50 protein-coding genes and 1 tRNA gene (2 of these 51 running past the window's edge) are annotated in these 56,915 nt (G+C 72.4%); 22 read left to right on the top strand and 29 right to left on the bottom strand.

Translation table 11 applies throughout. The features are described from left to right. Positions 1-325 carry the final stretch of a M6 family metalloprotease domain-containing protein gene (locus AMK29_RS27815; RefSeq protein WP_073818214.1) on the top strand. 947 nt of this gene lie to the left of the window's left edge, so 325 of the gene's 1,272 nt are visible here — the last part of the coding sequence; its start codon lies beyond the left edge, outside the window; its stop codon occupies positions 323-325. Positions 326-365: 40 nt separating this feature from the next. Here the strand turns inward: AMK29_RS27815 and AMK29_RS27820 are convergent, their stop codons facing one another. Next, positions 366-2,024 carry a class I adenylate-forming enzyme family protein gene (locus AMK29_RS27820; protein ID WP_443334081.1) on the bottom strand — a complete coding sequence of 553 codons (1,659 nt, stop codon included), beginning with the start codon at positions 2,022-2,024 and terminating at the stop codon, positions 366-368. 347 nt (positions 2,025-2,371) lie between these two features. Between AMK29_RS27820 and AMK29_RS27825 the strand changes: the two genes are divergently transcribed. From AMK29_RS27825 to AMK29_RS27835, 3 genes are all read left to right on the top strand, one after another. Then, positions 2,372-2,447 (top strand) — tRNA-Arg (locus AMK29_RS27825). A gap of 324 nt (positions 2,448-2,771) precedes the next feature. Then, positions 2,772-3,059, top strand: a complete 288-nt coding sequence (locus tag AMK29_RS27830) for an Imm32 family immunity protein (RefSeq protein ID WP_198942350.1) — start codon at positions 2,772-2,774, stop codon at positions 3,057-3,059. Positions 3,060-3,150: 91 nt separating this feature from the next. Continuing rightward, the gene (locus AMK29_RS27835) at positions 3,151-3,399 is read left to right on the top strand and encodes a DUF7660 family protein (protein ID WP_073818216.1); all 249 of its coding nucleotides are present in this window, start codon (positions 3,151-3,153) and stop codon (positions 3,397-3,399) included. A gap of 83 nt (positions 3,400-3,482) precedes the next feature. On the opposite strand, the gene AMK29_RS27840 is transcribed toward AMK29_RS27835, so the two are convergent. From AMK29_RS27840 to AMK29_RS27855, 4 genes are all read right to left on the bottom strand, one after another. Further along, positions 3,483-3,950, bottom strand: a complete 468-nt coding sequence (locus AMK29_RS27840; RefSeq protein WP_073818217.1) for a DUF4240 domain-containing protein — start codon at positions 3,948-3,950, stop codon at positions 3,483-3,485. Positions 3,951-4,198: 248 nt separating this feature from the next. Then, a complete protein-coding gene (locus AMK29_RS27845) occupies positions 4,199-4,942 on the bottom strand; it encodes an ABC transporter ATP-binding protein (RefSeq protein ID WP_073818219.1) in 744 nt (247 codons plus the stop codon). 16 nt (positions 4,943-4,958) lie between these two features. Further along, entirely contained in the window at positions 4,959-5,549 is a 591-nt protein-coding gene (locus AMK29_RS27850; protein ID WP_073818220.1) for a hypothetical protein, read from the bottom strand. Beyond that, positions 5,546-6,970, bottom strand: a complete 1,425-nt coding sequence (locus AMK29_RS27855) for a hypothetical protein (protein WP_073818222.1) — start codon at positions 6,968-6,970, stop codon at positions 5,546-5,548. Before AMK29_RS27855 ends, AMK29_RS27850 begins: the two co-directional genes overlap by 4 nt. A gap of 395 nt (positions 6,971-7,365) precedes the next feature. Between AMK29_RS27855 and AMK29_RS27860 the strand changes: the two genes are divergently transcribed. Further along, positions 7,366-7,803: a DUF2867 domain-containing protein gene (locus AMK29_RS27860; RefSeq protein ID WP_073818224.1), complete on the top strand. Its 438-nt coding sequence runs from the start codon at positions 7,366-7,368 to the stop codon at positions 7,801-7,803. A gap of 102 nt (positions 7,804-7,905) precedes the next feature. On the opposite strand, the gene AMK29_RS27865 is transcribed toward AMK29_RS27860, so the two are convergent. After that, positions 7,906-9,591 carry a hypothetical protein gene (locus AMK29_RS27865; protein ID WP_073818226.1) on the bottom strand — a complete coding sequence of 562 codons (1,686 nt, stop codon included), beginning with the start codon at positions 9,589-9,591 and terminating at the stop codon, positions 7,906-7,908. A 645-nt stretch (positions 9,592-10,236) separates the two neighbouring features. Next, entirely contained in the window at positions 10,237-12,630 is a 2,394-nt protein-coding gene (locus AMK29_RS27870) for a D-alanyl-D-alanine carboxypeptidase (protein WP_073818228.1), read from the bottom strand. Positions 12,631-12,825: 195 nt separating this feature from the next. Here AMK29_RS27870 and AMK29_RS27875 point away from each other — a divergent pair, with 195 nt between their 5' ends. From AMK29_RS27875 to AMK29_RS27885, 3 genes are all read left to right on the top strand, one after another. After that, positions 12,826-13,524 carry a GOLPH3/VPS74 family protein gene (locus AMK29_RS27875; RefSeq protein WP_030212103.1) on the top strand — a complete coding sequence of 233 codons (699 nt, stop codon included), beginning with the start codon at positions 12,826-12,828 and terminating at the stop codon, positions 13,522-13,524. A gap of 334 nt (positions 13,525-13,858) precedes the next feature. After that, positions 13,859-14,719 (top strand): helix-turn-helix domain-containing protein, encoded by an 861-nt coding sequence (locus AMK29_RS27880; RefSeq protein WP_073818229.1) that lies wholly within the window; start codon positions 13,859-13,861, stop codon positions 14,717-14,719. A gap of 191 nt (positions 14,720-14,910) precedes the next feature. After that, complete coding sequence (locus tag AMK29_RS27885) at positions 14,911-15,120, top strand: DUF397 domain-containing protein (protein WP_073818231.1); 210 nt, start codon at positions 14,911-14,913, stop codon at positions 15,118-15,120. A gap of 87 nt (positions 15,121-15,207) precedes the next feature. Here the strand turns inward: AMK29_RS27885 and AMK29_RS27890 are convergent, their stop codons facing one another. From AMK29_RS27890 to AMK29_RS27900, 3 genes are all read right to left on the bottom strand, one after another. After that, a complete protein-coding gene (locus AMK29_RS27890; RefSeq protein WP_241845734.1) occupies positions 15,208-17,337 on the bottom strand; it encodes a tetratricopeptide repeat protein in 2,130 nt (709 codons plus the stop codon). 224 nt (positions 17,338-17,561) lie between these two features. After that, the gene (locus tag AMK29_RS27895; RefSeq protein WP_073818416.1) at positions 17,562-17,978 is read right to left on the bottom strand and encodes a hypothetical protein; all 417 of its coding nucleotides are present in this window, start codon (positions 17,976-17,978) and stop codon (positions 17,562-17,564) included. Between the two features lie 96 nt (positions 17,979-18,074). Then, on the bottom strand, positions 18,075-18,992 hold the full coding sequence (locus tag AMK29_RS27900) for a hypothetical protein (protein WP_073818234.1): 918 nt from the start codon (positions 18,990-18,992) through the stop codon (positions 18,075-18,077). A gap of 81 nt (positions 18,993-19,073) precedes the next feature. Between AMK29_RS27900 and AMK29_RS27905 the strand changes: the two genes are divergently transcribed. Both AMK29_RS27905 and AMK29_RS27910 read left to right on the top strand, forming a co-directional pair. Continuing rightward, the gene (locus tag AMK29_RS27905) at positions 19,074-19,856 is read left to right on the top strand and encodes an SDR family oxidoreductase (RefSeq protein ID WP_073818235.1); all 783 of its coding nucleotides are present in this window, start codon (positions 19,074-19,076) and stop codon (positions 19,854-19,856) included. A 175-nt stretch (positions 19,857-20,031) separates the two neighbouring features. Then, positions 20,032-21,582: a sodium:solute symporter family protein gene (locus tag AMK29_RS27910; RefSeq protein WP_073818237.1), complete on the top strand. Its 1,551-nt coding sequence runs from the start codon at positions 20,032-20,034 to the stop codon at positions 21,580-21,582. Here AMK29_RS27910 and AMK29_RS27915 read toward each other — a convergent pair. The 4 genes from AMK29_RS27915 to AMK29_RS27930 all read right to left on the bottom strand — a co-directional run bounded on the left by AMK29_RS27915 (position 21,567) and on the right by AMK29_RS27930 (position 26,611). Further along, entirely contained in the window at positions 21,567-22,685 is a 1,119-nt protein-coding gene (locus tag AMK29_RS27915; protein ID WP_073818238.1) for an ADP-ribosylglycohydrolase family protein, read from the bottom strand. The two genes, AMK29_RS27910 and AMK29_RS27915, sit on opposite strands and share 16 nt — an antisense overlap. 149 nt (positions 22,686-22,834) lie before the next feature. Continuing rightward, on the bottom strand, positions 22,835-25,417 hold the full coding sequence (locus AMK29_RS27920) for a bifunctional FO biosynthesis protein CofGH (RefSeq protein ID WP_073818240.1): 2,583 nt from the start codon (positions 25,415-25,417) through the stop codon (positions 22,835-22,837). A 58-nt stretch (positions 25,418-25,475) separates the two neighbouring features. Beyond that, entirely contained in the window at positions 25,476-25,784 is a 309-nt protein-coding gene (locus AMK29_RS27925; RefSeq protein ID WP_073818241.1) for a hypothetical protein, read from the bottom strand. Then, on the bottom strand, positions 25,781-26,611 hold the full coding sequence (locus tag AMK29_RS27930) for an LLM class F420-dependent oxidoreductase (protein ID WP_073818243.1): 831 nt from the start codon (positions 26,609-26,611) through the stop codon (positions 25,781-25,783). The genes AMK29_RS27925 and AMK29_RS27930 overlap by 4 nt, the downstream gene beginning before the upstream one ends. A 209-nt stretch (positions 26,612-26,820) precedes the next feature. Here AMK29_RS27930 and AMK29_RS27935 point away from each other — a divergent pair, with 209 nt between their 5' ends. Beyond that, positions 26,821-27,561 (top strand): GNAT family N-acetyltransferase, encoded by a 741-nt coding sequence (locus tag AMK29_RS27935; protein ID WP_073818244.1) that lies wholly within the window; start codon positions 26,821-26,823, stop codon positions 27,559-27,561. Between the two features lie 87 nt (positions 27,562-27,648). Then, complete coding sequence (locus AMK29_RS27940; RefSeq protein ID WP_073818246.1) at positions 27,649-27,861, top strand: hypothetical protein; 213 nt, start codon at positions 27,649-27,651, stop codon at positions 27,859-27,861. Positions 27,862-27,973: 112 nt separating this feature from the next. On the opposite strand, the gene AMK29_RS27945 is transcribed toward AMK29_RS27940, so the two are convergent. The 7 genes from AMK29_RS27945 to AMK29_RS27975 form a co-directional block, all read right to left on the bottom strand. Next, positions 27,974-29,551 (bottom strand): APC family permease, encoded by a 1,578-nt coding sequence (locus tag AMK29_RS27945; RefSeq protein WP_073818247.1) that lies wholly within the window; start codon positions 29,549-29,551, stop codon positions 27,974-27,976. 261 nt (positions 29,552-29,812) lie between these two features. Continuing rightward, positions 29,813-31,246, bottom strand: coding sequence for an aldehyde dehydrogenase family protein (locus tag AMK29_RS27950; protein ID WP_073818417.1), 1,434 nt, complete (start codon positions 31,244-31,246; stop codon positions 29,813-29,815). A gap of 116 nt (positions 31,247-31,362) precedes the next feature. Next, entirely contained in the window at positions 31,363-33,102 is a 1,740-nt protein-coding gene (locus AMK29_RS27955) for an N-acyl-D-amino-acid deacylase family protein (RefSeq protein WP_073818249.1), read from the bottom strand. 411 nt (positions 33,103-33,513) lie between these two features. Next, positions 33,514-34,635 (bottom strand): LLM class flavin-dependent oxidoreductase, encoded by a 1,122-nt coding sequence (locus AMK29_RS27960; RefSeq protein ID WP_073818251.1) that lies wholly within the window; start codon positions 34,633-34,635, stop codon positions 33,514-33,516. 109 nt (positions 34,636-34,744) lie between these two features. After that, positions 34,745-35,506, bottom strand: a complete 762-nt coding sequence (locus AMK29_RS27965; protein ID WP_073818252.1) for an SDR family NAD(P)-dependent oxidoreductase — start codon at positions 35,504-35,506, stop codon at positions 34,745-34,747. 14 nt (positions 35,507-35,520) lie between these two features. Further along, positions 35,521-36,441: an LLM class F420-dependent oxidoreductase gene (locus AMK29_RS27970; RefSeq protein WP_073818254.1), complete on the bottom strand. Its 921-nt coding sequence runs from the start codon at positions 36,439-36,441 to the stop codon at positions 35,521-35,523. Between the two features lie 136 nt (positions 36,442-36,577). After that, entirely contained in the window at positions 36,578-37,795 is a 1,218-nt protein-coding gene (locus AMK29_RS27975; RefSeq protein ID WP_073818256.1) for an amidohydrolase family protein, read from the bottom strand. Between the two features lie 419 nt (positions 37,796-38,214). Here AMK29_RS27975 and AMK29_RS27980 point away from each other — a divergent pair, with 419 nt between their 5' ends. Together AMK29_RS27980 and AMK29_RS27985 are read left to right on the top strand one after the other, a co-directional pair. Beyond that, on the top strand, positions 38,215-41,196 hold the full coding sequence (locus AMK29_RS27980; RefSeq protein ID WP_073818419.1) for an AfsR/SARP family transcriptional regulator: 2,982 nt from the start codon (positions 38,215-38,217) through the stop codon (positions 41,194-41,196). A gap of 215 nt (positions 41,197-41,411) precedes the next feature. Next, a complete protein-coding gene (locus AMK29_RS27985) occupies positions 41,412-41,657 on the top strand; it encodes a hypothetical protein (RefSeq protein WP_073818257.1) in 246 nt (81 codons plus the stop codon). A gap of 210 nt (positions 41,658-41,867) precedes the next feature. Here AMK29_RS27985 and AMK29_RS27990 read toward each other — a convergent pair whose 3' ends face one another. Then, positions 41,868-42,527, bottom strand: a complete 660-nt coding sequence (locus tag AMK29_RS27990) for an LppU/SCO3897 family protein (protein WP_073818259.1) — start codon at positions 42,525-42,527, stop codon at positions 41,868-41,870. Between the two features lie 111 nt (positions 42,528-42,638). Beyond that, positions 42,639-44,189 carry a FadD3 family acyl-CoA ligase gene (locus AMK29_RS27995; RefSeq protein ID WP_073818260.1) on the bottom strand — a complete coding sequence of 517 codons (1,551 nt, stop codon included), beginning with the start codon at positions 44,187-44,189 and terminating at the stop codon, positions 42,639-42,641. Positions 44,190-44,289: 100 nt separating this feature from the next. Here AMK29_RS27995 and AMK29_RS28000 point away from each other — a divergent pair, with 100 nt between their 5' ends. The 3 genes from AMK29_RS28000 to AMK29_RS28010 are packed head-to-tail and all read left to right on the top strand — an operon-like array spanning position 44,290 to position 46,640. Next, positions 44,290-45,432, top strand: coding sequence for a lipid-transfer protein (locus tag AMK29_RS28000; RefSeq protein WP_073818262.1), 1,143 nt, complete (start codon positions 44,290-44,292; stop codon positions 45,430-45,432). A 9-nt stretch (positions 45,433-45,441) separates the two neighbouring features. After that, positions 45,442-45,867 (top strand): Zn-ribbon domain-containing OB-fold protein, encoded by a 426-nt coding sequence (locus tag AMK29_RS28005; protein WP_073818264.1) that lies wholly within the window; start codon positions 45,442-45,444, stop codon positions 45,865-45,867. Then, entirely contained in the window at positions 45,864-46,640 is a 777-nt protein-coding gene (locus AMK29_RS28010) for an enoyl-CoA hydratase/isomerase family protein (protein WP_073818265.1), read from the top strand. Before AMK29_RS28005 ends, AMK29_RS28010 begins: the two co-directional genes overlap by 4 nt. A gap of 45 nt (positions 46,641-46,685) precedes the next feature. Here AMK29_RS28010 and AMK29_RS28015 read toward each other — a convergent pair whose 3' ends face one another. After that, on the bottom strand, positions 46,686-47,321 hold the full coding sequence (locus tag AMK29_RS28015) for a hypothetical protein (RefSeq protein WP_073818267.1): 636 nt from the start codon (positions 47,319-47,321) through the stop codon (positions 46,686-46,688). Between the two features lie 128 nt (positions 47,322-47,449). Here AMK29_RS28015 and AMK29_RS28020 point away from each other — a divergent pair, with 128 nt between their 5' ends. After that, a complete protein-coding gene (locus AMK29_RS28020) occupies positions 47,450-48,049 on the top strand; it encodes a hypothetical protein (protein ID WP_073818269.1) in 600 nt (199 codons plus the stop codon). Here the strand turns inward: AMK29_RS28020 and AMK29_RS28025 are convergent. After that, on the bottom strand, positions 48,046-50,469 hold the full coding sequence (locus AMK29_RS28025) for an outer membrane protein assembly factor BamB family protein (protein WP_073818271.1): 2,424 nt from the start codon (positions 50,467-50,469) through the stop codon (positions 48,046-48,048). The two genes, AMK29_RS28020 and AMK29_RS28025, sit on opposite strands and share 4 nt — an antisense overlap. A gap of 150 nt (positions 50,470-50,619) precedes the next feature. Further along, entirely contained in the window at positions 50,620-51,411 is a 792-nt protein-coding gene (locus AMK29_RS28030) for a VOC family protein (protein ID WP_073818272.1), read from the bottom strand. Between the two features lie 309 nt (positions 51,412-51,720). Here AMK29_RS28030 and AMK29_RS28035 point away from each other — a divergent pair, with 309 nt between their 5' ends. After that, positions 51,721-52,368, top strand: a complete 648-nt coding sequence (locus AMK29_RS28035) for a TetR family transcriptional regulator (RefSeq protein WP_073818274.1) — start codon at positions 51,721-51,723, stop codon at positions 52,366-52,368. Between the two features lie 94 nt (positions 52,369-52,462). On the opposite strand, the gene AMK29_RS28040 is transcribed toward AMK29_RS28035, so the two are convergent. Together AMK29_RS28040 and AMK29_RS28045 are read right to left on the bottom strand one after the other, a co-directional pair. Continuing rightward, positions 52,463-52,933 carry a nitroreductase/quinone reductase family protein gene (locus tag AMK29_RS28040; RefSeq protein WP_073818275.1) on the bottom strand — a complete coding sequence of 157 codons (471 nt, stop codon included), beginning with the start codon at positions 52,931-52,933 and terminating at the stop codon, positions 52,463-52,465. After that, a complete protein-coding gene (locus AMK29_RS28045) occupies positions 52,934-54,307 on the bottom strand; it encodes an acyl-CoA dehydrogenase family protein (protein WP_241845736.1) in 1,374 nt (457 codons plus the stop codon). Positions 54,308-54,413: 106 nt separating this feature from the next. Between AMK29_RS28045 and AMK29_RS28050 the strand changes: the two genes are divergently transcribed. The 3 genes from AMK29_RS28050 (at position 54,414) to AMK29_RS28060 (ending at position 56,595) form a co-directional block, all read left to right on the top strand. After that, complete coding sequence (locus AMK29_RS28050; RefSeq protein ID WP_073818277.1) at positions 54,414-55,589, top strand: thiolase C-terminal domain-containing protein; 1,176 nt, start codon at positions 54,414-54,416, stop codon at positions 55,587-55,589. 62 nt (positions 55,590-55,651) lie between these two features. Further along, positions 55,652-56,314, top strand: a complete 663-nt coding sequence (locus AMK29_RS28055; protein WP_073818278.1) for a pyridoxine/pyridoxamine 5'-phosphate oxidase — start codon at positions 55,652-55,654, stop codon at positions 56,312-56,314. 32 nt (positions 56,315-56,346) lie between these two features. Further along, positions 56,347-56,595, top strand: a complete 249-nt coding sequence (locus tag AMK29_RS28060; RefSeq protein WP_073818280.1) for an SCO4226 family nickel-binding protein — start codon at positions 56,347-56,349, stop codon at positions 56,593-56,595. 115 nt (positions 56,596-56,710) lie between these two features. Here AMK29_RS28060 and AMK29_RS28065 read toward each other — a convergent pair whose 3' ends face one another. Beyond that, a protein-coding gene (locus tag AMK29_RS28065) for an AMP-dependent synthetase/ligase (protein WP_073818282.1) crosses the window boundary here: on the bottom strand, positions 56,711-56,915 show its end. Its footprint extends 1,679 nt past the window's final position; only the last 205 of its 1,884 coding nucleotides appear in the window; its start codon lies beyond the right edge, outside the window; the stop codon is at positions 56,711-56,713.

Consider the following 56,915-nt stretch of genomic DNA (forward strand, 5'->3'; position numbering starts at 1 on the left):
GCTCGTCGTCGTCCCGCTCTCCGACACCTCCGGGTACGCGGTGGAGGTCCGCAGCGAGGACGGCAACGACGAGGTGGTGTGCGAGCCGGGCGTCCTCGTCTACCGGGTCGAGTCCGACGTGGACACCGGCCACGGCCCCGTCACCGTCTCGGACAGCGAACGCGCCAGCGGCGGCTGCACCCGGCGCGCCAACGTCCACGCGGAGCTGTCGGACGCCCCGTACCAGCCCGGCGAGACGTTCACGGACCGCGCCAACGGCATCCGGATCCATGTGCTCGACGAGGACGAGAACGGCACCTACCGGGTCCGCGTCACCCGGAGCTGAACCGCGGCCGGTGTCACCCGGAGCTGTACCGCGGCCGGTGTCACCCGCGATCGAACAGCGCGCCCCGCAGCTCCCGCTTGAGGATCTTCCCCGTCGGGTTCCGGGGCAGTTCCTCCTCCCGTACGACGATCCGGGCGGGCACCTTGAAGGCGGCGAGACGCGCACCCACATGCGCGCGGAGCCGCTCGGCCCCGGCGTCGAGGTCAGGGTCCGCGCCGGGCCGCAGCCGGACGACGGCCACGACCTCCTCCCCCCACAGGGCGTGCGGGACGCCGAGCACGGCGGCGTCGACGACGTCCGGGTGTTCCTGCAGCACGGCCTCGACCTCGACGCAGTACACGTTCTCGCCGCCGCGGATCACCATGTCGGTGAGCCGGTCGACGATGCTGACCCGCCCCTCCCCGTCGATCCGGGCGAGGTCCCCGGTCCTGAACCAGCCGTCGTCGGTGAACGCGGCGCGGGTGGCGGCCTCGTTCCCCCAGTACCCGCGGATCAGCGACTGCCCGCGCAGCCACAGCTCGCCCACACCGTCCGCGTCGGGCCGGTCGATCCGCACCTCCGTGACGGGCGAGGGGCGGCCGACGCTCCCCGGGTGGGCGCGGTACTCGGCCCCGACGTTGGACAGCACCCCGCCGCTGGTCTCCGTGAGCCCGTAGCCGTTGCGGGGCTCGACGCGCTCCCCGTACCCGGCGCTGATCCCGGCGACGATGCCGGGCGGGGCGGCGGCGCCCCCGGTGCTGAGCAGCGTGAGGCTCTCCAGCGGGTCGCCGGTGGAGCGGGCGAGGTCGAGCAGCTGGAGGGCGGTGGTGGGCACGCCCGCGTAGTGGGTGACCCGATGCTCCCGGATCAGTTCGAGAGCCCGGGCCGCGTCCCACTTGCGCATCATCACCAGCGTGCCGCCGGCGGCCATCACGGCGTAGAAGGAGGTGAAGGCGGCGACGTGGAAGAAGGGGAACGTGGTCAGCGAGACCGGCGCGGGCCCGGTCCCCGGCACGTCCCCGCGCGCGAGGGCCGCGGCGGCGGCGAAGTACCGGGGGTTCATGGCGGCACCGGTCTGCGCGAGATGGGTGGCGACGGCGCCCTTGGGGCGGCCGGTGGTGCCGGAGGTGTAGAGGATGGTGGCGTCGTGCTCGGGCAGCACGTCGACGGGCGGGGGCCCGAGGAGCGGATCGTCGTCGGGGACGTACGCGACGAACCCCTCCGGCGGGGGGCCAGCCGCCTCGCCCCGGAAGACGATCCCGGGCACGCGGTGCGCCCGCGCCCAGGCCCGTACCCGTTCGACCCGCTCGCCGTCGACGAGCAGGACGCCCGGCGCGCAGTCGTCGAGGGCGTACGCGCACTCGTCCTCGGTCCACCATGCGTTGAGGGGTACGGCGACGAGGCCGGCGAGCTGCGCGGCCCAGAAGGCGATCTGCCACTCGGGAAGGTTCCGCATGGCGACGACGGCCCGGTCCCCGGGCCGCAGCCCGTACTCCCCGACGAGCCTGCGCGCGAGGCCGCACGCGGCGTCGAAGAACTCCCGGTAGGTCATCCGCCCGGTCTCGGACACGAGGAACACCTGGTCCCCGTAGCCCCAGACCACCTCCACGAACTCCCGCAGCGTGCGGGGCCCGGACGCGTACACCCCACCCTCGACGGCGAAGGGCGCCCCGGGCGCGGTCAGCCGCGCTTCCCCCACCTGCCCACCGGACACCACCACGAGGACCCCCTGAGCGCTTGCTTATCCCAGCCTGGCGACGCTATGCGCCCCGTTCCGCCCGGGTCAACCCCGCCGAAGGGCCCCACGGAGCCCCCCGCCCATGGCGACACATCAGAGAGCCGCCGCACGCCACGAGTTCAGGGACGCCGCGCTCCACTCCCGGCAGACCGTGACGGAGCACACCCCCTCCACAGCGGGAACGACTCGCCCCACCTCACCCGCATCCGGCCGCCGCCGGAAACGCCCACGCGCACGAGAAGGCCCCCGACGCCCACCACCCAACCCCCTCGCCCGCCGACACCCACCCGCTACACTGACGGCGACGCACCAGTCCACTGGCACGTCACGCCTTCGTAGCTCAGGGGATAGAGCACCGCTCTCCTAAAGCGGGTGTCGCAGGTTCGAATCCTGCCGGGGGCACCAGGGAAAAGGGCACCTAGCAACGTTGCTAGGTGCCCTTTGACATCACGGCCTGACATCAGCGGCAGCGGCAAGAGACGACCGCGGCGAGGAAGGCCCCCTCCAGGCCGTTCTGGGCAACCGTGGCGCCAGCGTGCCTCATCGCTGTAGGCATCGTTGCCCCTGCCACACACCGCCGAGGGGATATCCGGGATCGCCGATTGAGTCTCGGCATATTCGTGGACTGGCAGGGCTGCTCAAACGCACTTCGAATCCCCTGACCTGGTGAAACGAGTGGGACGCGCGGGGCCTCCGGAGCCGTGTGCCGTGAGCGGCATCATGGTCTCCATGACTTCCGGACCTGTCCATGGCCCAATCGAGAGCACGCACGTCACGGTGACGGATGGCGCCGCACTCATCTTCACGTGGGACGCGGACTCGCGGATCGAGGTGCGGAACCTTGGGAGCGAGGTTGTCATCGAAGCGAATGCCGCAGGCCTCAGGACGCTGGCTAGGCACCTGCTCGTATTGGCCGGCGACGGCGTCTCCGACGGAGCGCACCTCCACCTCGAAGACAGCAGTGGTCTGGAGGAGGGCTCCGTCGGCTTGGTGCTGGAGCGGAGCGACGAGGAGTAGCGCCTTCAGCGCGTAAGCCTCTCGGCCGGGTAGAGGTGGTCGCCCCACCCGGCGGGATGCAGCATGCCAAGTGCCAAGTAGGGTGCCGCACATGACCACTTCTCCCGATCAAGTCGTCAGCAGAAAGGATCTGGCGTCCTTCGTCCGCTCTCTGCACCGCAGCTATGTCGACGGCGGCGAGTCGTGGGACAACGCGGACCTTGCTGGGTTCCTGGAGGCGTTGGCCGCGTGGGTCGACGACGCGGACGGCTGGTACCGCAACACCGGCCGTGAGTTGCCGACCGATGGTGACTGGCGCTTCTTTGCTCGCGCTCTCCAAGCGGCGACCACGTACGAGTAGTCACGGGTCTCGCGTGGTCAGGACACCAGCCCAGGCAAAGCAGCCCCGCATGGACCCCGGGACTGCTCGGCCGACTGTGCGACTCAGTCCCGCAGGCCTGGCCACCCGTCCCGGTTGGAGTAGCTCTCGAAGCAGTACCGGGTGGAGCGGTCCCACTCCTCACCGGCGGCCAGCTCGTACGCCTCGTCCGGCACGTACAAGAGCCACTCGCCGTCACACTCGCTCGACGTGTACGGCGTGAACTTGTCGGCGTCGAGGAACACGCTCTCCCACGCGGCCTGACCCGCGGCCACCACAGCGCAACGCGCGTACAGGAACACGTCGGACGACTGCCGGAACGGGCTGCCGAACCGGGCCGTCAGGTCGACCACCGGCAGAGTGCCGAACTTCTCCTGATCCAGGCGGTAGAGCGCCTCGGCATGCCGCTCCGCGAAGCCGACGATGTCGGAAACGGAGCGGCGGCTCAGCTCCTGGGCGAGGCGCCGGCAGCTCTCTTCGGTCGCTTCGCCGTTCAGAGTGGCTATCAGTGCCCAGAAGTCGGCCCATGTCATTCTCACGGGCGCAGGATGTCAGGCCCGTCGGACATCCACGGCTGACATCGACGACGGCGAACGGCGGCGGTCGCACCAGACCGACCGCAGCAGCCGTCAGCGACGCACCTCCCCCGCCCAGGACCCCGGTACTCCCCGGAGACCCCGTTCCCGCAGCGCTTCCCTCCGCCTCCAGGCTCAAGGAACGTGCAAACCGATACCAACATAGGGATACCGACCGGGTAAGCCGGTCCCGCGGCGGGGCGGGGCTAGGCAGCAGACAGGTCTCCCGTCAGGGCGGTGTACGCGGCCTCGGCTCGGCGGGCTTCCGGGGCGTGCGCCGGTGCGTGTGCGAGGAAGGCGCCGGTGGAGCCGGAGAAGGTGATCGTGCCACGGGTGAGGGCGGTGACGTGGTCGGCCTCTTCGGCCAGGTCGGCCACGTCGTGCGTCGAGAGGAGGACCCGCACCTCCCGGGTGGCGAGCCCGATGACAAGGTCCCGGAAGATCCGGCGCTGCGTCGGGTCCATACCTGCCGTGGGCTCGTCGAGAAGCAGGATCTCGGCTCCGTGGACGAGGGAGGAGGCGACGCCCACGCGACGGAGCTGCCCACCGGAGAGCCGCTTCGTCTTCACGTCGGCGTGTTCGGTCATCCGGACCTGTTCCAGCGCGCCTGCGGAAGCGTCCCAGGCGTCTCGGCGGCTCATCCCCTTGAGCCAGCCGGTGTAGGCGACCTGTTCACGGGCCGTGAGCCCGGTCATGGCGGTGACGGTCTGCGGCATCCAGGCCACTCTGGTCCGGTACGCCGTCGAGGCGGAGGACAGGCGGCCGAGGCGCACGGAGCCCTGGGTGGGCTGGTTCACTCCGGCGGCCAGCTTCAGAAGCGTCGTCTTTCCGGCACCGTTCGGGCCGAGGAGGATCGTGAACCCGTCGGGAACGGTGTAGCTGAGGCTGGAGAGGATCTGGCGGGAGCGGCGCCCGTACGCGTAGGAGACGGCGTCGAGTTCGATGGACACGAAGTCACAAGGCCTTTCAGGCGGCGGGGCGACGGCGGGTGCGGCGGAGCGCGAACAGGCCGCAGAAGAAGACCGCCAGGCAGAAGAGGAAGGTGGGCGCGTAGCCGGCGGGGTGGAGGGTGACCGCCCAGGGCCAGGGGCGGTGGAAGTCCCGGTAACCGGCGAAGGCGGCGACGAACACCCAGGCGACGGGGGCGACGGTCGCAGCCTGCGGGTGTACGGCGCCGGCGAGCAGCATGAGGCCGGTGAGGAACAGCGTGTTCCGGGCAGCCTCGAACGCCGTGGCGGAGTCCGCGACGGCGCCGACGGCCCCGGCGGCCGACACCGCCACGGCGACCGTGGACAGGGCGAGGGCCACGTCGTACCGCTGGACAGGGCGCACGGGCAGATCCTCGGCCTCAGGCAGCCGCTGGGCGAGGCTGTGCGCGAGGACTCCGGTCACGATCAGAGGCGTGAGGTGCATGAGGAAGAGGAGGTTTCCCCCCGACGTCAGCAGACCGGGCAGCGCCACCGATTCGCCGTGGGCGACGGCGGCGAGCAGCGTGAACGCGAGAAGTCCCGGCAGGACGACCACGGTGAGGCGGCGTCCCTTGCTCCACCAGATCACGAGTCCGCCCCCTGGGAGCCGCTCGCGGCCGGGCCGCTGCCCGCTCGCTTCGGCACGAGTCGGCAGGCCTTCGCCTTCTCCTGCTCGAACCAGGCCGTGCGTTGTGCGGCGGTGGGCAGCGCGAGGCCGTTCGCGGCACGTTCTTGGACCTTCGCCAGGACCTCCGGCCCGTTCGCGATCTGCGCGTACTGGCCGGCACGCCAGCGGAGGTAGGGGTCCTGGGCGTCGACGGCATGCGCAGCCCACAGGACCGCGGCGTCGCGGTTGACGACCCATGCGTTCGAGGTGCCGGGGTCGAACGAGGTGGGAATCGAGCAAGGGAAAGTGACGGAGCTGAGCATGACGGCGTAGCGGACACCCACGATCCCGCTACCGGGCCCGGCCGCCTCCGCCTGGGCGGTCAGCGGCAGCCACCAGGTGGCGGCGGTCGAGCGGGGGCGGGTGCTACCGCGCTCGTACAGCAGGCCGTCGGTGACGGTGGAGGGGACGGTGACGTCGACGCCGACGGCTCGCAGCTTCTCCAGGGAGCCGGTGACCTCGGCCCGTACGTCGTCGAGCCGCTCGACCGCGCCCCCCGCCTCGGCCATGCAGACTCGGGGCGCCGTACCCGCACAGCGCGCGGGGGCGTGACCCGCGGTGACCGGCCCGTCGGCGACGCCCCAGCCGGAGGCCGTCCGCGCGCTCAGGACGAGGGTTGCGAGAGCCGCGGCGGTCGCCAGGAGCCGCAGCGGTACGCGGCGCGGGCCACGACTCCACCAGGCGGCGACGGCGGCGGCCACGGCGGCGGCGACGAGAAGGGGGAGGAGCACGGTCGCGGGCGAGTAGTACTCGCCGAAGGCGACACTCGTGCTGAGCTGCCCCGAGAGGTGCCGCGGCCAGAGGGGGTCGCTGTACGTGGACGACTTGCTGATCACGTAGAACGTGGCGACGGCGCCGACCGGCGCGGCGATCGCGCGCGGGGCGACATGCCCGAGGACGCATCCGACGACGGCGTACGCGCACACGATGCCCATCCCCATGGCCAGGGGGAGCACGGCGGTCGTCGTGGGCAGGAGTCGGGTCTCGATCAGACGCATGGTGACGGGCAGCAGCAGGATCGCCCAGCCTGCCCCGACCGCGGGCGCGAGCGCCTGCCCGACCACACGCCATCGGGCCCTGCTGGGCGCGAGGTCCCAAACCCGGTCCCGCTTCAGCCGCCCGCCCTCCCAGGTCGCGAGACCGAGGGTGATGGCGTACGCGAAGGCGTAGAAGTAGTTCAGGGCGCTGGACACTTGCTCCGCGGCCCACAGCGGACCACCGATCACCTCCTCGTACGGGTCCTCGAAGTGCAGGGCGTAGAAGAAGTAGAAGGCGACGATGCCGCCCCAGACCGGCGCGGTCCAGAGGGCGGAGGAGGAGCGCAGGAGGGCTCGGAACTTCAAGGGGGGCACCGATCTCGCATGGGCGACGGACCGGGGGCGGCACGGCCTCCCGGCCCGCGTGCGCGGTTCAGCCGAAGTGGTCGGTCAGCAGAAGTCGTTCGTCAGTCAGCCGACGTCGTGTCGACATGGACGCCCCCGTGGGGTTGGAGTGTTTGCCAGGGCAATTCGATGTGCCCTCTTGGCAACTGTCTGTGATGGAGGCCACTCCTCCGCCGGAGACGACGGATCATGACCGGAAGGGGCTACCCGATGGCGGGAAGGCGTCTGCCTTTTGACGAGCCGGCAACAAGCGGGGCCCACTTCCCTCACCACGAACGCAGAGATCACGCCACGGATACGCGTCCAGCCGACCCGTTCGGCAGCGCATCGGGATAGGTTCATGAGGTGATCACGTCATGAGGTCGTTGCCGTTCGTCGATGAGCATGCCGTTGTCGTCGGCGTCGGCGCCGAGGAGTTGTGGCCGCGGCTGCTCGTGGGGGTGGAGCGGGCGTTCTCGCGCGAGGGCGGGGCTCGGTACGCCCGGGTCGTGGGGGCCGTACCTCGTCGGGTGAGTGGGCCTCGGCCGGTCTCCGCGGGGTCGGAGTTTCCCGGGTTCCGGGTCGTACGGGTCGTGCCCGGGCAGGAGCTGGCCCTTGAGGGCCGGCATCGCTTCTCCGTCTACCGTCTCGTCCTTCGGATCGACGAGCTTTCCGACGGGCGCTCCCGCTTGCGGGCCGAGACCCTTGCCGCCTTTCCCGGGGCGGCCGGGCGGGTCTATCGGCTTCTCGTCATCAGCAGCGGCGCCCACGCCTTCGGCATGCGGCGGATGCTCGCCGGCTACCAGCGGCCGTAGCCCGTCACCGGCGGCCGTAGTCGGTAGTCCGCTACCCGCCGCCCTAGCCCGCTACCAACCAGCGGCCCTGGTTCGCTACTGGCGTCCGCAGCCGCGACCGTGTCAGCGGAGCTCCTCCGGGCACGCCGTGCCTCGGGAGAGTTTGTACGGGGCCGCCAGGCGGTAGACGCCCGCCTTCGGGGCGAGTAGTTCCGTCCACTCGTCGCCCTCCGTGTCCGCCTCCGCCTTGAACAGGCAGCCCTTCTCGTTGGCGAAGACCTTGGGGATCTCCGTCTCGGACTCCTCGCGCGCCAGCTTCGAGGCCTCCGTCTCCTGCGGCGGTTCGATCTTGCCGCCGTTCTCGTCCACGAGCGCCAGCCACGGCGAGTACGGGACGCGGATGAGGACCCGGCCGGGGCGGTCGACGCTGATCACGACCTCGTTCTCCTCCGCGCTCCGCACCTCCGCCGGCGGGTCCGCGAGCGGGGTCGGGTTCTCGACCTCGTAGAGGCGCCAGTTCTCGTCCGACCAGACCTGCTCCAGGTACGGCAGCCCCTCGGCGACCAGTTCCGCCTCCTGCTCGGCGCCCGAGTCCGGGGCGCCCGTGGGCAGCACTACGTAGTGCACGGCCCAGCGGTCCAGCCAGTCCTGGTAGTTCACGGCGTTCAGCGTGTCGTCGTAGAAGAGCGGGTTGCGCTCCATGTCCGCCTGGCGGTTCCAGCCCCGCGCCAGGTTGATGTACGGGCTCAGCGCCGAGGACTCGCGGTGGCTGGACGCCGGTACGACCTCCACCCGCGCCTTGCCCGCCCCCCGCACCTGGAGCTGGTTGATGAGCGGCGCCAGCTCCCGCGCCCAGGAGGCGTCCGGGGCCGTGCGGATCACGTCGTCGACGCCCTTGAAGCCGATCCAGAAGTTCAGCCCGGCGAACGCGAGCAGCAGCGCGTACCAGCGGCGTGAGCGCGGCGCCGTGTACGGCAGCGCGGCGAGCAGCACGACACCGGCGAAGAGCATCGGCAGACGCGAGATGTTCGAGCCGATCTGCGAGTCCACCAGCCAGGTCAGCAGCGTGCCCAGCGTGTAGACCGCCGCCGCCGTGCGGACCGTCCGCCAGTCCCTCGGCACCAGCAGGAAGACCAGTACCCCGAACGCCAGCGGCAGCGCCGTCGAGCCGAACGCCATCGGCTGCGTACCGGAGAAGGGGAAGAGCCAGGACGAGAGCGCGACCACGGCCACCGGGGCCAGGCCCAGGGCGTACGCGCCGGGGCGCCGTTTGTTGAGGAACAGCGCCGCCGCCCCCACCCCGAGGAACAGCCCCGCGACCGGGCTGCACGCCGTCGCGAGACCGGCGAGCGGGGCGGCCACCGCGGCCTTGGCCCAGCGTTTACGGCGCCAGCGGTGCGGCCAGCAGAACACGGCCGCGACCGCGCCGAGCGCGAACATCATGCCGAGGCCGAAGGTGACCCGCCCCGAAAGCGCGTTGCAGAGGAACGCGAAGACGCCCGCGACCGAGCAGGCCAGCGGATTACGGACCGCCGGCACCCGCACCAGGATCAGCGCGGTCAGCGCGGCGGACAGCGTCCCGGCGACCATCATCGTGCTGCGCACGCCGAGCAGCGACATCAGGTACGGCGACACGACGCTGTACGAGACCGGGTGCATCCCGCCGTACCAGGCCAGGTTGTACGCCGAGTCCGGGTGCCGGCCGACGAACTCCGCCCACGCGTCCTGCGCGGCCAGGTCCCCGCCGCTGTTCGCGAAGAGGAAGAACCAGAGGATGTGGGTGACCGCCGCGAGGCCGGTGGCCGCCATGACCGTGTAACGGCGCTTCCGCCGGGGGGCGGTCGGGGCCGTCGGTTGCGGTGACGGTGATGGTGACGGCGACGGCGACGGCTTTGGGGCCGTGGCCGCGTCCGTCGCCTCGGGGGGCGGAATCTTCCGCTGTGCCGGGAGCACTATTCGCGAGTGAGAAGAAGGGGCCGCGGCTGATCCGGAGGCCGCGTCCGATCCGAGGGCCGAGTCGAAGCCGATGCCGGTGCCGGAGCCGGAGCCGGGGGGCGCGACGGATCCGAGGGCTGTGTCGATGCCGGTGCCGGCGACGAGGGGCGCGACGGATTCGGAGGGTGGGTCGAAGCCGATGCCGGATCCGGAAGCTGCGTCGGAATCATGGGCGGGTCCCGCTTCTGCGCCGTCGGGGTGGGGATCGAGAGGGGAGTCGGAGTCACGGTCGGGTCCTGACTCTGCGCGATCGGCGCGGTCGGCGCGATCGGCGCGTGTCGGCTCGGCGGTGGTCACTGCGGCCCTTTCCCGTGCTGCCCGTCTCACTTCTCGCGTGTGTCACGCGTGCTTCTCGCCCCCCGAAGACGCTAACAGCCGGGCGCCCCGGAGAACCGGGGCGCCCGGCCAAGCGGGTGGCTCCTCGGCCAGGCGAGTGCTCCTCGCCCGGCCGGGTGCCTGTCAGCCCACGCGGGTGAGCTTCTTGTCGAATCCGGGCTCCACGAGGTCCGCCTTCAGGGCGACCGGCGCGCTGACCTTGCCGGCGCCCGTACCGATCGACACCTGACCGACCACGTCACCCGCCTTGCCGGCGTGCGGGAGCGCCTTGCCGCCGTCGGTGAGCTCCAGCTTCACCTTGAGGCCGGGCCAGCCGATCGCCTTGAGCTCCTTCGTCGCCACGACCGGCGTGCGGCCGCCGAGGCCGTCGTCGACGTACCCGAGGACCTGGCCCTTGCGGACCACCGCGGCCGAGGTGACGTCGTCCTGGGCCTTCTTGATGAGCTCGTAGCTGTAGTCGATGGAGAGCTGGAGCTTCTCGCCGAGCTGATCGGCGTTCTTGGCGCCCATCACGATGCCGAGGATGCGCCGGATCTTGCCGTCGACGACGGTGTTGGCCGCCCAGAGCAGGTTGCCGCCGGCCGGGGTGGAGGAGCCGGTCTTGATGCCGCTGACACCCGGCAGGAGCAGGATCTTGTTGTTGTTCTCGATCCGGCCGGGGATGCCGTCGATCGTCACGTTCGGCGTGTTCACGATCTCCCGGAACACGTCGTACTGCATGACCGCCTTCGCCAGCTTCAGCTGGTCCTTCGGGGTCGACACGGTGCTGTCGAGCAGGCCGGACGGGTCGGTGTACGTCGACTGGGTCATGCCCAGGTCCTTCGCGGCGGCGTTCATCTTCTCGACGAACGCGGCCTCCGAACCGGCGTCCCAGCGGGCGAGCAGCCGGGCCACGTTGTTCGCGGAGGGGATCATGAGGAGCTGGAGAAGCTCCTTCTCCGAGTACGTCTGGCCCTCCTGGACCGCCGCCGTCGACTCGTGCTCCGCCTTGCCCTGATCGGCGGCCTTCTTGTCGATCGTGATCTCCGGGCCCTTCTGCGCCCCCTTGATCGGGTGGTCGCGCAGGATCACGTACGCCGTCATCGTCTTCGTGACGCTCGCGATCGGGGCCGGCTTCTGCGCCCCGTACGTGCCCATGGAACCGACGCCCTCGACCTCGACGGCGCCCTGGCCCTCGGTGGGCCACGGCATCTGCAGCCGGCCGCCCTCGAAGGTGAAGGTCGGCGCGGCGGAGAGCGTCAGCGCGGGCGCGGGCAGCGGGCGGACCATCTGCGCGATCGCAAAGACGATCAGGAGAAGAAGGACCAGCGGCGTCCAGATGCGGACCCGGCGGACGGTCGTCCGCAGCGGGGTCGGAGGCGGCGGCGGGGTGTTCGTCAGCTCGGCGAGCAGATCGAGCGGGGGCAGCGGCGGCAACGGCTGCTGCCGCGTCCGCTCCGCCTCCGCGAGAGCGGGGTTGGGCGCGGGCGCGGGCGCCGGTGCGGGCGACGGGGTCCGCGCCGCCGCCGGAGCCGGTACGGGAGCGGCCTTGGGGGCCGCCTTGGCGGCCTTGGCGGCCGCGGGGGCCTCCGGGGCCTCCTGTGCCTTCTGCTCGGCCGGGATGTCGGCACGCAGCGGCACGAAGGTGCTGGAGCGCTCGCTGTCGGAGTCCGCGCCGAAGGAGGGCGGCAGCTTCAGCGCGGTCGTCGGCTGGTCCACCGGGGGCGCCACGGGCGGGCGGACGGCCTTGAACATGGTCGTCGGCTGGTCGACCGGCTCGTGCTCAGGTTCCGAGGCCTCGTCCGCGTCGTCGCCGTCCACGTCCTGGGGGTCGGCAGCGGACGCCGTGGGCTCCGAGGGCTTCTCGTCCGCCGTCGCGTTCCGCGCCGCGAACCAGGACTCGCCGGACGCCTTCGCGTCGGCCGACGCAGAACCGGCCGGCTCGTCGTCCTCGGGCTCGCCGTCGACGGGCTCGTCGTCGTCGATCTCATCGCCCTCGGGGACGTCACCCTCCAGCTCGTCGTCCGCGGGCTCGTCGTCGGCCGAATCGGCCTCGGGGTCGTCCTCGCCGTCGACCGACGCCGCATCGGAGTCCGGGTCCGGGTCCGGGTCCGAGTCAGGGTCAGAATCCGACTCGTCCGCCTCGGAGCCTTCCGGCGCCTTCGGGTCATCCGACTCCGCCGGGTCCTCCGCCGTCGCGACCCAGGCCGCCACAGCCGCCTTCAGGCGCTCGCTCTCCGGCTCCGGCTCGGCCGCCGCCGGTGCGTCGTCCTCCGGGGTCCTCGGCACCAGGTTCTTGAAGACGGCCGTCGGCTGGTCGACCTGAACCGACGAAGCCGAAGACGAAGACGCCGAGGACCCCGAACTCGAAGCCGTGGACGAACTCGACGACGCCGCCGATTCCGCAACCGAAGCCGCCGACGAGGCGTCTGACTCACGGAGCACGGAAAGCCGAGGATCCCGGCCGCCGCCGCCCGAGGCCGTCGTCTCCTGCGACGGCCCCTGCTGCTCCGCCCTGTCGGGGGACTCGCCCGCCACCGTGCCTCCTCCATGCGTCATGCGTACGTACGGACCATGTACCGGTCCGTGTACCAGTGTCCTGTGTGAACCCCTTGGCCCCCGTGCTAGACGAGAACGACATACCTACTGGTTCCCGGATGAACCACCCAGGCACTCTCGACAGATGAATGTGAGAGGGGTCACCCTGTCATTCATCCACGCGGGGAGGCATGGATGGGCAGGAGCCGCAGAACCATTCCGGAAGAGCTTCTGCTGCTCGCTCTGGACCCGACCACGGGTACCACAGCGCAGCCGCAGTCGCTCGACCTCGGCCTGGCCGGCGCACAGCTAGTAGAGCTGGCACTGGCAGGCCGGATAGCCCCAGACGGGGATCGTATCGCCGTGGTGATGCCACGGCCGACCGGAGATCCGACCTTGGACTCCGCACTGGAGCTGCTGCGCAGACGTGGCAGCCCGGTTCGGGCCGTCCATTGGATCGGCGGGCCCCGACTGGGGCTTCGCCAGACGTATCTCTCGCATCTGGAGCGATGCGGCATGGTGCATGCCGTGGAGACCCAGATGTGCGGGGTGTTGCCGACGACGCGCTACCAGGCGACGGAGACGGCGATCAGTCGGGAGATCCGTTCCCGGCTGGACAGTGCGATCCGCACCGGCGTACCGCCGGACCCGCGGACCGCGGCGCTTGCCGCGCTGGCCCACGCGGTCGGTCTCGGGAAGCACCTCTACCCCGGCAACGAAGGACGGTCGTCGCGGTCCCGGCTGCGCGACCTGATCCGGCACGACCCGATGGGCGGACTCGTGGCGCACGCCGTGATGGACGTCCAGAACGGCGCGGCGGCACAACCCCGCCGGAGCGCCGCGGGTGTCCCGGCGCAGCCTCGCGGCAGCATGGCCCGCGCGGCGGCGCACTAGAACGACACCGAGGGGTCCTCGGAGCCCAGGGAGTCCAGCGACTCCGAGGGCTCCGTGGACTCTTCAGGTCCCCGAGGAACCAGCCCGGGAGCCGCACGGTGTGCGGGGCGGTCAGGACGGCCGCCCCGCACACGCACGCCCGCACACCCTCCGGGCCGGACCGACGCGTCCTAGGCCCGAACCACCGTGTCCCGGGGCCGACGTTCGTACCCCTCGTACGTTCACCCGCGCACACGTTGTGGTCGTTTTCCAGCGCACACCTGGCCTTTGGTGGCAGTCTGCCAAGCGGTAGATACTCACAGCTACGCAGCAGAGAGCCGGAGGTGCAGTTTCCGTGGCGTCCAACGTCAACCCCACCGTCAGGCGACGCCGATTGGGCCAGGAGCTGCGCAAGCTCCGGGAAGCGAAGAACATGACGGCCGAGCAGGTGGCCGAGCGTCTTCTCGTCTCCCAGTCCAAGATCAGCCGACTGGAGAACGGCCGCCGCTCCATCAGCCAGCGCGATGTCCGCGACCTGTGCGGGGTGTACGAGGTCGAGGATCACCGGATCGTCGACTCCCTGATGCAGATGGCCAAGGACTCCCGGCAGCAGGGCTGGTGGCACGCCTTCGGCGACATCCCGTACAGCGTCTACATCGGCCTGGAGACGGACGCGGCCTCGCTGCGCGTATACGAGTCGCTCATCGTTCCCGGCCTCCTGCAGACACAGGAGTACGCCCAGGCGGTGATCGAGGGGATGTGGCCGGAGGCCACCCCCAGCGAGATCGACAAGCGCATCCAGATCCGGCTGAAGCGCCAGGACCGTCTCTCCGATCTGGTCAACCCGCTGCGGTTCTGGGCCGTCATCGACGAGGCTCTCCTGCGTCGCGTGGTCGGCAGCCCGCAGATCATGGCCGATCAGCTGCGGCACCTCGCTCAGTTGAGCGAGAAGCCGCACGTCACACTCCAGGTGCTGCCGTACGGCGTCGGCGCCCACCCCGGGATGTACGGCAAGTTCGCCATCCTGGAGTTCCAGGAGGCGATGGATGCCAGCGTCGTCTACCTGGAGGGTGTCACCAGCGACCTGTACCTGGAGAAGGCGAACGACGTCCAGAGCTACGCGGTGATGTACGAGCACCTCAGGGCGAAGGCGCTGAGCGCCGAGCAGTCGCGTGAGTTCATCCTCGGTGTGGCCGAGGAACTACAAGCGGACTAGCAGGTTTTGGACAGGCGGGCACGATACACCGCCCGGGCCCTGGGGCAAAGAATTCGATGGAATATGCCATCCGGATGGGTGAACGCATCGCATCGCTGGTGATGTTGCAGCGTAGCGTCGAAGGCAGAGCCGCTGCCGCAGCGGCTGAATAGCGCCTCACCCACCCCACTGGCACAACCATCGGAGTCACGATGCTGTTTCGGCACGACGCGCTGGCGGAATGGACCAAGTCCTCGTACTCGGCCGTCAATGGAGACTGCGTTGAAGTCAAGGCGCAGGAGCCCCTCCTGATCCGTGTCCGGGACTCGAAGGACACCGCTCGCTCAGGCCTCGGCTTCTCGGCCGAGACCTGGTCGAAGTTCATCCTCGACGTCAGCGAACGCGACTGCCCCGGCGCCTGACGCCCACATCAGCGCACCCTCAGGAAGCCCTCTCGACTGGATCGCCGTCCCGGCCGAGGGGGCTGGTCGCCGGCCGGGGCCCCGCCCCTAGCCGAGAAGACCGCGCGTCTTGACCGTGACCGGGTCCTCAGGCCCCAGCACCCGCTCGCACAGGGGGAGGTTCTGCCGGGCCAGAGCCTGTGCCTCTGCCACCTCCCCCGCCGCCGCCAGGGCCTCCACGAGGCCGGTGCGGTTCGTGAGGAGGTAAGGGTGCTCCCGCCCGAGTGCCTGCTCCTGGCCCAGGACGACCCGTCGACCGAGCGCGAGGGACTCCTCGACCTGTCCGAGGTCGCCGAGGATCCAGCTCAGCAGGACGGCCGCAGAGAGCGCGAGCGCATGATCAGGCCCGTGCAAACGCTCGCGACCCATGAGCGCTCTACGGGCTTCCGCTTCCGCCTGGGCCGACCGCCCGAAGCGATGCAGGCCGTAGGCGTAGTTGTGGCGGGCGGTCACCGTGGTGAACGAGTCGATGCCCAAGTGCTCTTCGCAGGCGGCCACGACGTTCGGACCCACTCGGTCGAACTCATCGACAGCGTCGGCGACGGCGAGGTACTCGATGAGGAGCGCCCGCGCGTGCAGCGTGTCCCTGTGGAACTCACCGAGGACGCGTGAGCGCACCTCGGCCGTATCGCGGAGGGTGGCCATGCATTCCTCGGTCCGCTGCAATTGGCTGAGCGGTTCGTGAATGTCCTGTCGGCTCTCCAACGTCTCTGGATGCTCCGGTCCGAGCACCCTCTCCCGGGTATCGAGCACGCGTCGGTGGAGGTCTTCGGATTCCTCGAAGCGACCGAGCCGGAACAGCGACATGGCCGCGCGGTGCTCCGCGCGGGACGTCTCCGGAGCATCGGGCCCCAGCCACTGCCCAGCCGTCTCCGCGGCGGCCTGCGCCAGGAACAACGCGGCCTGGAAATCGCCGGCGTCGAAAAGGCACGCGGCGAGGCGTGTGCAGAGCGCCACCACGTCGGTGGCGCTGCCGGTGTGTTCCACTCGCCGGAGCAGGTTCGCCGCATGGGGTACGAGGTGACCGACCGGCCGGGCGTTCCGTTCCAGAACGCCGCCCTCAGGAATGGCGTCCTGGAGGAGCTTCGAGGCGGCGGTGACGAGCTGCGCCCGCTGGTCACCGGGTACGGCGGCGGCGACGCTGTCAGCGACGACACCGTGCGTCTTGACGCACCGCACCACCTCGGCACCGAGGTCGAGGCTCACCAGCGAGACCAACGAGTGGTCCAACAGACCCCGGAGAGCCGCCTCGACCCGCAACCCGGTCAGAGGAGGTTGCAGAGCACTCAGTTGTGCCTCATCCACCGCCTCTCGGCGAATGAGGGACAGGGGTACGGGGTCGGAACTCCAGCACGACAACAGCCTCAGGAGCGACACGCATTCCGGGATTCCGTCGTCCGCGAGGGCATCCAGCGAGATCTCCCACGTGCGGCCGACGAGTTGCCGAGCGTTTCTCTCCGCGTTGCCGGGGCTCGCTCCCTGGTCGATCAGCTCCGTCGGATTGTCGTCCAGATGACGCCGGTAGTCGCTCATCGACCAGCTCTCCAGAAGTTGTCGTGACAGGAAGGACCCTGCCAGCGTGAGCGCGAGCGGAAGACAGTCGAGTCTGCGCGCCACCGTCTCCGCGTCCTCGACCGATCCCGCCTCGGGAGCGAGGTCACACAGCACCAGCGCGGCGTCCTCGACCGGCAGCACTCCCAGCTGATGTCGCTGTGCTCCGAGCCATACCGGGGAACCGCCCTGCCGTGTGGTGACGATGACCGTGCCCTGCGGACTCTGCCGCAGCCAACCACCTTCCCCGAGTGCAGTGGGGTCATCCGCGTTGTCGAGGACGAGCAGCCAAGGCTCCGGCGACGAGTGGAGCCAGTGCCAGACGAGGTCGGCCGAAGCTCGCTGCCCCTCCAGCGCGGCGGTCAGCTCTCCGGTTCCCGCGCCGCGGTCCGCGGCGACGGCCAGCATTCCCGCCCGCAGCGTCGCGCGGTCGGAGGCGTTGACCCACAGACCCGCGCGTCGTCCCTCGCGCGTCACGTCGTTGAAGACAGCCTGAGCCACCGCTGTCTTGCCGCAGCCGCCCAGCCCGTGCAGGACGTGGATCCCCCCGGTCTCGTCACGGACCGCTGACAGGAGACCCCGCATGAGTTCGCGGCGGTCGCGCAACACCAATGGGGTGCGTCCCACGAGCGGCGTCCGTACCGAGTCCGGTACGGGCGCGGCCGGTCCGAAGGGGCTCCGGGGTCCCGGGACGGCTCGCAGCAGGGGCGGCCCGAAGAGGGACGGGGCTTCGTTCGATGAATAGTGGTGGTGGTGCTCCGTCACATGCTGGTCGCCTCGGGCCTGGTAGACGCGGCCCTGGCCGGACGCTCTCCCCTGTACTTCCGGCCCGGCGCCCCAGTCCGCCCCGGTCACCGCTCGGTGATGTGCTGGTCACGGCCCGCCTGGTAGACGCGGCCGCTGCCGGACGCCTCGGCGTGCATCTGTACCGTCCTGGGGCCGAGATCCTGGGGTTCGGGATCGAGTTCGGCAAGAATCCGACGCAGCTCCTCAGCCACCTCGGGCTGCTCGCGAAGAAGGCGCCGCAACCGGCCGGCCCATTCCTCACGGAGTTCCTGTTCGGTCAGATCGTCGCCGCTCTCCCTGGCTGCCAGCAGATCGTCCCTGGTCGCCTCGAGTTCCCCTTCCACGCCCTCGGCACGGGACGGACTGACCCGACGCCACAGCGCCACGACCCCGTCCCGTGTCCGCTCCCAGGCGTCCGTGGCCATGAGCGTGACCACGGTCGCCCCTGCGACCCGAGCGAGTTCCACCATCTGTGCATCCATCAACGCCCCCATGTTCCGGCCGGACATCAACAATAGGTGCGGTACCTGGTGCTGTCAGGGAAAACCCGCCCTGCTGTCCGGGCGCGGGGTGAGGCGTCAACGCAGCTCGTCCACGTACCGGTCCGTCCCCGGCACCGTCGGGATGAACGGCGCCACCAACTCCACCCAGGCGCCCGCGCCCCGGTCCGTACCCGCGCCCCGGTCCGTACTCGCGCCCCGGCCCTCGCCCGCTCCCTCGTCCCCGTCCCCATCCCCGTCCCCGTCCCCCAGCCACTCCAGGTCCGCGAAGTGGTGCGTCCAGCAGGTGCGGGGGTCCTGGTCCAGGAACCAGAGGAGGGTCAGGCGGGTGTCGACGCCCTCGACCTGTTTCACGTAGGTCATCCGGTCGCCGGGCAGAGGGGTCGGGCGGAAGATCGTGACCATCGCCGCCGGTGAGCCGGCGAGGCGGTGGGGGAGGTCCCTCGTCACGAGCCGGTCGAGGAGGGCGGCGCGCCGGTCGGGGTTGTCGGTGTCGACGACCTGGAGGACGAGCCCGGCGTAGGGATGGTCGAGGGCGTGGACGTCCCGCGGGCCGGCGGCGCCGTCGCGGTACACGGTCGCCTCGTGGTCCTGGAACGAGGTGAAGACGTGCGTCCGCTCCTGGTGGACGCGGCCGTCGCGGTTGAGCCGCTTGTTGATGCCGACGGTCCACTTCATGTGCTCGTCGTAGCGGCCCTCGGTGATCCAGTACGTGGAGAGGTAGCAGCCGGCGGTGACGGGCTGGGCGACGGCGGACTTCTCCGGGCGGCGCAGCTCCTGGAGCTCGCGGGTGGCGACCCAGCGCCGGCCCGCGAACATCCAGGGCATGGCCATGGCGCCGGCGTAGTAGTGGTCGTCCTCGTACCAGCGGTTGTAGGCGTGCTCGTGGCCCGGGTGCGGCTCGACCATGGTGATCAGCGCGTGGCCGGGCCTGACGCCGTACGGGCCGACCGACGCCAGTTCCGCGTAGGTGTCGCTGCGGGTCTCCTCGCTCACTCTCGTACCCCTTCCCAAGTCGGTGACGGCCCCCTACTCTGACGGACCGTCAGATACTTGGCCAGGGTCGAGGAGGTCCGGATGCCGCTCCAGGGGAAGACGGTCGTCGTGTCGGGCGTCGGTGCGGGGCTCGGACACCGGATCGCCGCGGCGGTGGTGCGGGACGGGGGCAACGCGGTGCTCGGGGCGCGCACCGAGGCCAACCTCGCCACGTGCGCCGCCGAGATCGACCCGGAGGGGCGCCGCACCGCGTACCGGGCCACCGACATCACCGACGAGAAGCGGTGCGAGGCCCTCGCCGCGCTCGCCGTCGAGCGTTTCGGCGGCATCGACGCGGTCGTGCACGTCGCCGCCTGGGACTCCTGCTTCGGCGGCCTGGAGGACGCCGACTTCGCGACCTGGCAGCAGGTCCTCGACGTCAATCTGCTCGGTACGCTGCGGATGACCCGGGCCTGCCTGCCGGCGCTCAGGGAGCACGGGGGCGCGGTGGTCCTGATCGGCACGCAGTCGGCGGTGGCCGCGCCCTCGCAGGTGCGGCAGGCCGCGTACGCGGCGTCGAAGGGGGCACTGACCTCGGCCATGTACTCGCTCGCGCACGAGCTCGGACCGCACCGGATCCGGGTCAACACGGTGCTGCCGGGCTGGATGTGGGGGCCGCCGGTGCAGGCGTACGTGCGGTTCGCCGCCCAGGGCGAGGGGGTGCCGGAGGCGGAGGTGCTCGCCCGGCTGACCGAGCGGATGGCGCTGCCGGAACTCGCGACGGACGGGGACGTGGCGGAGGCGGTTGCCTTCCTCGCCTCGGACCGGGCGCGGGCGATCACGGGGCAGTCGTTGCTGGTCAACGCGGGTGAGCTGATGCGCTGACCCTCCACCGGAGGGATCTCCGGAACCCCGTGACAAGTTCATGGACGTGAACCAGGGTCAGTAAACCGAACGATTTTACTTTCCCTTGACCCTCCATTGCATTGTCCCGGCCTTGTGACTCGCCACACCATGAACGGCGTTCACAAGGCGGACCAGAACCCCTGGAGGGGGCTCCATGAACAGTCTCGACTGGGCCGTGCTCATCGGCTACTTCGGCGTGATGGTCGCGATCGGCGTCTGGTCCCACAAGCGCGTGGACGACGTCTCCGACTTCTTCACCGCCGGAGGCAAGATGCCCTGGTGGCTCTCCGGCATCTCGCACCACATGTCGGGCTACAGCGCCGTGATGTTCACCGGTTACGCCGGCATCGCCTACACCTACGGCGTCACGTCCTACGTCACCTGGTCCTTCCCCATCGCGATCGGCATCGCGATCGGCGCGCACCTCTTCGCGCCCCGGCTCAACCGGCTCCGCTCGCGGCTCCACGTGGCCTCACCCCTGGAGTACCTGAAGAACCGCTACAACCTGCCCACCCAGCAGGCGCTCGCCTGGTCCGGCGTCCTGCTGAAGATCGTGGACGTGGGCGCCAAGTGGGCCGCCATCGCCACCCTGCTCTCCGTCTTCACCGGCATCTCCCTCAACCAGGGCATCCTCATCACCGGTGTGATCACGGGCATCTACTGCACGGTCGGCGGCCTGTGGGCCGACGCGCTCACCGAACTCGGCCAGTTCATCATCCAGTTCTTCGCCGGCATCGCGATGCTCGTCGCCGTCCTCGCCGAGCTGGGCGGCGTCAGCGCCCTCTGGACGGTCTGGGACCGGCCCGAGCTCCAGGGCCACACCGCGCCGACGGCCGGCCCGTACACGCTGACCTTCCTGCTCGCGTACCTCTTCATCAAGACCTTCGAGTACAGCGGCGGCATGTGGAACCAGGCCCAGCGCTACATGGCCACCCCCACCGCACGCGAGGCCACCCGCTCCGGCCGGCTCTCCGCCGCCCTGTGGTTCGTCTGGCCGCTGGTCCTCTTCTTCCCTATGTGGGTGGCGCCGCTGCTCGTCGACCCGAAGAAGCCCGACGCCTCCGACTCGTACGCCCTGATGACCGAACAGCTGCTGCCGCACGGACTGCTCGGCCTGGTCATCGTCGGCTTCTTCTCGCACACCATGGCGATGTGCTCCTCCGACGCCAACGCCATCGCGGCCGTCTTCACCCGGGACATCGCCCCCGTCATGAGCAAGGCGGCGCGCAGCTGGACGCAGCAGGCCGGCTTGATCGCGGCACGCTGGTCGACGATCGCGTTCCTCGCCCTGTCGATGGCGGTCGCCACCCAGGTCAACTCCCCCACGTTCAAGGACATCATCACCGTCGTCATCAAGTGGGTGGCCGGCCTCATGGGGCCCATCGCGATCCCGTTCATGCTGGGCCTGCTGCGGACCTTCCGGAAGTCGGGTCCGACGGCGGCGCTCGTCTCCTGGGCCGCCGGGCTCTTCGTCTTCTGGCTCACCAACTACGGCCTCGACGGCATCGAGCTCCAGATCCAGATCGTCTCGCCGCTCGCCACCTCGCTCGTCCTGTACGTCCTGATCGGCTTCATCAGGCCGGAGGACACCCCCGAGCGGGACGCGGTCCTCGACAAGCTCCACTCGGACGACGGCAGCCCCGCCGGAGCGGCCGCCGTCCCGGCGCAGACCGGCGGCGACCGCGCGGATCAGCCCCTCGGGTAGCGCGCCAGCCAGCCCGGGGACGACTCGGCGGGAGTGTGCAGGGCCGCGCCCTGGGTCATCTCCATCGAGAAGTCGTCCGCGAGCTCCAGGACCGTCGCACGGCCCTCCAGTTCGGCCAGCCAGGCCGGCGGGAGGGCCGTCTCGCCGTGCAGGGCGCCGAGCAGCGCGCCGGTGAGCGCCCCCGTCACCGCCGAGGGCCCGTCGTGGTTCACGGCCAGCCGCAGCCCGTGCCGTACGTCCTCACCGACCAGGGCGCAGTAGACGGCCGCCGCCAGCTGCCCCTCGGCCCGGTCCTCGCCGGCACCGAGTCCGGCCACCCGCTCGGCGTCCGGAGCCCCTTCCCGTACGGCTCCGAGGGCCCGGCCGAGCGCCTCGGTGACCGGCTCGTGGCCGGGGCGCGCCGCCAGCTGCTCCAGGGCCCCGGCCACGGCGGCCTCCACGGAGCCGCCGCGGGCGAGGCCGTGGACGGTGACGGCGAAGGCGCCCGCGGCGAGACAGGCGGCCGGGTGGCCGTGGGACTGCGCCGCGCACTCCACGGCGAGCTGGCAGACGAGCTGCGGCTCCCAGCCGACGAGCAGGCCGAAGGGGGCGGACCTGACGAGGGCGCCGGAGTCGGCGGCGGTGGGGTTCTTGGGCTGGTCGAGCGTGCCGAGGCGCTCGTCGCCGAAGCCGGTGAGGCAGGCACGGGGCGGGTGGCGGCGGGCGTAGAGCCACTCCTCGCGGGCGAGCCAGCCGTTGTCCTTGCGTCGCTCGTCGGGCCCCCAGTCGCGCTGGGTGGCGCCCCAGCGGAGGTGAGCCCGGTGGACGTCGGTGGGCGGGTGCCAGACGCCGGTGTCGCGGCGGACCTGGGCCCGGATGAGGCCGTCGACGGTGAACAGGGTCATCTGGGTGGCGGCGGTGACGGCGCCCCTGCGGCCGAACGCGGGCACGGGCTCGGTGACTCCGTCAGCTCCGTGGGCGTCCCGGATGCCGGCCAGGGTGAGCCCGTCGACGCCCGCTCCCAGCGCGTCGCCGAGGGCTCCGCCGAGCAGACAGCCCCGGACGCGGGCGCGGAAGTCCTGCTGTTCGGCGCGGCCCCACACGGCCGCGGCTGTCGTGGCCACGACGTGCCCTCCCCCCGTAGACCGGTCTGCGCAGCACTGTAATCGACCGGGTACGCCCGTTCGGGGGCCGGAACGTTATGTGATCGGACGCCCCGCAGGCCGCTTTTGACCGGAGTTCACCGCGTCTCTTTCACACGCGGTTCCGCGCCTCACCCCTCGACGACCGGCAGGAGCGCGGGGAGGTGGCCGTCGGATGCGCGGGCGGTGCGCTGCCGCTCCTCGGGCACCTCGCCGTACAGCGTCGTCCGGGGCTTCGCCGGGCGCCCGGCCGCCTCCGCGATGGCCTCCAGGTCGCGGATCGAGCGGTACGAGCCGTAGCTCGAACCGGCCATCCGGGAGATGGTCTCCTCCATGAGCGTGCCGCCGAGGTCGTTGGCGCCGGAGCGGAGCATCTCGGCGGCGCCGTCGGTGCCGAGCTTGACCCAGCTGGTCTGGATGTGGGGGATGTGGGGGTGGAGGAGGAGGCGGGCCATCGCGATGACCGCGCGGTTGTCGCGGACCGTCGGGCCGGGGCGGGCGATGCCCGCGAGGTAGACGGGCGCGTTGGTGTGGATGAAGGGGAGCGTCACGAACTCGGTGAAGCCCCCGGTCTCCTGCTGGATGCGGGAGAGGGTCCGGAAGTGGCCGAGCCAGTGCCGGGGCTGGTCCACGTGCCCGTACATCATCGTGGAGCTCGACCGGATGCCGAGGTCGTGGGCGGTGGTGATCACCTCGATCCAGGTGGCCGTGGGCAGCTTGCCCTTGGTGAGGACCCAGCGGACCTCGTCGTCGAGGATCTCGGCGGCCGTGCCGGGGATCGAGTCGAGCCCGGCCTCCTTCGCGGCCGTCAGCCACTCGCGGATCGAGAGCCCGGTGCGGGTCGCGCCGTTGACGACCTCCATCGGGGAGAAGGCGTGCACGTGCATGCCGGGGACCCGTTCCTTCACCGCGCGGGCGATGTCGAAGTACGCGGTGCCCGGCAGGTCGGGGTGGATGCCGCCCTGCATGCAGACCTCGACGGCGCCGACCTCCCAGGCCTGCTGGGCGCGGTCCGCGACCTGGTCGAGGGAGAGGGTGTACGCGTCGGCGTCCGTACGGCGCTGGGCGAAGGCGCAGAAGCGGCAGCCGGTGTAGCAGACGTTGGTGAAGTTGATGTTCCGGGTGACGACGTACGTGACGTCGTCGCCGACGGCGTCACGCCGGACGTCGTCCGCGATCCGGGTGAGCGCGTCGAGCGCGGGCCCGTCGGCGTGCAGCAGGGCGAGGGCCTGGGCGTCGGTGAGCCGCGTCGGGTCGTCGGCGGCGACGGCCAGGGCCTCGCGGACGTCGGCGTCGACCCGCTCGGGGACCATCCCGGGGGCGGCGGCCTCCCGCAGCGCCTCCCAGTCGCCGTACACCTCGTCGAAGTCGTCGCGCCGGTCGTGGGTGCGGCCCGTGGTGTCGATGGTGCGGTGCAGGTCGGTGCGGCCGGCGGCGGTGAACGCCTCGTCGGGCTCCTGCCAGGGCAGGCCGCGCACGGGAGCGTCCGGGTTCGCGAGGCCGGTCTCGGGGTCGGCGAGGGCGCGGACGTGCGGGAGGAGCCGGGGGTCGAGCCAGGGTTCGCCCCGGGTGACGAACTCGGGGTAGACGCAGAGGCGTTCGCGCAGCTCGAAGCCGGCGGCGGCGGAGTGGGCGGCCAGCTCGTCGATCCGCGGCCACGGCCGCTCGGGGTTGACGTGGTCGATGGTGAGCGGGGAGACACCGCCCCAGTCGTCGATGCCGGCGGCGATCAGGCGCTCGTACGCGGAGTCGACGAGGTTGGGCGGGGCCTGGAGGCAGGCGGAGGGCCCCATGATGAGCCGCGCGACGGCGACCGTGGCGACGAGGTCGTCGAGCTCGGCGTCCGGCGTCCCGCGCATGGCCGTGTCCGGCTTGGCGCGGAAGTTCTGGATGATCAGTTCCTGGATCGAGTGGTACGCGCGGGAGATCCGGCGCAGCGCGAAGAGCGACTCGGCCCGCTCCTCCAGGGTCTCCCCGATGCCGAGCAGCAGCCCCGAGGTGAAGGGGACGGAGGACCGTCCGGCGTCCTCCAGGACCCTGAGCCGGACGGCCGGCTCCTTGTCGGGGGACCCGTGGTGGGGGCCGCCGGGCTCGGACCACAGCCGGGTCGCGGTCGTCTCCAGCATCATCCCCATGGACGGGGCGACCGGCTTGAGGCGCTGGAAGTCGGTCCAGGACAGCACGCCCGGGTTGAGGTGCGGGAGGAGGCCGGTCTCCTCCAGAATGCGGATCGCCATGGCGCGCACGTACGCGAGGGTGTCGTCGTAGCCGTGCGCGTCGAGCCACTCGCGGGCCTCGGGCCACCGGTCCTCCGGCTTGTCGCCGAGGGTGATGAGGGCTTCCTTGCAACCGAGTTCGGCTCCGCGCCGGGCGATGTCGAGGACCTCGTCCGGCGACATGAACATCCCGTGGCCGTCGCGGCGGAGCTTGCCGGGGACGGTGACGAAGGTGCAGTAGTGGCACTTGTCCCGGCAGAGGCGGGTGAGGGGTATGAACACGCTCTTCGAGTACGTGATGACCCCCGGCCGACCGGCGGCCTCGAGCCCCGCGTCCCGGACCCGCCCGGCGGAGGCGACCAGGTCGGCCAGGTCCTCCCCCCGCGCCCGCAGCAGCACGGCGGCCTCGGCGACGTCGAGCGCGACCCCGTCCCTGGCCCGCTTGAGGGCGCGGCGCATGGCGTTCTCGGTGGGTCGTGCTGCCTGGTGATCCGTCATGGACCGAGCATACGAGCGGGTACCGCGGGGAGGGTCCCGCTTCGGGCGGGAAGGCCGGTCAGTCGGTGTCCTCGGGATGCCGGGGCGCCGCGTACACCAGGTGCACCGTCCTGCGCGGCTCGTCGACCGGATACCGCACGCGAGCACCGGCCGTGACCTCGAACTCCCCCTGCGGGTAGGCCCGCCCGCCGAGGGTCCCGGTGGCGAGCCGACCGCGCAGCCGGTGCTGCCGGTCCGGGTCGGTCTGCCGGAGCGGATCGCCGCGCGGGGCTTCGAAGCAGCGCCGGGTGTCGCCCGGCGCCTCGGCGGCGAGTTCGCCCCGTCCCTTCGCCGCCTCGTTCGCAGTATTCCGAAGTCGATCGCTCACAGATACGCGGCGTACGCGTCCAGCACCCCCAGGACCTCCGTCTCGTCCCCCGGCGGCAGCTGGAGCACCACCTCCTCGCAGCCCAGGTCGGCGTAGCGGGCGAGCTTGCCCGGGTTCGGCAGGACCGCGTACGGGACGATCTGGAGGGCCTTCGGGTCGCGGCCCGCCCGCTCCCAGGTCTCCCGCAGGACCGGCAGGGACTCCGTCAGGCCCCGGCCGCCGATCGGCATCCAGCCGTCGGTCCGCGCGGCGATCTGCGCGAACAGCTTCGGGCCCGCCGCCCCGCCGAGGAGCGTGCGCGGCGCCCCGCCGGCCGGCTTGGGCCATGCCTGGGAGGCCCGTACCGAGTGGCCGAACCCTCCCTCGTACGCCGTCGGCTCCGGCGCCCACAGGGCCCGCATGAGGTCGAGCCGGTCGCCGGTGAGCTCCCGCCGGGTGGACCAGTCGACGCCGTGGTCGGCGGCCTCCTCACGGTTCCAGCCGTAGCCGACGCCGAGGGTGAACCGGCCGCCGGAGAGGTGGTCGAGCGTGGCGATCTGCTTGGCGAGGGCGATCGGGTCGTGCTGGGCGAGCAGGGTGATGCCGGTGCCGAGCCCGAGGCGCTCGGTGACGGCGGCGGCCTGCCCGAGCGCCACGAACGGGTCCAGGGTGCGCCCGTACTCGCGGGGCAGTTCGCCGCCCGCCGGGTAGGGCGTGGCCCGTTCGACGGGGATGTGGGTGTGTTCGGGGAGGTAGAGCCCGGCGAAGCCGCGCTGTTCGAGCTCGCGCGCCAGCCGCACCGGGGTGATGGTCTCGTCGGTCAGGAAGATCGTGGTCGAGATCCGCATAGCGGCACGGTAGGGGGTGCGGTGCGGATTTCCGAGAGGTGAGGCGGGGCGGGTGCGGTGCGGATTTCCGACAGGTACGACGGAGGGGGCGGCGCGGATCTCCGGCAGGTACGACGAAGGGGGCGGCGGATCTCCGAGAGGTACGGCGGCGCGGGGCGGTCGCCGGAAATCCGACTGCGCCGCCGCTCCCGGCCCCCTACCGTGGGCCGGTGCTGAAGCGAATCGAGAGCTATTACGACGCCGTTCCCCGGTCCTCCGCCCGGGTGGAGGAGTTCGGGCCGCTGGCCCTGTTCGTGCAGGAGGGGCAGGGCTGGCCGTACTACGCGCGCCCGGCCCTCGGGGCCGCCGGTGAGATCCCGGTCGGGGCCGTGGAGGAGGTCCGGGCGCGGCAGCGGGAGCTGGGCGTGCCCGAGGCCTTCGAGTGGGTCGCGGAGACGACGCCGGGGCTGCGGGCGGCCGTGGAGGCGAGCGGACTCACGGTTCACGAGCACCCGCTGATGGTCCTGGACGGCGACGGGCTCGCCGTGCCGGAGCCGGAGGGCGTCACCGTACGGATGGTCGGCGCGGACGATCCCGCCCTGGAGAGCGCCGTCGCCGCCCCCTACGCCGCCTTCGGTGTCCCCCCGGAGCCGGGCACGGCGGCGCGGATCGGCGCCAGGATCGAGGCCGGGTGGACCAGGCTCGCGGCGGCGCTGGACGACGGGGGAGGCGCCCTGTCGGCCGGCCAGCACCAGCCCGTCGGGCCCGTGTCCGAGGTCGTCGGCGTCGGCACGGTGCCGTCGGCGCGGCGCCGGGGTCTGGGCCTCGCGGTGACGGCGGCCCTGGTCGCGGACGCCCGCGCCCACGGGGCGGAGATCGTCTTCCTGTCGGCGTCGGACGCGGACGTGGCCCGGCTGTACGGCCGGCTGGGCTTCCGTACGGTCGCGACGGCCCTGATCGCGGAGGCGTAGGGGCGGGCCGTCGGCCCGGCGGTCGTGGGCCTGGGCCCCCGGCCCGGCGGTCGTAACCGGATCTACCCCTTCCGCGTTGGTGCGGGCATGAAGAAGATCCTCACCGCAGCCGCCCTCTCCTGTCTCGCCGCCGCCGGCGGCCTCTCCGCCGCCGGTACCGCCGCCGCCGACACCGGCGGTATGAACCTGCCCTCGGTCGTGCCGCTCAGCGGCGTCCTGACCCCCAAGGCCACCCCGGCCGGAACGCCCGAGCTGCCGGCCGCCAACGCGACGGTGCAGGGTCTGCTGCCCGGGCACTGATCCCGAGGCGCTGATCCCGAGGCGCCGGCCCCGGAGCGGAAAGACGAAGGTGGCGGGACCCCCCACGGGCCCGCCACCTTCGCGTTTCGGATGACTCAGGAACGTACGGCCGTCAGTCGGCGACCACCAGCGACGGGGTCTCCTTCGTCAGGACCTCGCCCCGGAAGAAGGCGGGGCTCCTGCGCTGCATGACCAGCATGATCACCACGCCCAGGAGCAGCAGTCCGACGCCGATCACGAAGACCGAGCCGACGCCGAGGACGGCCGAGCCCGAGCCGTACGCCGGGTCCCACATGTCGTACAGCGTCTTGCCGAAGACGGCGGTGAGCATCAGGCCGCCGAGCAGCGGCATGAGGCCCTTGTAGGCGAAGTCGCGGCCGGAGCGGAAGAGCTCGCGGCGGAAGTACCAGACGCAGGCGAAGGCCGTGAGCGCGTAGTAGAAGCAGATCATCAGGCCGAGCGCGTAGATCGTGTCGACGAGGACGTTCTCGCTGACCAGGGTCATCACGGTGTAGAAGACGCCGGTGGCGACGCCGGCGACGATCGTGGCCTTGCCGGGGGTCTTGAAGACCGGGTGGACCTTGGTGAAGGACTTCGGCAGCGCCTCGTACGTGGACATCGCGAGCACCGTGCGGGCGACCGGGATGAACGTGGTCTGGAGGCTGGCGGCGGCCGAGGCGAGCACCGCGACGAAGAGCAGGATGCCGAGCGTGGGGCCCATGACGGGGCCGGCGAGCGCGGCGAAGACGTTGTCGGACGTCTCCGGGTTGGCGAGGCCGAGGCCCTCCTCGCCGGAGCCGACGACCATCTGCGCGGCGATGCCGGTGGCCAGGTAGGAGCCGACCAGCACGACCATCGCGATGAGCGCGGCCCGGCCGGGGGTCTTGGCGCTGCCGGTGGTCTCCTCGTTGGTCGCCATGCAGGCGTCCCAGCCCCAGTACATGAAGATCGAGAGCGAGAGCCCGGCGGTGAAGGCGGCGAAGGACTGGACCGCGAACGGGTTCATCCAGGACCAGGAGAAGTCGACCGAGGTCTCGAAGGAGCCGGCCTTCGTCAGGGCCATGCCGACGAAGACGGCGAGGACGACGAGCTGGAGGCCGACGAGGGCGTACTGGACGCCCTTGGTGGCGGTCATGCCGCGGTAGCTGATCGCGGTGGCGGCGGCGATGAGCGCGAGGCAGGTGACGATGTGGACGGCCTTGTTGTCGTCCAGGGCGGCGATGGACTCGTTGCCGCTGACCTCCCCGGCGAGGAGCCAGAAGTAGGAGGTCGCGACGCCGGCCAGGTTCGAGAGCACGATGATCGTCGCGATGACGAGGCCCCAGCCGCACATCCAGCCGATCCGGGGGCCGAAGGCCTTCACGGTCCAGGTGAAGGAGGTGCCGCAGTCGGGCATGACCCGGTTGAGTTCCCGGTACGCGAAGGCGACGAGGAGCATCGGGAGGAAGCCCGCGAGGAAGACGGCGGGCATCTGCAGTCCGACCTCGCCGGCCGTGGAGCCGAGGGTCGAGGTCAGACAGTAGACGGGGGCGACCGTGGAGATGCCGATGACGGCACTGCCGAGGAGGCCGACGGAGTTCCCGCCGAGGCCCTTGGTGCGAACGCCGTGCTTCTCGCCTGCGCCGGCGCCCGGGGCGTCGACGCCCCTTACCGCGTCTCCGGCCTGGGGCCGTGCTTCCACCTGAGTCATGAACAGGACGTTAAATGCTGCGGTTTCCACATCCGGAGCTCTTGACTCCGCAAGATGCGGCGATCATCCGCCTTGGTTTGAGAGGCGGAATCGGGACAGCCGCCAATGATTGAAAGATCGACGACCGCGAGGGGCCGACCAACTGGTAGGTCGGTCGAGCCATGTCCGATATGCGGGAACCGCAGCAGAGCCCGAAATGTCCGTTTCCAAATTTTCCCGAGGAATTTTCGGGGAGAACCACCGGCCGTCGCCGGGCCGGGCTCAGCCCGGCCACACCACCGCCTGCAGCTCGCTGTACGCGTGCAGCGCGTACGAGCCCACGTCCCGTCCGACCCCGCTCTTCTTGAATCCGCCGAACGGCGCCTCCATGTTCCGGCCGATCGTGTTCACCCCCACCCCGCCGGCCCGCAGCCGGGCGGCGATCCGGAAGGCGCGGGCCACGTCGCCCGACCACACGTAGTCGAGGAGCCCGTAGTCGCTGTCGTTGGCGAGCGCGATCCCCTCCTCCTCGTCGTCGAAGGGGACGACCACGACGACCGGGCCGAAGATCTCCTCCCGGACCACCCGCATCTCGTTCGTGCAGTCGACGAGCAGCGTCGGCGCCACGTAGAACCCCGTGGCGAAGTCCGGACGCTCGCCACCCGCCACGACCCGCGCCCCCTCCTTGCGGCCGAGCTCGACGTACGCCTCCACCCGGTCGCGGTGGGCCGCCGAGATCACCGGGCCGACCACCGTGCCCCGCGCCGCCGGATCCCCCACCTTCATGTACGCCATGTATCCGGTCAGCTTCTCGACCAGCCGCTCGTAGATCCCGCGCTGGGCGAGCACCCGGGTCGGGGCGGTGCAGATCTGACCGCTGTAGAAGGCGAACGTCGTCCCGATCCCCATGACCGCCGCGTCCAGGTCGGCGTCGTCGAGGACCAGCGCGGCGCCCTTGCCGCCCAGCTCCATCAGCTGCCGCTTCAACGCGCGGCCGCAGACCTCGCCGATCGCCTGCCCGACGGCCGTGGAGCCGGTGAACGACACCATGTCGACGTCCGGGGAGTCCACCGCCGCCTCGCCCGCCTCCGCGCCCGACCCGGTGACCACGTTGACGACGCCCGGCGGCACCCCGGCCTCCGCCAGGGCCCGGGTCATCGCGTACACGGAGAGCGGATCCTGCGGGGCCGGCTTCACGAGGACCGTGTTGCCCATGGCGAGAGCGGGGGCGATCTTGCCGGCCGGGTTGGCCCAGGGGTTGTTGTACGAGGTGATGCAGGTGACGACGCCGACCGGGCGCCGCACCGCCACCGCGCCGAACACCCCGGCCTTCCCCATCGGGCCCGCCTCGTTGATCTGCGGGGGCAGCGCCTGCTCCACCGGTTCCAGGGCGCCCCGCGCGTACCGCCGGAAGCGGGCGGCGCCGACCGCGACCTGCATGCCCCGCGCGGTGCCGGTCGTCGCGCCCGTCTCGGCGCGGGCGAGGAGCGTGTTCGCCTCGGCGTCCCTGGCCATGAGGTCGGCGGCCCGGTCGAGGATCGCGGCCCGCTCCTCCGGTCGCGTACGCGACCAGGTGGCGAAGGCCTCGCGGGCGGCGGCGGCCGCCTCGTACACCTGGCGCCTGCTCGCCTCGGGCGCGAGACCGACGACGGCCTCGGTGGCGGGGTCGATCACCTCGTAGTGGCCGCCGTCGGGCTCGACCCACTCGCCACCGATGAAGAGCCGCTCGACCCGGACCGCGCTCGCCTGGCGGCCGCCACTCGCCTCGTGGCCGCCGCTGGCCTCGCGTGCACGGCTCACCTCGTCGCCACCGCTGACCTCCCGTGCACCGCTCACCTCGTGCTCACCGTCCTCGTGTCGCGGCCGGAGCGCAGCACCTTCCCCGGGATCGCGCCGGTGACCTCGTCGTCCCGTACCGTCTCCACGCCGTTGACCCGCACCGACACGATCCCGACCGCCCGCGAGTCCAGGCGCGGGCTGTCCCCCGGCAGGTCGTGCACCAGGGTCGCCGGGCCCGCGTCGATCCGCTCCGGGTCGAAGAGGACCAGGTCCGCGTGGAAACCCTCGGTGATCCGGCCCCGCTCTCGGAGCCCGAAGAGCCGGGCCGGGTCGTCGGTCAGCATCCGCACGGCCCGCTCCAGGGGGACCAGCCTCCGGCCGCGCAGGCAGTCCCCGAGGAAGCGTGTGGTGTACGGCGCCCCGCACATCCGGTCCAGGTGGGCGCCCGCGTCCGAGCCGCCGAGCAGGACGTCCTCGTGGTCCCAGGTCTCGCGGCGCAGCGCCCAGGAGGCCGGGTCGTTGTCGCGGGGCATCGGCCACAGGACGGTCCTGAGGTCGTCGTTGGCGCAGATCTCGACGAGGCACTGGAAGGGGTCCTGGCCGCGTTCGGCGGCGATGTCGTCGACGACGCGGCCGGTGAGACCCTCGTTCTCGCGGCTGTACGTGTCCCCGATGACGTACCGCCCGAAGTGCGCGAGGCGCCGGAAGACCCCCGCCTCCTTCGAATCCGCGCGCCGCAGCAGCTCGGCCCGCACGTCCGGGTCGCGGAGCCGCGCGATCCGCTCGGGGACGGGGAGCGCGAGGACCTCGCCCCACCCCGGGATGAGGTTGAGGGCGCAGAAGGTGCCGAGGGACATGTTCATCGGGGTGAGGATCGGCATGGTGAGGGCGACGATCCGGCCGCCTGACTTCCGGGCCCGTTCGGAGGCGGTGAGCTGGCGCGGGACGCGTTCGGGGACGGCGGCGTCGATGGTGAGGACGTTCCAGTTGAGGGGGCGTCCGGCGGCGGCGCTCATCTCGACGAAGAGGTCGATCTCGTCGTCCGAGAACTGGTCGAGGCAGCCGGCCAGGATCGCCTCGATCTGGGTGCCCTCGTGCTCGCCGACCGCCCGGGACAGGGCGATCAGCTCGTCGGGGCGCGCGTGCCGGGAGGCGACGGGGGCGCCGTCGCCGTCGGAGTGCGTGGACGACTGGGTGGTGGAGAGGCCCCAGGCCCCGGCCGCCATGGCCTCCTTGAGCAGCGCGACCATCTGCTCCAGCTGCTCGGGGGTGGGCTGCCCGCCGACGGCGTCGGCGCCCATCACGTAGCGGCGCAGGGCGCAGTGGCCCACCATGAAGCCGGCGTTGACGGCGATCCGTCCGTCGAGCGCGTCGAGGTACTCGGCGAACGACGACCAGCTCCAGTCGACGCCCTCCTCCAGGGCCTTCAGGGCCATGCCCTCCACCTTGGACATCATGCGGCGGGTGTAGTCGGCGTCCTCGGGCCGGTCCGGGTGGAGCGGGGCGAGGGTGAAGCCGCAGTTGCCGCCGGCGACGGTGGTCACGCCGTGGTTCATGGAGGGGGTGGCGTACGGGTCCCAGAACAGCTGGGCGTCGTAGTGGGTGTGCGGATCGACGAAACCGGGGGCCAGGACGAGGCCGGTGGCGTCCTCGGTCGTACGGGCGCGCTCGACCGCGGTGCCGGGCTCGGCGACGAGCGCGATGCGGCCGTCGCGTATCCCGACGTCGGCGACGAAGGCGGGGGCGCCGGTGCCGTCCACGACGGTGGCGCCCTTGATGAGGTGGTCGAGCATGGGGTCCCTCTCTGCGCGGGGTCTCTGCGAGGCGGGGGTGGTTTCTCGTGGCGGGGGGGGCGGCACCGTGCGGTGCGGGCGCGTTGATCGGTGCGGTTCCTCGTGTGTGGGCGCCGGGTGTGCCCCGGACCGGGGGCCGCCGCGGGGCCTCCGGCCGGGGCCGTCACGGAGCGGCGGTCCGGGAAGACGCCACTCCGCGCTCATGGGACGCCGGGGCCGCCGCGCCCCCCGTGGTGGGCACACGCCCGCCCCGCCCCCCGTTGTGGGCACCCCGTGCACGGCGCACAGGGGTGCGGGTCAAGGCGCAGGGGGCGGCGGCGCTGCCAAGGGCGCCGTCCCGTGTGCCCGCCCGTCCCGCCCCAGCGGGACGAATGCCCACACGGCGGGGGGGGGCGGGGCGGCTCCGCAGGGTCAGGGTGCCGAACGGCGGAAGCGGGTCGTGCGGTGGACCGGGTCCGTATCGATCTTCGGGATCACGTGCTCACCGATCAGCCTGATCGAGTTCATCGTGTCCTCGTACGAGATCCCGATCGGCAGCCCGAACGACAGCTGGTCCGCCCCCGCCTGCTCCCACCGCTTGCACTGCGCCAGCACCTCCGACGGATCGCCGCAGATCATCAGCTCCTCCTGGATGAGGAGTTCGATGATCTCGGCCGAGTACTCGGGCAGGAGCTCCGGCCACTCCGGGACGCCCTCCGGCCGCGGGAAGGTGTCGTGGTAGCGGAAGAGAAGGGACTGGAGGTAGTTCAGACCTCCGCCCACCGCGATCTCGACCGCCTTGTCGTGGGTCTCGGCGCAGATCGCGGTCGACGTCACCATGACGTTGTCATTGACGAAGTCGCCGATCGCCCGCGCCTCTTTGATGGCCGTCTTGTACGACTCGACGACCCACTCCATGTCGGAGACCTTCTGCACGCTGAAGCCGAGGACGCCGAGCCCCTTCCGGCCGGCCATGGCGTACGAGGAGGGGGACCCGGCGGCGTACCACATGGCGGGATGGGACTTCCCGTACGGCTTGGGGAGGACCTTGCGGGGCGGCAGCGACCAGTGCTTGCCCTGGAAGCCGGCGTACTCGTCCTGGAGCCACATCTTGGGGAACTCGGCGATCGTCTCCTCCCACAGCTCCTTGGTGTGGTTCATGTCGGTGATGCCCGGCATGAACCCGAGGATCTCGTGGGAGCCCGCTCCCCGGCCGGAGCCGAACTCGAAGCGTCCGCCGGAGAGGTGGTCGAGCATGGCGACCTTCTCGGCGACCTTCACGGGGTGGTTGACCGGCGCGAGGGGGTTGAAGATTCCGGAGCCGAGGTGGATGCGGTCGGTGGCGTGGGCGAGGTAGCCGAGGTAGACGTCGTTGGCCGAGAGGTGCGAGTACTCCTCCAGGAAGTGGTGCTCCGAGGCCCAGGCGTACTTGAAGCCGGACCTGTCCGCCTGGATGACGTACTCGGTCTCCTCCATGAGGGCCTTGTGCTCGGCTTCGGGATCGGTCTCGGCGCGCTTGCCGACGTATCCCTGTACGAAGATCCCGAATTCCAAGGGGGTTCACCGTCCTCGTGATTTTCTGACGAGTCGTCAGATTCGTGATGTGCCCGACTGTGGCACCACCCGACAGGAGCGTCAATACCTGATGGACCGTCACATAGCGCTAGAAGAGGCTGACCCCGGCCAGCCAGCCGCCGTCGATCACGAACGGCTGCCCCGTGATGTACGCCGAGTCCTCCCCGGTCAGGAAGAGCGCCAGGAGGGCCACCTCCTCGGGGCGCCCGATCCGCCCGAGCGGCACGAGCTTGCGGTACAGCTCGGCCGTGGCCGCCGGGTCCACGCCCCCGGGGCTGCTCATGGGGGTGTCGATCGCCCCGGGGCAGACCGCGTTCACCCGAATCCCCCGGGCCGCCAGCTCCAGGGCCGCGACCCGGGTCAGCCCGAGCACGGCGTGCTTGCTCGCCGCGTAGGCACCGACCCCCGCCATCCCGGTGAGCCCGGTGTACGAGGCGGTGTTGACGATCGTCCCGCCGCCGGCCGCCGCGATCTCGGGCGCGACCGTCCGGATGCCGAGGAAGCAGCCGGTCTGGTTGACGGAGACGACCGCCTGGAACTCCTCCAGCGGGGTGGCGAGCAACTCGTTGAAGCGGAGGACGCCCGCGTTGTTGACGAGACCGTCGATCTTCCCGAACCGCTCCTTGGCGGTGTCCACGGCCGCCGTCCAGTCGGCCTCCCGGGTCACGTCCAGGTGGACGTACACGGCCCGCTTCTCCCCCAGCTCCCCGGCCAGCGCCTCCCCGGCGTCGTCGAGCACGTCCGCGAGGACCACCCGCGCGCCCTCGGCGGCGAACAGCCGCGCCTCCTGCTCGCCCTGCCCGCGCGCCGCGCCGGTGACGAGGACGACCCGCCCGTCCAGCTTGCCCATGCCTGCCACGCTCCTCAGTTCAGGTGGGGGGCGACCTCCGTGCCGAAGGCCGCCATCTGGTCGACGAGTTCGGTACGGCTCCGGGAGCGGAACCGGACCTGGATCTGGTCCACACCCATCTCCCCGTACGCGCGCAGGGAGGCGGCGATCTCCTCCGGCCGGCCGCTCAGGGTGCGCCGGCCGACCGCCCAGCCGGGCGCCCCGACGTAGAGGGGTTCGGTGATCGCGCCCACCGTGATCGGCTCCGCGATCCCGGCGTCCGCGCGGAGCCGCAGCAGGCGCCGGATCTGTTCGGCGAGCCTGTCGCGCGGGTCGCCCTGCGGCAGCCAGCCGTCCCCCTTGAGCGCGGCCCGGCGCACGGCGGCCGGGGAGGAGCCCCCGACCCAGAGCGGGACCCGCTCCTGCGCGGGCCGGGGCAGCTGGCCCAGCTCCTTGAAGGCGAACCGCTCCCCCGAGTGCTCCGGGTACTCCTCGGGCCCGAGCGCCGCCCGCAGCGCGTCGACGGTCTCGTCGAGCACGGCGCCCCGGCGCGCGAAGTCCACGCCGAGCGCCTCGAACTCCTCCCGCACGTGCCCGGCGCCGACCCCGAGGACCAGCCGGCCGCCGGAGAGGTGGTCGAGGGTCGCGTACGCCTTGGCGGTGACGAGCGGATGGCGCAGCCCGACGACGGCGACGTGCGAGAGGAGCCGGATCCGCCCGGTGGCGGCGGCGAGGAAGGAGAGCGTGGCGACCGGGTCGTACCAGACGGTGCTCATGGCCTCGGCGAGCCGGCGCGGGATGGCGACGTGGTCGCAGCTCGCGAGGTAGTCGAAGCCGTGCGCCTCGGCGGCCCGGGCGACGGCGAGCAGATCACCGGGCCCGGCGTCCGCCTCCCAGGCCTCGGCGTAGAGGGCGGACTGCGACTGGACGGGCAGCTGCATCCCGTAGACGACCATGGTGACCCCTTTACTGACGGCCCGTCAGATGATGAGTGCCCCATCGTCACCGCCCCCGCCCCATCAGGCAAGGGCCACGACATGGCCGCCGCCGTCGGTCACGGGCGCCACCGTCGGTCACGGCCGCCGCCGTCGGTCACGGGCGCCAGAGGCCGTCCGGGGTCAGGCCGAGGAGGTCGATCGCGTTGCCGCGGACGATCCGCTCGACGACATCCGGCGGCAGGTGCCCCATCTGGGCCTCACCGACCTCCCGGGACTTGGGCCAGGTGGAGTCCGAGTGCGGGTAGTCCGTCTCGTACAGGACGTTCCCCGCGCCGATGGCGTCGAGGTTGCGGAGCCCGAAGGCGTCGTCGAAGAAACAGCCGAAGACATGACCGGCGAAGAGTTCGGACGGCGGGCGCAGCACCTTCTCGGCGACGCCGCCCCAACCCCGGTTCTCCTCCCAGACGACGTCGGCGCGCTCCAGGATGTAGGGGATCCAGCCGATCTGGCCCTCCGCGTACATGATCCGCAGGTTCGGGAAGCGCTCGAACTTGCCGCTCATCAGCCAGTCGACCATCGAGAAGCAGCAGTTAGCGAAGGTGATGGTGGAGCCCACGGCCGGCGGGGCGTCGGCCGAGGTGGACGGCATCCGGCTGGAGGAGCCGATGTGCATGGCGATGACCGTGCCGGTCTCGTCGCAGGCGCGGAGGAAGGGGTCCCAGTGGTCGGTGTGCACCGACGGGAGCCCGAGGTGCGGCGGGATCTCAGAGAAGGCGACGGCCCGTACCCCGCGCGCGGCGTTGCGGCGCACCTCGGCGGCGGCGAGTTCCGGGTCCCAGAGCGGGATGAGGGTCAGCGGGATCAGCCGCCCGTGGGCCTCGGGCCCGCACCACTCCTCCACCATCCAGTCGTTGTACGCGCGGACGCAGAGCAGCCCGAGCTCGCGGTCGGCCGCCTCCGTGAAGGTCTGCCCGCAGAAGCGGGGGAAGGTGGGGAAGCAGAGGGCGGACTGGACGTGGTTGACGTCCATGTCGGCGAGCCGGTCGGGGACGGAGTGCGATCCGGGCCTCATCTGCTCGTACGTGATGACTTCGAGGCGTATCTCGTCGCGGTCGTAGCCGACGGCGGTGTCGAGCCGGGTGAGGGGCCGGTGGAGGTCCTCGTAGACCCACCAGTCGCCGATCGGACCGTCGTCGCCCTTCTCCCCCATCACCGGGGCGAACTTGCCGCCGAGGAAGGTCATTTCCCTGAGGGGCGCGCGGACGATCCGGGGGCCGGTGTCGCGGAAGCGTGACGGGAGCCGGTCCCGCCAGACGTGCGGGGGCTCCACGGTGTGGTCGTCCACCGAGATGATCTTCGGGAAGGTCTCCATGCTTTTCACGGTAGCGCTGATCTGACGGTCCGTCAGCTAGTGTGCGACGATCGGCGGCCGGGGGCGGGCGCGGAGGGACCTGGGCGGTGGCACGGGCGGTGGCCCGGACGGTGGCACTGGGCGGTGGCACGGGCTCCGTCGCGGACGACCGTGCCGGGGGCGGCGCCAACGCGGCGTCGTGACGGGCCGTAGTGCGGCCGACCCGATGCTGACGGACCCCCTCCGGACAAGGCAGACTGTCCAGGGCGAAACCAGCGGTACGGGCAGGGGGAGCGATGGACCGTGAGAACGGGCCGCGAGTTCCGGTGCAGCGGACACCGACGACGGACGCGGGTGCCGACTCCGGCGGCGCGCGCACGGGTACGGATACGGAGGTGGGCGCCGGCCCTCGCGCCGACGCGGGCACCGACACCGGCGCCATGGCCGCGCTCGCCCAGGACAGGGGCCCGGACACCGCCGCCGCGGCCGCGCCCGCGCTCGCCCGTGCCGGAGGCGTCGCCCCCGCCGCCGGGCTCCGCTTCGCCGTGCTCGGGCCCGTGCGGGCCTGGCGCGACGGGGAGCCCGTACCGACCGGGTCGCCCCAGCAGCGGGCCCTGCTCGCCGCCCTGTTGCTGCGCGGCGGGCGCACCGCCACCGCGTCCGAGCTGATCGACGCGCTCTGGGGCGAGGAGTCGCCCTCGCAGGCCCTCGCGGCCGTACGGACCTACGCCTCCCGCCTCCGCAAGGCCCTCGGCCCCGAGGTCCTCGTCAGCGAGTCCGGCGGCTACGCCCTGCGGACCGGCCCCCACGCGCTCGACGTCTCCAGGGCCCAGGAGCTCGGCGCCGAGGCCGAGAAGCTGCGGGTCTCCGGCGACCGCGCGGGCGCACGCGACCGGCTCGCGGAGGCCCTCGACCTGTGGGACGGCGAGGTGCTGGCCTCCGTACCCGGCCCGTACGCCGAGACCCAGCGGACCCGCCTGGAGGAGTGGCGGCTCACTCTCCTGGAGACCCGGCTCGACATCGACCTGGAGGTCGGCGCGCACGCCGAGGCCGTCTCCGAACTGACCGCGCTCACCGCCGCGCACCCGCTGCGCGAGCGGCTCCGCGAGCTGCTCATGCTGGCGCTCTACCGCAGCGGACGGCAGGCGGAGGCGCTCGCCGTGTACGCCGACACCCGCCGGCTCCTCGCCGACGAGCTGGGGGTCGACCCCACCCCCGAACTCTCCCGGCTCCAGCAGCGCATCCTCCAGGCCGACGCCGAGCTCGCCCGCCCGGTCGAGGAGACCGCCCCCGCCGCCGCGCCCGTCGCCCGTCCCGCCCAGCTCCCGGCGACGGTCCCGGACTTCACGGGCCGGGGCTCCTTCGTACGGGAGCTCGGCGCCCGGCTCGCCACCGCCGAGGGCCAGGTGATGGCGGTGTCGGCGCTCGCGGGCATCGGGGGCGTCGGCAAGACGACGCTGGCCGTGCACGTGGCCCACGAGGCACGGCCGCACTTCCCGGACGGCCAGCTGTACGTGGACCTCCAGGGCGCCGGTTCACGCGCCGCGGCGCCGGAGACGGTCCTCGGCTCGTTCCTCCGCGCGCTCGGCACGCCGGACTCGGCGATCCCGGACTCGCTGGACGACCGGGCGGCGCTGTACCGGTCGACGCTCGACGGGCGCCGGGTCCTCGTCCTCCTCGACAACGCCCGGGACGCGGCCCAGATCCGCCCGCTGCTGCCCGGCACGGCGGGGTGCGCGGCCCTGGTGACGAGCCGCATCCGGATGGTCGACCTGGCGGGGGCGCACCTGGTGGACCTGGACGTGATGTCCCCGGAGGAGGCGCTCCAGCTGTTCACCCGGATCGTCGGCGCGGAGCGGGTGCAGGCCGAGCGGAAGGCGGCCCTGGACGTGGTCGCCGCCTGCGGCTTCCTGCCCCTGGCGATCCGTATCGCCGCGTCCCGCCTCGCGGCCCGCCGCACGTGGACGGTGTCGGTCCTGGCGGCCAAGCTGGCGGACGAGCGGCGGCGGCTCGACGAGCTGCAGGCGGGCGACCTGGCGGTGAAGGCGACCTTCGAGCTCGGCTACGGCCAGCTGGAGCCGGCCCAGGCCCGCGCGTTCCGCCTCCTCGGCCTGGCCGACGGTCCGGACATCTCGCTGGCCGCGGCGGCGGCGGTGCTCGACCTTCCGCTCCGGGACACGGAGGACCTCCTGGAGGCCCTGGTCGACACGTCGCTGGTGGAGTCGGCGGCTCCGGGTCGCTACCGCTACCACGACCTGGTCCGTCTCTACGCGCGTGCGTGCGCGGACCGCGACGAGCAGCCGCCGTCGGAGAAGGAGGCCGCGCTCTCCCGGCTCCTCGACTTCTACCTGTCGACGGCGGCCCGCGTCTACGCGATCGAACGCCCCGGCGACCGGCTGGTGGACCACCTGGAGCCGACGGGCTACGAGGGCCTGACGTTCACGGACCGCCACGAGGCCCAGGACTGGCTCTACGCCGAGGCCAACTGCCTCCTGGCCACGGTCCGCCAGTCCGCCGCCGCCCCGTCGACCCTGCGCAGGGCGGTGGACCTGCTGTGGGCGTCCCTCGACCTGGGCGAGTCCGGGGCGAACTCCCGGGAGTTCGAGGCGACGGGGGCGGTCGTGCGCAGCGCCGCCCACGCCCTCGCGGACGACAGGGCCGAGGGCCGTGCGTACATGGTGCTCGCGGGCGTCCACCACACGGCGGGCCGCTTCGAGGACGCCGACCGCGACGCCGAACGCGCCCTGCCCCACGCCGACCGGGCCGGCGATCCGGTGCCGGCCTGTTGGTCCGCCAACGCGCGGGGGATCATCGCCCTCTACCAGAACCGCTTCACGGAGGGCGAGGAGTACCTCACCGCGGCGATCGAACGGTTCCGGGAGATCGGGGACGAGCCGGGCGAGGCGAGTGCCCTGTGCAATCTGTCGCGCATCCACCTGGCGACGGGGCGGACGTCGAGCGCCATCGCCCTCGCCCGGCAGGGTACGGAGATCTACGACTCGATGGGTCACACGCTGCGGGGCGCCAACGGGCGCTACGCCCTCGGTCTCGCGCTCACCCAGGACAACCAGCTCTCGGCGGCCGGCGACCGGCTCAGGGAGGCCCTGGCGGTCTTCGCCGACAGCAGGCAGCGGCTGTGGGAGGGCATGACCCACTTCCGGCTGTCCGAGGTGGACCTCGCGGCCCGGCGCCACGCCCAGGCGGCGTCGAACGCGGAGATGGCCCTCACGGTGCTGCGGGGCATCGGCGGCGAGTGGCGGCGGGGCAACGTCCTGACCGTGCTCGGCCGGGCCCTCTTCGGCATCGGCCAGAGCGGCCGGGCGCTGGTCTGCTGGCGGGAGGCCCTCGGCATCTTCGAGGAGCTCGGGGCCCCGGAGGCGACGGACGTCCGCGCGCTGCTGGCGCCCGCGACGGCCGCGTAGGGCCGTTGGCCAGTACGTTCATCGTTCGTTTATCGCGGCACGGCAAGCTCTGCTGCATGACGATCCGCCGCGTCGGGGGGCAGACGGGTCGCCGATGAGGGCCACACCCGGCAGTACTAGGGTGACCGGCTCCGGAGATTCGTCCAGCCGTCCACGGGGGAACGACTGGACGGATCTCCTCACATCTCGGACATCACACGCAGGAGTTGACGAGCATGACCGACCCGAAGAAGCAGGACCCGCTCATCACCACCAAGGACATGCACGCCACCTCCGAGCCGGCGGTCGGCGCGATCACCGAGAAGATCACCGGCGGCGGCCAGGGGGCGTCCGTCACCACCAAGGACATGCACGCCACCTCGGAGCCCGCGATCGACGCGATCACCGAGAAGATCACCGGCGGCCACGAGGAGACCATCACCACGATGGACATGCACGCCACGACGGAGCCGGCCAAGTAGACCATTCCCGACGGGGAACGGCCGCGGCGGCGACTTCGGGGGAGCCGCCGGGGCCGACCGGGGAGGTCCGGTCGACGGGGGAGCACACGGGCTCGGGGGACACCCGACGGCACCAGGGGGGAGCCGTCCGGGCAGGGCCCGTGCGCAACGCGATCGGACCACCGCGAAGAGGGGCCGGGCATCCGCCCGGCCCCTCCGGCGTACCCGGGCTCACCGCGCGTAGGAGCCGAGGCCGATCAGGCAGTACACGTATTCGCTGACCACGGCGCCGTTCATGGTGTAGCGGTGCGAGAAGGCGTACTGGGTCTTGGGGTTGGAGTTGCAGTTGTCCATGTCCGAGGTGAAGGGGAAGGTCTGGATCACCTTGTAGTGCGCGTCGGCCGCCGAGCAGGAGACCTCCTCCACGTCGTCGACCGTCTGCGCGGTCGTCGAGTCGGGGAGGGAGCCGTTGAGGCAGGTGCCCTTGTCGTACGGGTCGGGCTCCTTCTCGGTGGGGGTGGCGGCGGGCGTCGGATCGAGGTCGAGGCTCGGGAACGGCGAGTACGAGAAGGTCGGCACCGGGCCCGGGCCGCGCGAGCCGGTCGTGCCGCCGTCCCCGTCGTCCAGAAGTGACACGCCGCCGATGATCGCGCCGATCACGAGGAGGGGGACCAGGCAGCCGAGGATCCCGGACTTCTTGGCGGGCTGCGCCCCGGCGACCGTGATGCGCAGGTACACCGTGCCGTCGCCGAGCCGGGCCGCGACGAGTTCGCCGTGGCGGCAGGGGCGGACGGTGAGGTGGGCGGTGCCGGTCGGCAGCTGGACGGGGATGATCACGCCCTGGGCCGCCTGCTGCGGGGTGAGGGTGAGGGGGATCTCTTGCGTCGACACCGGCTGCTCCTGGAGAGGGCGAGGGGAGGTGCGGGACTGCCCATATGACGTGTACACGGAGGGAGTTGGTTGCGGCGGCGGCACGCCGGGGCGGTCGGCGACCGTCTCGCGTCAGCGCCCCGTCCGGGCCCGCAGCTCCCCCTTCACCACCTTCCCGCTCGCGTTCCTCGGCAGTTCCGTCACGAACTCGACCTCCCTCGGGACCTTGTAGTTCGCCATCTCGCGGCGTGACCAGGCGATCAGGTCGTCCGCGGTGACCCGCGCCCCCGGCCTCCGTACCGCGAAGGCCTTGCCGACCTCGCCGAGGCGGGCGTCGGGGACGCCGATCACGGCGACGTCCGCGATGTCGGGGTGGACGCCGAGGAGTTGCTCGATCTCGGCCGGATAGGCGTTGAAGCCGCCCACGATGAACATGTCCTTGAGCCGGTCGGTGATCCGCAGGTTGCCCGCCTCGTCGAGGACGCCGACGTCGCCGGTGCGGAGCCAGCCGTCCTCGTCGATCGCCGCCGCCGTCGCCTCCTCGTCCTCGAAGTAGCCGCTCATCACGTGGTGGCCCCTGACCAGGACCTCGCCGGTCGGAGAGAGGCGGACCTCGGTGCCGGGGATCGGGCGGCCCGAGGTGGTGGCCACGGTCGCGTCCGGGTCGTCGCGGCGGCACATGGTGACGATGCCGCTCGCCTCGGAGAGCCCGTACGCGGTGAGGACGGTGCCGACGCCCAGGTCGGTGCGGAGCCGTTCGACGAGCCGGAGCGGGACCACGGCCGCGCCCGTGACGACGAGGCGCAGGGAGGTCAGGTCGTGTGCGGGGCGGGCGGGGTGGTCGAGGAGGGACTGGTGGAGGGTGGGCGGTCCGGGGAGGACCGTGACGCGTTCGGCGGCGATGTGGGCGAGGACGGTGTCGACGGTGAAGACGGACTGGGGAATGATCACCGCGCCCCGCATCAGGCAGGCGAGGATCCCGGCCTTGTAGCCGAAGGTGTGGAAGAAGGGGTTGACGACGAGGTAGCGGTCGCCCTCCCGGAGGCCGGCGAGCTCGGACCAGATCGCGTAGCAGCGCAGGCTCTGGGCGTGACTGATGACGGCGCCCTTGGGCCGGCCGGTGGTGCCGGAGGTATAGATGATGTCCGAGGGGGCGCTGGGGTCGATGCCCTCGGCCCGGGCGCGGACCCGGCCGGCCGGGACGGTGTCGCCCTCCGCGAGGAAGGCCTTCCAGGTGGTCCACTCCTCCGGTGCGGTGTCCCCGAGGACCACGACCTTCTCCAGGTGCGGCAGCGCGACCCCGGAGCGGCGCAGGGAGGCCACGTACGAGGTGCCGAGGAAGGTCCCGGTGACGAAGAGCAGCCGGGCCCGGGAGCGCTGGAGGACGTGGGCGGCCTCGGTGCCCTTGAAGCGGGTGTTGAGGGGGACGAGGACGGCGCCCGCGGTGACGGCGCCGAGGGCGGCGACGATCCAGTCGAGGGTGTTGGGGGCCCAGACGGCCACCCGGTCGCCGGTCCGGATGCCGGTGGCGACGCAGGCGGCGGCGGCCCGTTCGACGCGTTCGCCGAGCTCGGCGTAGCTGACGCGGGTGCGGCCGTCGACGACGGCCTCCCGCGCGCCGTACCGCTCGGCCGCAGCCCGTACGAGTCCGGGGATCGTGCCCCACTCCAGGTCGCCGCGCATCTCCACCTCCGCCGATCCGGTCAGCTGACTGTTCGTCAGATTAGTTGTAACCTGACGCGCTGTCAGCAGTGCCCGCAGTGCTGCCCCATGAGGAGGTTCGGTGCTCAAGGACGCCACGGCCATCGTCGGGATCGGACAGACCGCCTTCGCGAAACAGCTCCCCGAGACCGAGAAGGCCCTCGCCTGCCGGGCGATCCTCGCCGCCCTCGACGACGCGGGGATCGACCCGTCCGAGGTCGACGGCTTCGCCTCGTACACCATGGAGGAGACCGACGAGGTCGAGGTCGCCAAGGCCGTCGGCGCCGGTGACGTCACCTTCTTCTCCAAGGTCGGCTACGGCGGCGGCGGCTCCTGCGCCACCGTCGGCCACCTCGCCGCAGCCGTCGCCACCGGACAGGCGAGCGTCGGCGTCGCCTGGCGGTCGAGGAAGCGGGGCAGCGGCCCCCGCCCCTGGAAGAACACCGCCGTCCAGCTGCCCACCCCCGGCCAGTGGACCCGGCCCTTCGGCCTGCTGCGCCCCGCCGACGAGATCGGCATCCTCGCCCGCCGCTACATGCACGAGTACGGCGCCACCCGCGACCACCTCTTCAACGTCGCCCTCGCCTGCCGCAACCGCGCCAACCAGAACCCCGACGCGATCATGTACGAGCGCCCGCTGACCCGCGAGATGTACATGACCGCCCGCTGGATCAGCGAACCCCTCTGCCTCTTCGACAACTGCCTGGAGACCGACGGCGCGCTCGCGTGCGTGATCGTCTCCGCCGAGCGGGCCCGGGACTGCCGGCGCAGGCCCGTCTACGTCCACTCCGCCGCCCAGGGCCTGCCCGCCCAGCACCACGGAATGGTCAACTACTGGAACGACGACCCGCTGTCCGGACCCGCCTGGACGGCAGCGCGCCACCTCTGGAAGCACGCCGACTTCGGCCCCCAGGACGTCGACGTCGCCCAGATCTACGACGCCTTCACCCCGCTCGTCCCGCTCTCCCTGGAGGGCTACGGCTTCTGCGGGCGCGGCGAGGGCGCCGCCTTCACCGAGGGCGGCGCCCTGGAGATCGGCGGCCGGCTGCCCCTCAACACCGGCGGCGGCGGCCTCTCGGAGGCGTACGTCCACGGCTTCAACCTCATCACCGAGGGCGTGAAGCAGCTGCGCGGCACCTCCACCGCCCAGGTCCCCGACGCCGCCACCTGCCTCGTCACGGCGGGCGAGGGCGTCCCCACCTCCGCCATCCTGCTCAGGAACTGAGGAGTCGAGATGCTGACCCCCGTCATCGACGAGGACGGCGCCCCCTTCTGGGAGTACGCCGCCCGGGGCGAACTGCGCGTCCAGAGCTGCGCCGACTGCGGCGAGCTCCGCTTCCCGCCCCGGCCCTGCTGCCCGCACTGCCGGTCCTTCGCGAGCGCGTGGCGCCTGATGTCCGGACGCGGCCGCATCTGGTCCTACGTCCTGCCCCACCCGCCCCTCCTGCCCGAGTACGCCGCCCAGGCCCCGTACAACGCGGTGCTCGTCGAGCTCGTCGACGCCCCCCGCATCCGCCTCGTCGGCAACGTCGTCGCCGCCCCCGGCGCCCCCCTGAACTCGGTCGACCCGGGCCGGCTGCGCATCGGCGCCCCGGTCAGGGTGGCCTTCACCGAGGTCGACGGCCTCGCCGTCCCCCGCTGGCTCCTGGAGCGCGGATGAGCGTCCGGGTCGACCGCGACAAGGAGACCGGGGTCGCGGTCGTCACCCTCGACCGGCCGGAGAAGCACAACGCGATCACCCTGGACATGGCCCGTGCCCTCGGCGCCGTCTGGCGGGGCTTCCGGTACGAGGACGAGATCCGCGCGATCGTCGTCACCGGGGCCGGGGGGCGGGCCTTCTGCACCGGCATCGACCGGGAGGCCGCCGGGAACGTCCCCCAGCCCTCCTCCCCGTACACGATCGACGACCCCCTCCTCGCGATCGGACCCAAGGCCAACGACCTGTGGAAGCCGGTCGTCGCCGCCGTCGAGGGCATGGCCTGCGGAGGGGCGTTCTACCTCCTGGGCGAGGCCGAGTTCCTGATCGCGGGCGAGGACGCCGTCTTCTTCGACCCGCACACCACCTACGGGATGGTCAGCGCGTTCGAGACCGTCCACATGGCGCTGCGGATGCCGTACGGGGAGATCGCCCGCACGGCGCTGATGGGCGTCGCCGAACGGGTCTCGGCCCGGCGGGCGTACGAGACGGGGCTCGTCTCCGAGCTGACCCCGCCCGGCGGGGCGCTCGACGCCGCCCTCGCGGCCGCCGCCGTCGTGGCGGGCCATCCCACCGAGGCCGTCCAGGGCACGGTCCGGGCCCTCTGGTCGGTGCACCAGACGGCCAGGGCCCAGGCCCTGGCCCACGCCCCGCACCTGGTCACCCTGGGAAACCTGCCGCCGGAGCGCCAGGCGGAGCTGTTCACCCGGCGGGGGCAGGAGTTCAGGACGAGGTAGGAGAGGTCGCGGAGGCGTCGGGTCAGGAGGTGGGTGAGGGGTGGGTCAGGAGGTGGTCGAGGGGGTGGGTGAAGGTGTGGTCGCGGGGGTCGCGGTGGCGGTGGTGCCCGGCACCTCGCCCTCGTCGAAGGCCACGCACTCCTCCACCCGGCCGACGGTCTCCGGGTGCGCCATCGCCACCTCGAAGGTCTTCGTCCCCCTGCGCTCGACCGTGACCGTCCTCTCGGCCTGGTCCACGATCCGGTGCCCCGCCCCCTCGAACCGCACGACGACCCGGAACGTCTTCTCCTCCCACGCGTCCGAGGTGATCCGCACCGTGGCCGTGGTGTCCGCCTTGACCGCCCGCTTGCCCTTGCGCTTCTTCTGCGCGGGCTTCACACAGTCGACGACGGAGACGTGGACGTCCGCGGTGGGCGTGGAGGTCGGCGTGGGGTCGTAGGTGTACTCGTCGGCGGCGGACCGGCCCGAGCCGCCGGAGTCGCCCGAGCCGCTGTAGTCGCCGTTGCCCTTCTCGTCGTTGGAGCAGCCGCCGCCGGAGTCGTCGTCGGAGCGGCTCTTGCCGCTCTTGCTCTTCCCACCGCCGCCACCGCCGCTGCTGCTGCCGTGCCCGCTGTGGAATCCGGTCAGTGCCAGCACCACCACCGCGAGCGTCGCCGCCAGCTTCAGACGTGTGCGTACCATCGCCGCTCCCCCGTCGTCCCTGTCGTGTCCGCGCCACTCTAACGACGCCCCGGCGCCACCTGGCGGGCCCCCCTCACCCGGCGTAGCGTCGGGAGCGAGAGCGCCGGACCGCCAAGGAGGCGACAACGATGATCCGCAACGTCGTCGGCTCGGTCCTCGCCCTCGTCGGAGCGGCGGCCGCCGTCTGGAGCCCCTTCCGTGCCTGGTACGACGGCCGTCACGGCCGCGACTACGCCCTCGGCGACCTGTTCACCGGCATCACCGCCGACAAGGCGGACCTGTTCACGTCGATCCTGCTGCCGTTCCTCGTCGCCGCGCTCCTCACCCTCGTCGGGGTGGTGCTGCGCTCCCGTGCGCTCGTCGCCGTCGCCGGGGTCCTCGTCCTCGGCTTCACGATCCTGTGGATGGTGCGCGTCGGGCAGGCCGAGGGCAGTCTCACCGTCGGCGGCGACGCCGCGGGGCTCGGCGACGGCGTCGCCAACGCCCTCGGTGGCGGGGTCCTGCTGCTCCTCGGCGCACTCGTCATGTCCGGCCGGGGCCGCGCGCCCCGGGTGGACGGGGAGCGCGGGCCCGCCCACCCCGCCCCGTACGACGACCGGCCGCCGCCGGAGCACCCCGGCGACGACCCGCACCGGCACCCGCAGGACCCGTACGCGCCGACCCAGACCTACGACGTGCCGACGTGGCGCCCGGACGACCGGGACGAACCGCCGAGACACCAGCGCTAGGCCCGGCCGGTGGCCGTGCCCTTGACCGCGTCGAGCGCGTACACGCAGCGGTCCTTGCTGCACGCGTACACGACGCCGCCCCTGGCCACCGGCGAGCCGGTGATCTCGCCGCCGGTCGCGAGCTTCCAGCGCAGCTGACCGCCGGTCGCGTCCAGGGTGTACAGGACGTGGTCGGCCGAGCCGAAGTGCACCCGCCCGTCGGCGACGACCGGGGAGCCGACCAGCTCGCCGCCCGCCGCGAACCGCCACCGGGGGGTGCCGGTGACCGCGTCGAGCGTGTACAGGGCGCTGCCGCTGCCGACGTGCACGTTGCCGCCGGCCACGAGCACCGGCTCCGCCGACTGGCGCGGCTCGGTCGCGATCCGCCAGCGGTCCTGCCCGGTGGTGGCGTCGATCGCGTACACCGTGCCGAGGTGGTCGGAGAGGTACACCCCGCCGCCCGTCACCGCGGGCCCCGGCGCGAACGCCGGCGGCGAGAGGAAGACGGCCGGCGCCTCGAAGTGCCAGCGGACGTGCCCGGCGGCGATGTCGATCGACAGGACCCGGTTCCCCGCCGACACGTACACACAGCCGTCCTCGGCCGGGGCGACCCGGACCGGGACGTTCGCGCAGGAGGCGGCGTCGCCGATCGGGTACGACCAGCGCTCGACCCCCGTGCGGGCGTCGAGGGCCTGGAGCCGGGCCTCCCGCCACACGTACACGGTGTCGCCGTGCACGGCGGGCCCCGCCTCCGGGGTCTCGAAGTCGGTCTGGGCGCCGGTGATCTCCCACAGCTTGGCGCCGTTGGAGGCCTCCCAGCCCTGCACCCCGCCGCCGCGCGTGCCGGTGACGACCGTGCCCCGGTCGACCTGGAGCGAGTACACCCAGGCGTCCGTCCGCAGCCGCCAGCGCTCGCTGCCGTCGGACGCGTCGAGGGCGTAGAGGGTGGGCCCGTCGGAGGCGTGGATACGGCCCGAGGCGACGGCCATGGACCAGGCCACGTCCCGGGTCTTGAACTGGCGCCGGCCGCTGCCGGTGTCCAGGGCGTGCACCTCGAACGAGGTCACGTACAGCAGGTCGCCGTCGACGACGGGGGTGCCCCACACGTCGTTCGACATCCGGAAGCGCCACGGCCGCCAGGGGCCGGGCTCGGCCGGGGCCTGCTCGGAGCCCTGGGAGGGGACGCCCACCGGGCGGGCGCCCGGCGGCGGGCCGGGCTCCCCCGCGTACGAACCGGGGTCCGCGCCGTGCGGGCCGCCGCCGGGCGGACGGATCCAGCCGGTCGCCGGTCCGGCGTCGGCACCCCGGCCGACGGCGAGCGCGGCCCGGGTGTCGGCGACCCGGGGGCCGGGGCCGATCGGCACGGTGGCGCCGGCGAGGCGTACGGGACCGCCCGCGCTCTCGGCGGGCCCCGCGTGCCGCCCGCCGCCGACGGGCGCGGGCTCGGGACGGCGGCCGCCGGGCCCGGGGAAGCGCGGGTCGCCGCCGCCCTGGGGCTGCCGCGGCGGGCGCGGCGGCATCGGCGGCGCGGTCGGGGCCGGGGCGGGGCGGCCGCCGCGACGGGTCTCGATCATGGCGGTGGCGCTCTCCGGCAGCCAGGCCGAGGCCGTACCGCTGTCGTCGCTGCCGGGGCCGAAGAGGTGCGGGGCGAGCTGCGCCTGGAGGTCCGCCGGGGTGGGCCGGCGGGTGACGTCCATCTGCATGCAGGACTCGATGAGGGGCCGCAGCTCCTCGGGCAGGCCCTCCAGGTCGGGGCCCTCGCGGAGCAGCATGAAGACGGTCTCGACCGGGTTGGCGCCGTGGAAGGGCGCGTGGCCGGTGGCGGCGAAGACCAGCATGGAGCCCAGCGAGAAGACGTCGCTGGCTCCGGTGACGCTGCGCGAGTCGCGGGCCTGCTCGGGCGACATGTAGGCCGGGGTGCCGACGGCGACGTTGGTCATGGTCAGGCGCGTGTTGGAGACGCCCGACGCGATGCCGAAGTCGATCACCCGGGGGCCGTCCTCGACGACGAGGACGTTGGAGGGCTTGAGGTCGCGGTGGACCAGGCCCGCGCCGTGGATGGACTGCAGGGCCTCGGCGACGCCGGCGGCGAGCCATCGCACGGCCTGGGCCGGGAGCGGCCCGCACTCGTTCACTATCTCTTCGAGCGAGGGCGCGGGGACGTAGGCGGTCGCCAGCCAGGGCACGGCGGCCCGGGGGTCGGCGTCCACGACGGCGGCCGTGTAGAAGCCGGAGACCGCCCGCGCGGCCTCCACCTCCCGGGTGAAGCGGACCCGGAACAGCTGGTCCTCCGCGAGCTCCGTGCGCACGGTCTTGATCGCCACGCGCCGGCCCGAGGCCGAACGCGCGAGATAGACCAGGCCCATCCCGCCCGCGCCGAGCCGGCCCAGCACCTCGAAGGGCCCGATACGTCTCGGGTCGTGCTGCGTCAGCTGTTCCACTTGCCTGCCACCTCCCCGTACGGGCCATGAGTACGGCCCCGTGGCCCTGATTCTTCCTGTCCGAGGGCCCGGTTGCGAACCCGGGGGCGGATCGGGGTGTCGCAGGTCATAGGGGGCGGTCCCGCGCGGGCCGGTACCGGCCCGTACGACTCAGCCCTTACCGGCCGGTTTCGGTTCCGCGAGGACCGCGAAGCGGGCGCCCTGGTTGTCGCGGAGCACGGCGATGCGGCCGTGCGGGGTGTCGAAGGGCGGGGTGGTGACGCGGCCGCCGAGGCGGGCGGTGGTGGCGCAGGCCTCGTCGCAGTCCTCGACGACGAAGTAGACGAGGACGTGGCCGGGCATCTCGGCGGGGAAGTCGTCGGTGATGACGGCGCGCCCGCCGAAGGCGCTGTCGTCGCCGGGCCGGGCGCCGGGGGGCGACCAGACGCGGTAGTCGAAGTCGGCCTCCCTGCCCTCCTCCTCGGCGTCGGCCTGGCGGCCGAGGTAGCCGAAGACGGTGGCGTAGAAGGTGTCGACCGCTTCGGGACGGCGGGTGTACACCTCCATCCAGCAGTAGGCGCCCGGTTCGTTCGTGACCTCGAAGCCGTCGTCGTCGCCCTCCTGCCGGAGCCCGAAGACGGCGCCGCCGGGGTCGGCGGCGAGGGCCAGGACGCCGAAGGGGCCGACGGGGTACGGCTCCATGACCATCTGGCCGCCGGCGGCCTTGATGCGGGTGGAGAGGGTGCCCGCGTTCCGGGTGGCGAGGTAGACGGTCCAGGTGGTGGGCATGCGGCCGTCGCGCTTGGGGAGGAGCCCCGCGACGCGTCGCCCGCCGAGGAGTGCCTCGTCGCGGTCGGGGTCGAAGGTCCAGCCGAAGAGCTCGCCGTAGAAACGCTTGCCGGCCTCCAGGTCGGGAAGCTGCGCGTCCACCCAACAGGGGGTGCCCTCAATGCGTGCCGCCATGGTTCCACGCTAGGGCTGAGGGGGCCGCCCCGCATGCCCCGAAATGCGAACAAAGGAGCGATTCATCCGCCTACAACCCTTGGGGCGCTTGAGTTGTCCACCGAAGTTGTCCACAGCCTGTTCATAAGCCTATTCGGGTACGGGGCTCTCCCGGCCGACCGGGCAACGCCACCAGACTGGCTTGAACCCGCCCCTCCGCCCCCGAGCAGGACACGCGTACCGACCTCGTAGAACACCGGCGGAACGGGGTCGCACCCCATTTGCAGTCGGCCGAATCGCGCGCCGACCCCCCCTCGGTAAGCTGACGGCATGACAGGACAAGTACGCACCGTCGACGGCCGCGTGGCCGGACGACGCGGCCAGGCGACGCGGCAGAAGCTGCTCGACTGCCTCGGTGAGATGCTCAGCTCCTCGCCCTACCGGGACGTCAAGGTCATCGATGTGGCCCGGAAGGCGGGTACTTCACCCGCGACGTTCTATCAGTACTTCCCGGACGTCGAGGGAGCCGTTCTCGAGATCGCGGAGGAAATGGCCAAGGAGGGCGCCGGGTTGACCGAGCTGGTCTCCGGCCGTTCCTGGGTCGGCAAGGCCGGCTGGCAGACCTCCGAGGAACTCGTCGAGGGCTTCCTGGACTTCTGGCGGAAGCACGACGCGATCCTCAGGGTCGTGGACCTCGGCGCCGCGGAGGGCGACAAGCGGTTCTACAAGATCCGCATGAAGATCCTGAACTCGGTCACCAACTCCCTCACGGACGCGGTGAAGGAGCTCCAGGCCAAGGGCAAGGTCGACAAGGAGGTCAGCCCCGCCGCCATGGCCGGTTCGCTCGTGGCGATGCTGGCCTCGGTCGCCGGCCATCAGAAGGGCTTCACGACCTGGGGTGTGAAGCAGGCCGAACTCAAGCCGAACCTGGCCCTGTTGGTGTATCTGGGCATCACCGGCAAGAAGCCGACCCGATAGCCCCACCCCCTCCTTCCCCCGTCCTGTCGTCGACGCCGACGGCGGCCCGCCCCCACGGACCGCCGTCGGCGTCGCCGTGTCTCCGCGAGCCCCGTCACCGCCGGGTCAGCCGGAACAGTCTGATCTCGCGCTCGACCCGCGCCTGGTACGTGGCGTACGGCGGCCAGAACAGCAGCGCCGCCCGCCAGGCCGCCGCCCGGTCCTCCCCCGTGAGCAGCTCCGCCCGTACGGGCACGTCCTCGCCCCGCCAGTTGACCTCGGCGTCCGGGTGGGCGAGCAGGTTCGCCGTCCAGGCGGGGTGCCCCGGGCGGCCGAAGTTGGAGCCGACGAGCAGCCAGCCGCCGTCCCGTTCCGGCATGCAGGCCAGCGGGGTCACCCGGGGAAGTCCGCTCCTGGCGCCCCGGGCGGTGAGCACGAGGCCGGGCAGCATCTGGGCGCTGAGCAGCACCTTTCCCCGGGTGAGCCGGTGCACGGCCCGGTCCATGGCGGGGATGACGTGCGGGGCGACGCGGGCGAAGGCCCGGGTCGAGGACATCTTCTGCACGAGTCCGCGTCCGACGGGCATCTACGCCGCCACCTCTCCGAAGCGTCCGGTCCGTTCCGCCGCGCGTGCGCGGAGCCGCCGTACGGGCCCGAAGAGCAGCTCGTCGGAGGCGGCCCGCTCGAAGAAGAGCCGGGCGTCGTGCTCTCCGGCGGCGCCGTCGCCGCGGGGGAGCTGGAGGAACTCCGCCGCGGTGGCGCGCAGGGCCTCCAGGGCGTGGGCGAGCGCGAGCGGCCCGCTCTCCGGTTCCTGGCCGGGTGCCCGTGCCGCGCAGGAGGTGAGGGAGCGGGCGGCCTCGACCTGGACGTGGAGGTCGGCGAGCCGGTGCCCGGCCGCGGGGGCGTGGTCGCGGGTGGGGGCGGCGGCGCGGTCGAGGGCCTCCCGGGCGGCGCCGACGGCCTCGGCGGCGAGCATGACGGCGGCGGTGCGGCCGGTGGCGGCGAGCGCGCCGAGGACGTCGGCCGGTTCCTCGCCGAGGAGTTCGGCCGGGGTGTCGCGGAACTGGACGGTGGCACGGGGCCGGGTCGGGTCGAGGGCGGGCTGCCGGGTCCGGGCGAGACCGGGTGGGGCGCCCTCGTCGGTCCGGACGAGGAAGAGGAGCGTACGGCTGCGGGCGAAGCCTCCGGTGTGGGCGGCGACGAGCAGCAGGGCGGCGCTGTGCCCGTCGACGACCTGGGCGGCCTCGCCGTACAGCCGCCAGCCGTGCTCGTCGGCGCGGGCCTGGACGCCGCCCGCGCGGCCGCCGCCGGACCAGTCGGCGGCGGTGTTGTCGCCGGTGAGGCCGAGGGCGAGGGCGAGGGAGCCGCCGGGGACGGCGAGGGCGCAGGTGAGGGTGCCGGCGGCGAGGCGCGGGAGGAGGGCGGCGCGCTGGCCGGGGGTGCCGAGGGCGGTGAGGAGCGGGGCGGCGAGGACGCTGGTGGCGAGGAGCGGGGAGGGGGCGAGGGCGCGGCCGGTCTCCTCGCAGACGAGGGCGAGGTCGGCGGGACCGCGCCCGGCGCCTCCGTACGCGGTGGGGAGGGTGAGCCCGGCGAGGCCGAGGGTGCCGGACATCCGGGCCCAGAGCTCGGGGTCGTACCCCTGGGGGGTGGCGGTGGCCGCGCGGTTCGCGCGCGGGCCGGCCCGCTCGGCGAGCAGCTCGCGCAGGGTACGGCGTATCTCCTGCCGGTCCCGGGCGGGCCGGGCGGGGGGTGCGGCGGTTCCGGCGGCGGTGGGCGGGGCTGTTCCGGCGGCGGGGGGCGAGGCGGCGAGCGGGGCGGTTCCGGCGCCTGGTGGGGCTGTTCCGGCGGCGACGGGCGGGGCTGTTCCGGCGGCGGGGGGCGAGGCGGCGAGCGGGGCGGTTCCGGCGCCTGGTGGGGCTGTTCCGGCGGCGACGGGCGCTGTGCTGTCGGCGGCGTCCATGAGGCTCCCTCCTTGTCTGACGGTGCGTCATGCTAGGACCGCACAGGCCTTGTTGCCCAGAGAATCACCGGTCCGGATCCACCGGATCTGATGTACCGTCAGATTTATGGCGTCCACCTCATCCCCCACCGCACGCAGGCCCCGCCGCGTCGCCGTCGCCGGCGTCTCCCTCGCCGACTGCGGCCGGGTCGACGAGGCCACCCCCTACGCGCTGCACGCCCAGGCCGCCCGGCGCGCGCTCGCGGACAGCGGCCTGGACCGCTCGGTGATCGACGGCCTGGCCTCGGCGGGCCTCGGCACCCTCGCCCCGGTCGAGGTCGCCGAATACCTCGGGCTCCGGCCCCGCTGGGTGGACTCGACCGCCGTCGGCGGCGCCACCTGGGAGGTCATGGCCGCGCACGCCGCCGACGCGATCGCCGCCGGGCACGCGAACGCGGTGCTCCTCGTGTACGGCTCCACCGCGCGCGCCGACATCCGCGCCCGGCGCCGCACCGCGAACCTCTCCTTCGGGGCGCGCGGTCCGCTCCAGTTCGAGGTCCCGTACGGGCACACCCTGATCGCCAAGTACGCGATGGCGGCCCGCCGCCACATGCACCGGTACGGGACGACCCTGGAGCAGCTCGCCGAGGTGGCCGTGCGGGCCCGGGCGCACGCGGCCCTGAACCCGGAGGCGATGTTCCGCGACCCGATCACCGTCGACGACGTGCTGTCCGGGCCGATGATCGCGGATCCGTTCACCAAGCTGCACTGCTGCCTGCGCAGCGACGGCGGGTGCGCGGTGCTGCTCGTCGCCGAGGAGTACGTCCAGGACTGCCGTACCGCCCCGGTCTGGGTGCTCGGCACCGGCGAGCACGTCTCGCACACCACGATGTCGGAGTGGGAGGACTTCACGGTCTCCCCGGCGGCGGTCAGCGGCCGGCTGGCCTTCGAGCGGGCGGGGGTGACCCCGGCGGACGTCGACCTGGCCGAGATCTACGACGCCTTCACCTACATGACCCTGGTGACCCTGGAGGACCTGGGCTTCTGCGCGAAGGGCGAGGGGGGCCCGTTCGTCCAGGAGGAGGACCGGCTGCCGGTGAACACGGACGGCGGCGGCCTCTCGGCCTGCCACCCGGGCATGCGGGGCCTCTTCCTCCTCGTGGAGGCGGTGCGGCAGCTGCGCGGCGAGGCGCCGGGCCTCCAGGTGCGCCGACCGGACGGAAGCCTGCCGGAGCTGGCGGTGGCCTCGGGGACGGGGGGCTGGTTCTGCTCCTCGGGGACGGTGGTGCTGGGCCGGGGCTGAAGCCCCCGGACGAACGTTCCGCGGCGACCACGTCGGCCCTCGCGGCGCCCTACCGTGGCCGTATGACCGACTTCCACCACGCCCTGCGCTCCCTGAAGGTCTGGGACACCGAGCTGCCCTCCTTCGACCCGGCGGGCGCCCCGCCCGAACCGCTGCCGCTCTTCCACGACTGGTTCACGGCGGCGGTCGCGGCCGGCCAGAGCGAACCGCACACCCTCTCCCTGGCCACCGTGGACGAGGACGGCAGACCCGACGTCCGTACGGTGATGCTGCACGGCGCCGACGCGCGCGGCTGGCACTTCGCCTCGCACTCCACCAGCGCCAAGGGCCGCCAGCTCGCCGCCCGCCCCGAGGCCGCCCTCGGCTTCTACTGGCCGGTCCAGGGCCGCCAGGTCCGGGTCAGGGGCCATGTCACCACCGGCACCGCCGAGGAGGCGTACGAGGACCTCCACGCCCGTACCACCGGCGCCCTCGCCTCGGCGCTCGTGGGCCGGCAGAGCGAGGTCCTGGACTCCCCCGGGACCCTCGCGGAGGCGAGCGCGGCGGCCTGGCGGCGGGCCGAGGAGGAGCCGGACACCCCCGCGCCCACCTGGACCCTGTACGTCGTCGAACCGGCCGAGGTCGAGTTCTTCCAGGGCGACGGGCGCCGCCGCCACCTGCGCCTGCGCTACCGCCGGGACCCGGCGTCCGGCTCCGACTGGCTGCGCGAGCTGCTCTGGCCCTGAGGGCGCACCATGGAAGTGGAGGTGGGTGAACCATGGCAACGTACATGGACGTGCACCGGGGCATGGTGGGCATCACGTCGGAGCAGCTGAACGAAGCGCATCAGGCCGACCTCGCCGTCGAGAAGGACGAGGGAGTGCACTTCGAGAGGGCGTGGGCCGACCCGGAGTCGGGCACGGTCTACTGCCTGTCGCACGGCCCGTCGGCCGAGGCGGTCCAGCGGGTCCACGCCCGCACGGGCCACGCGGCGGACGAGATCCACGAGGTCTCCCTCATGGTGTGAGGAGAGAGGTGACCGGCCGGCGGAGCTCTCCCAGGAGCCGTGACCGGCCGGAAACCCGAGGGCGCTTCCGGCCCTCCCGGTGGTCCACCGCAAGGTCCCGCGCCGTCGGTGCGTCCTACGGCCTGTCCCCCGCCGCGTACATCTCCTCGATCTCCCGCGCGAAGTCCCGCAGCACCGCGCGTCGCTTGAGCTTGAGCGAGGGCGTCAGGTGCCCGGAGTGCTCGGTGAGTTCGGCGGTCAGGACGCGGAAGGCGCGGATCGACTCCCCGCGCGAGACCAGGCGGTTGGCCTCGTCCACCGCGCGCTGGATGACGGCGAGG

The organism is Streptomyces sp. CB02261, assembly GCF_001905665.1.
GTDB lineage: Bacteria > Actinomycetota > Actinomycetes > Streptomycetales > Streptomycetaceae > Streptomyces.

Bases quoted from the DNA above. Each gene is read 5' to 3' on its own strand.
- AMK29_RS27830 (WP_198942350.1), top strand. From the start codon at position 2,772: ATGACTTCCGGACCTGTCCATGGCCCAATCGAGAGCACGCACGTCACG.
- AMK29_RS27835 (WP_073818216.1), top strand. From the start codon at position 3,151: ATGACCACTTCTCCCGATCAAGTCGTCAGCAGAAAGGATCTGGCGTCC.
- AMK29_RS27840 (WP_073818217.1), bottom strand. From the start codon at position 3,950: ATGACATGGGCCGACTTCTGGGCACTGATAGCCACTCTGAACGGCGAA.
- AMK29_RS27860 (WP_073818224.1), top strand. From the start codon at position 7,366: ATGAGGTCGTTGCCGTTCGTCGATGAGCATGCCGTTGTCGTCGGCGTC.
- AMK29_RS27865 (WP_073818226.1), bottom strand. From the start codon at position 9,591: ATGGCGGCCACCGGCCTCGCGGCGGTCACCCACATCCTCTGGTTCTTC.
- AMK29_RS27875 (WP_030212103.1), top strand. From the start codon at position 12,826: ATGGGCAGGAGCCGCAGAACCATTCCGGAAGAGCTTCTGCTGCTCGCT.
- AMK29_RS27885 (WP_073818231.1), top strand. From the start codon at position 14,911: ATGCTGTTTCGGCACGACGCGCTGGCGGAATGGACCAAGTCCTCGTAC.
- AMK29_RS27895 (WP_073818416.1), bottom strand. From the start codon at position 17,978: ATGGATGCACAGATGGTGGAACTCGCTCGGGTCGCAGGGGCGACCGTG.
- AMK29_RS27905 (WP_073818235.1), top strand. From the start codon at position 19,074: ATGCCGCTCCAGGGGAAGACGGTCGTCGTGTCGGGCGTCGGTGCGGGG.
- AMK29_RS27910 (WP_073818237.1), top strand. From the start codon at position 20,032: ATGAACAGTCTCGACTGGGCCGTGCTCATCGGCTACTTCGGCGTGATG.
- AMK29_RS27920 (WP_073818240.1), bottom strand. From the start codon at position 25,417: ATGACGGATCACCAGGCAGCACGACCCACCGAGAACGCCATGCGCCGC.
- AMK29_RS27930 (WP_073818243.1), bottom strand. From the start codon at position 26,611: ATGCGGATCTCGACCACGATCTTCCTGACCGACGAGACCATCACCCCG.
- AMK29_RS27940 (WP_073818246.1), top strand. From the start codon at position 27,649: ATGAAGAAGATCCTCACCGCAGCCGCCCTCTCCTGTCTCGCCGCCGCC.
- AMK29_RS27945 (WP_073818247.1), bottom strand. From the start codon at position 29,551: ATGACTCAGGTGGAAGCACGGCCCCAGGCCGGAGACGCGGTAAGGGGC.
- AMK29_RS27955 (WP_073818249.1), bottom strand. From the start codon at position 33,102: ATGCTCGACCACCTCATCAAGGGCGCCACCGTCGTGGACGGCACCGGC.
- AMK29_RS27965 (WP_073818252.1), bottom strand. From the start codon at position 35,506: ATGGGCAAGCTGGACGGGCGGGTCGTCCTCGTCACCGGCGCGGCGCGC.
- AMK29_RS27970 (WP_073818254.1), bottom strand. From the start codon at position 36,441: ATGGTCGTCTACGGGATGCAGCTGCCCGTCCAGTCGCAGTCCGCCCTC.
- AMK29_RS27975 (WP_073818256.1), bottom strand. From the start codon at position 37,795: ATGGAGACCTTCCCGAAGATCATCTCGGTGGACGACCACACCGTGGAG.
- AMK29_RS27980 (WP_073818419.1), top strand. From the start codon at position 38,215: ATGGCCGCGCTCGCCCAGGACAGGGGCCCGGACACCGCCGCCGCGGCC.
- AMK29_RS27985 (WP_073818257.1), top strand. From the start codon at position 41,412: ATGACCGACCCGAAGAAGCAGGACCCGCTCATCACCACCAAGGACATG.
- AMK29_RS27995 (WP_073818260.1), bottom strand. From the start codon at position 44,189: ATGCGCGGCGACCTGGAGTGGGGCACGATCCCCGGACTCGTACGGGCT.
- AMK29_RS28005 (WP_073818264.1), top strand. From the start codon at position 45,442: ATGCTGACCCCCGTCATCGACGAGGACGGCGCCCCCTTCTGGGAGTAC.
- AMK29_RS28010 (WP_073818265.1), top strand. From the start codon at position 45,864: ATGAGCGTCCGGGTCGACCGCGACAAGGAGACCGGGGTCGCGGTCGTC.
- AMK29_RS28015 (WP_073818267.1), bottom strand. From the start codon at position 47,321: ATGGTACGCACACGTCTGAAGCTGGCGGCGACGCTCGCGGTGGTGGTG.
- AMK29_RS28020 (WP_073818269.1), top strand. From the start codon at position 47,450: ATGATCCGCAACGTCGTCGGCTCGGTCCTCGCCCTCGTCGGAGCGGCG.
- AMK29_RS28030 (WP_073818272.1), bottom strand. From the start codon at position 51,411: ATGGCGGCACGCATTGAGGGCACCCCCTGTTGGGTGGACGCGCAGCTT.
- AMK29_RS28035 (WP_073818274.1), top strand. From the start codon at position 51,721: ATGACAGGACAAGTACGCACCGTCGACGGCCGCGTGGCCGGACGACGC.
- AMK29_RS28040 (WP_073818275.1), bottom strand. From the start codon at position 52,933: ATGCCCGTCGGACGCGGACTCGTGCAGAAGATGTCCTCGACCCGGGCC.
- AMK29_RS28045 (WP_241845736.1), bottom strand. From the start codon at position 54,307: ATGGACGCCGCCGACAGCACAGCGCCCGTCGCCGCCGGAACAGCCCCA.
- AMK29_RS28050 (WP_073818277.1), top strand. From the start codon at position 54,414: ATGGCGTCCACCTCATCCCCCACCGCACGCAGGCCCCGCCGCGTCGCC.
- AMK29_RS28055 (WP_073818278.1), top strand. From the start codon at position 55,652: ATGACCGACTTCCACCACGCCCTGCGCTCCCTGAAGGTCTGGGACACC.
- AMK29_RS28060 (WP_073818280.1), top strand. From the start codon at position 56,347: ATGGCAACGTACATGGACGTGCACCGGGGCATGGTGGGCATCACGTCG.